The sequence below is a fragment of the Pseudomonas sp. WC2 genome (assembly GCF_050586545.1).
Lineage (GTDB): Bacteria > Pseudomonadota > Gammaproteobacteria > Pseudomonadales > Pseudomonadaceae > Aquipseudomonas.
The window spans coordinates 1-54975 of sequence record NZ_JBOBDR010000010.1 but is presented as its reverse complement, the minus strand read 5'-3'; the positions used below and the strand labels follow the sequence as shown (position 1 = coordinate 54975).

The following is a 54975-nucleotide window of genomic DNA, read 5'->3' as shown; positions in this document are numbered from 1 at the left end:
GTGTGCTTCAGGCCATAAGCTTCTTCAAAATAATCGAACGCCTCGTGAAAGACGAAGTACGGCTTGCCTTCAACACTGGCCAGACGCTGCTTCAAACGCTGATCCAGCGCATCCAGACGCGCGTCAAACGCCTTGGCATTGCTCTGATAACGCTCGGCGTTGGCAGGATCGGCGGCGCTGAGGTCTGCGGCCATCTTGTCGGCGATTACCCGCGCATTCACCGGCGACAGCCACAAATGCGCATCCAGCGTGCCCGGGCGGTGATCGTGATCATGCTCGTCGGCGTCTTCGGCGTGGGAGTGGCTGTCTTCGGCGAAACGGCGCAGCTTCATCCCCGGTAGATCCTGCACCGCCACGCTTGGCAGCGTACGACCATTCAGCACGCGCGGCAGGAAACCTTCCATGTCCGGGCCGATCCAGTAGAGCAGATCGACCGATTGCACCTTCCGTACGTCGGATGGCCGCAAGGCGTAATTGTGCGGCGAGGCACCCGGCGGCAGCAGCACTTCGGGAATCGCCACGCCGTCCTGCACGGCTGCTGCAATCAGCTGCAACGGTTTGATGCTGGTGAGGACTTTGACCTCGGCCTGAGCCGAACCGATCAGCAGAAAACTGGCGACAAAAGCCACAAAAACAGAAAAAAGTCGGGACACGATGACCACTCAAGGAGGCGAGAACGGGTAACATAATAACGTCTCTATCAAAACTCGTCGCCGCCCATGCCTATTACACCGATTGCCAGCCGTCCCCACGACCACTCTCATTGCGTACACAGCGCTTTGTCCGAGGCCGATACCTTGTGCGCCCAGAAAGGCTTGCGCCTGACCGCATTGCGCCGCCGGGTGCTGGAATTGGTGTGGCAAAGCCACAAACCATTGGGCGCCTACGACATTCTCGCCGTGCTCAGCGAGCAGGACGGCCGCCGCGCCGCACCGCCGACGGTGTACCGCGCGCTGGACTTCCTTTTGGAAAACGGCTTGGTGCATCGCATCTCCTCGCTGAACGCCTTCGTTGGCTGCGTGCACCCGGAACACGCGCATCAGGGCCAGTTCCTGATCTGCCGCGATTGCCACGCTGCCATCGAGCTTGAGCAAAAAGTGATCAGCGACGCGATCATCAACAGCGCCAAAGACGTCGGTTTCATCGTCGAAGCACAAACCGTCGAAGTCGTCGGCCTGTGCTCCGGTTGCCAGGGGGCTTGATGAGCAATGCGCTGATCCGTCTGGAACAGGTCGCCGTCACGTTTGCCGGGCAGATCGTGCTGGACAACATCGAGCTGAGCGTCGAGCCGGGGCAGATCGTCACCCTGATTGGCCCCAACGGCGCCGGCAAAACCACGCTGGTGCGTGCCGTGCTCGGGCTGTTGAAGCCGGACAGCGGCAGCGTCTGGCGCAAGCCGAAACTGCGCGTCGGCTACATGCCGCAAAAACTTCACGTCGATCCGACCTTGCCGCTCTCAGTGCTGCGTTTTCTGCGCCTGGTGCCGGGCGTTGATCGCCCGCGTGCGCTGGCCGCGTTGAAAGAAGTCGGCGCCGAGCACGTCATCGACAGCCCGGTGCAGAGCGTTTCCGGCGGTGAAATGCAGCGCGTGCTGCTCGCTCGTGCACTGCTGCGCGAGCCGGAATTGCTGGTGCTCGATGAGCCGGTGCAAGGGGTCGACGTCGCTGGCCAGGCCGAGTTGTACAGCCTGATCACCCGTCTGCGCGACCGCCATGGCTGCGGCGTGTTGATGGTGTCCCACGATTTGCATTTGGTGATGAGCACCACCGATCAGGTGGTCTGCCTCAACCGTCACGTCTGCTGCTCCGGGCATCCCGAGCAGGTCAGCGGCGATCCGGCCTTTGTCGAGTTGTTCGGCAAGAACGCGCAAAGCCTCGCGGTCTATCACCACCATCATGACCACGCTCACGACCTGCACGGTTCGGTGGTCAAAGGGCCGGTCATTGGCCAACCTCACGTTCACGGAGACAACTGCAAGCATGGCTGATTTTCTGTTGTATGCCCTGCTTGCAGGTCTGGCGCTGGCCTTGGTGGCCGGGCCGCTCGGTTCGTTTGTGGTCTGGCGGCGCATGGCTTATTTCGGCGACACCCTGTCCCATGCCGCGCTGCTCGGTGTGGCGCTGGGCTTTTTGCTGGATGTCAGCCCGACCGTTGCGGTCACCGTTGGCTGCCTGCTGCTGGCGGTGCTGCTGGTGACGCTTCAACAGCGGCAACCGCTGGCGTCCGACACGCTTTTGGGAATTCTCGCACCCAGCACGCTCTCTCTCGGCCTGGTGGTACTAAGCTTCATGCATGAAGTGCGGATCGACCTGATGGCCTATCTGTTCGGCGACCTGCTGGCGATCAGCCCGACTGATTTGGCGTGGATCCTCGGCGGCAGCGCGGCGGTGTTGGTGTTGTTGGTGACGTTGTGGCGGCCATTGCTGGCGATCACCGTGCACGAAGAGCTGGCCAAGGTCGAAGGCCTGCCGGTTGCAGGTCTGCGCATGGCGCTGATGCTGTTGATCGCAGTGGTGATCGCGGTGGCGATGAAAATCGTCGGTGTGTTGCTGATTACCTCGCTGTTGATCATCCCGGCGGCTGCGGCACAGCGTCACGCCCGTTCGCCAGAGCAGATGGCCGTGGGCGCGAGCCTACTGGGCATGCTCGCCGTGGGTGGCGGGCTGGCGCTGTCGTGGTTCAAGGACACCCCGGCGGGGCCGTCCATCGTTGTGACGGCGGCCGCACTGTTTCTGTTGAGTTTTGTTCTGCCCCGTCGTGGGGTGTAGACTTGGCCGCTTTTTGCGCAATTAGAGAGTCGCAGGAATGAAGCCGTTCGCCTCCCGTTATCTGCTCCTTGTCGCATTTTCAGTGCTACTGGGCGCCTGCCAAAGCACGCCGCCGGTGGCTGAAGTCCCCGATGCGCGGGCTACGGCCATCGCACAGCTGGAGCAAAACCTGGCCAGCAGCGAATTGGCCACTGCCGAAGACCAATTGGCTGCTTTGCAGAAAGAAACCCCAAACGACGCATCCCTTGAGCAATACCAGCGGCAATTGGCCGAGGCCTATCTGCGTCGCAGCCAGATTGTGCTGCAGAAGGGTGATGTGAATGCCGCCGCCACGGCGTTGAGCCGTGCCCGCGCATTGATGCCGAAAGCACCGGCGCTGACCGGTGGCGTGAATGGCGCCATCACTGAAGCGCGCAAGGCTGAGCTAGAGAAGGCTGAAGCTGCACTGCTGGCCGCCGAGGCCAAGCCGAAAGCCAAGGTGATCGATCCGACCGCCGAGAGCACCACGGTTGCGTTGAACATCACCGATAGCCGCAAACTTCGCCGGCAACTGGATGCGATCGCCGCTGATGTGGTGAATTATGAGTGTGGGGTGACCATCCAGGCACCACGGACCAATGACTATCCATGGTTGGCGACGTTGCTGACCAAACGGGTGAAGAAACTCAACCCGGATTTTGATCTGAAGGTTGAGAAGCAGACCGTGCGCACCGTACCGGCGCAGATGGTTCTGAGTCCCCGTAAACCGTAAAAAAGATCGCAACCCCCGGCAGCTCCTACACAGTCATTCCCGGTAGGAGCTGCCGAAGGCTGCGATCTTTTGCTTTTAAGCCGGAATGGCTTTCGCCTTAGGCTCCCGCGCCCAAACCCGATGCTGCCCGATCGCAGCAAAGAACGGCTTGGTCAACGCCGGCACATCCTTGCCCTGCAGCAACCCCGCATCCGCTTCAAGTTTCAGCAGATCCTGCAACTGCTTGGCATCCCCGTGCAGCGCAATCGCCTTCAAGTGCTTGTACGCCTCCAGCAGGTAATGCAACGCCACACCGTCGCCGCTCAACGCTTTGATCGACGCCGCGCCACCCGGCACAAACACCGCATCGAAGATCACCGACGGCATGCCTTCCATCGAAGCATCCACTGGCAGGCTTTTACCGTCTGCGGTTTTCACCGGCGCCGATGTCGGGCCGAGCAACTTGGCATGCGCACCTTCCGCCGCCAATGCCTTCTTCATCGCATCAATCGCCGCACCATCGACGCCGTTGGCAGCAAGAATCGCCACTTTTCGGGTTTTGATGTTCTCTGGCAACAAATTCGCCTGACTCAGCGACGGCGAGTGATCGAACGACACCTTGCGCACATCCACCGTGCCTTTGCTCGGCGCTGGCAGGCCCAGGTTGGCGGCGACACGCCTGGCCAGTTCCAGATCGATGTTGGCCAGAATCTCGTTCACCTCCCGCGCGCGGATGAACTCGCGTTCAACTTTGCCCAGCTCGAAGCTGTAGGCGGCAATGATGTGCTCTTTCTCGTGGTCACTCATGCTGTTGAAGAACAACGTTGCCTGGGAGAAGTGATCACTGAACGATTCGCTGCGCTGACGAATCTTGTTGGCGTCGATGCGCTCTGGATAACTTTCAAAACCACCGTCCTGCGCGGCTGGCGGGGTTTCTTTCGGCCAGCCACCATCGATCGAGTTCGGCTCGTAAGACGCGCGACCCTTGTCGATCACCGTGCGGTGTTGCGCATCGCGCTGGCCGTTGTGGAACGGCGCCACCGGGCGGTTGATTGGCAGCTCATGAAAGTTCGGCCCACCGAGTCGGCTGATTTGCGTATCGGTGTAGGAAAACAGCCGACCTTGCAGCAGCGGATCGTTGGAGAAATCGATGCCCGGAACGATGTGGCCAGGGCAGAACGCGACCTGCTCGGTCTCGGCAAAGAAGTTGTCCGGGTTGCGGTTCAACGTCATTTTGCCCAGCGGCGTGATCGGCACGATTTCTTCAGGGATGAGTTTGGTCGGGTCAAGGATGTCGAAATCGAAGTCGTGCTCGTTTTCCTCTTCGATGATCTGAACGCCGAGTTCCCATTCCGGGTAGTCGCCCATCTCGATCGCTTCCCAGAGGTCGCGACGGTGGTAGTCGGTGTCTTTACCGGCGAGCTTCTGCGCCTCGTCCCACACCAGTGAGCAAGTGCCGGCAGTAGGGCGCCAGTGGAATTTGACGAAGCGCGATTTGCCCTCGGCGTTGATCAGCCGGAAGGTGTGCACGCCGAAGCCCTGCATGCTGCGCAGGCTTTTCGGGATTGCGCGGTCGGACATCGCCCAGATAACCATGTGCGCTGATTCAGGCACCAGCGAAACGAAATCCCAGAAGGTGTCGTGGGCCGAACCACCGGTAGGGATTTCATTGTGCGGCTCAGGTTTCACCGCGTGGACGAAGTCGGGAAACTTGATCGCGTCCTGAATGAAAAACACGGGCATGTTGTTGCCGACCAGGTCGAAGTTGCCCTCATCGGTAAAAAACTTCACCGCGAAGCCGCGTACGTCACGCACGGTGTCGCCGGAACCACGCGGGCCCTGCACCGTGGAAAAGCGCACAAACACCGGCGTCTTTTTCCCCGGATCCTGTAGGAAACCGGCCTTGGTCAGCTCCGAATGGTTCTCGTAGGCTTGAAAGAAACCGTGCGCGCCGGTGCCGCGCGCGTGGACGATGCGCTCCGGGATGCGTTCATGGTCAAAGTGCGTGATTTTTTCACGCATGATGAAGTCTTCAAGCAGCGATGGCCCGCGCGGGCCGGCCTTCAGGGTGTTCTGGTTGTCGGCGATCTTCACGCCCTGGTTGGTGCGCAGGGCCTGGCCGGTGGCGTCGGAGCGGAACTTCTCCAGGCTGTCGAGTTTGGCGTTGGTGTTGGCTCGATCCGGTGCATCGGTTCCGGCCATCTGGCTTTTGTCGGACGTAGGCTTCTTGCTCATCAGTCGTAAACTCCTCGGTTGACCCCGATGCTTGCCGGGGACTCTTGAGTGGTTCCCGGGCACGGCACCCAGGGTTTTCAAGTCGCTTAACTAGTGACTGATGAGGCACTCGGGGCGTTCCTTTTTTATGACCTTTGATCTTGTTATTGCCAAATTGAAGGTTAATCGCGAAATAAATGCTAAGAACCTCTATACGGACAGGCTAAAATGCGCGCCCGGCTAACCGCTGATCCTTTTCTAACGCGCCCCACAAGGTTCGCTACGTGATCGAGTTCCAAAACGTCCACAAGACTTACCGCGTCGCCGGTAAGGACATTCCCGCGCTGCACCCGACCAGTCTCTCGATTGAGAACGGTCAGGTCTACGGCCTGATCGGCCATTCCGGTGCGGGAAAAAGTACCCTGCTGCGTCTGATCAATCGCCTGGAAGATTCCAGCGGCGGCAAGATCTTCGTCGACGGTGAAGAAGTCACCGCGCTCGACGCCAAAGGCCTGCGCCGTTTCCGTCAGCAAGTCGGGATGATCTTCCAGCACTTCAACCTGTTGGCCTCGAAGACCGTCGCCGACAACGTTGCGTTGCCGCTGACCCTGGCCGGTGAGTTGTCGACCAGCGAGATCAATCAGCGTGTGGCTGAACTGCTGGCGCGCGTCGGTTTGTCCGACCACGCCAAAAAGTACCCGGCGCAATTGTCCGGCGGCCAGAAGCAGCGCGTCGGCATCGCCCGCGCCCTGGCAACCAAGCCAAAAATTCTGCTGTGCGACGAAGCCACCAGCGCCCTCGACCCACAGACCACGGCCTCGGTGCTGCAACTGCTGGCCGAGATCAATCGTGAGCTGAAGCTGACCATCGTCCTGATCACCCACGAGATGGACGTGATTCGTCGCGTCTGCGATCAAGTGGCGGTGATGGACGCTGGCGTGATCGTCGAGCAAGGTTCGGTGGCCGATGTGTTCCTGCATCCGCAGCACCCGACCACCAAGCGTTTTGTCCAGGAAGACGAGCAGGTCGATGAAGGCGAGCAGCGTGATGATTTCGCTCACGTGCCGGGCCGTATCGTCCGTCTGACCTTCCAGGGCGAAGCGACCTACGCGCCTTTGCTCGGTACTGTCGCCCGGGAAACCGGGGTCGACTACAGCATCCTCGCCGGTCGCATCGACCGCATCAAAGACATCCCCTACGGGCAATTGACCCTGGCCGTCACCGGTGGCGACATGGAAGCGGCCTTCGCCCGCTTCACCGCCGCTGATGTCCACATGGAGGTGCTGCGTTAATGGAAATGTTCGACGCTGCAATCAAGAATTACGACGCCGCGATAGAAGCCATCAAGCTGTTCTTCCAGAACATCGACTGGCTGGAAATCGGCCTGGCGACCAACGACACCATGATGATGCTCGGCGGCTCGCTGCTGTTCACCGTGTTGCTCGGCCTGCCGCTGGGCGTGCTGCTGTTTCTCTGCAGCCCGCGCCAGTTGCTGGAAAACCGCGTTCTCTACGCGATCATGTCGTTGGCGGTGAACATCCTGCGTTCGCTGCCGTTCATTATTCTGTTGATCGTGATGATCCCGCTCACCGTGCTGATTACTGGCACGTCGCTGGGCGTGGCCGGTGCGATTCCACCATTGGTGGTGGGCGCCACGCCGTTCTTCGCGCGTCTGGTGGAAACCGCGCTGCGTGAAGTCGATCGCGGCATCATCGAAGCGACCCAGGCCATGGGCGCGACCACGCGGCAGATCATTCTCAACGCATTGCTGCCAGAAGCCCGTCCGGGCATCTATGCAGCGATTACGGTGACGGCGATTACACTGGTTTCCTACACGGCAATGGCCGGTGTGGTCGGCGCCGGTGGTCTGGGTGACCTGGCGATCCGTTTCGGCTACCAGCGTTTCCAGACTGACGTGATGATCGTCACCGTGGTGTTGCTGTTGATTCTGGTGCAAGTGCTGCAGATGGTCGGTGATCGACTGGTCGTGCATTTCTCGCGCAAGTAACCGGTTTTATATTGAACAGATGAGCCGGCCATTCGCTGGCAGGCGCCAGACGGGCGCCTCAAAAGGAGTTAGCTGAATGAAAAAACTGATCGCTGCCTTTGCTGCCGTTGCAGCATTCTCGGCCCACGCCGAAACCCTGACCGTAGCCGCTACCCCGGTGCCGCACGCAGAAATCCTAGAGTTCGTGAAGCCGGCGCTGGCCAAAGAAGGCGTGGATCTGAAGGTCAAGGTCTTCACCGACTACATTCAGCCGAACGTGCAGGTTGCGGAAAAGCGTCTGGACGCCAACTTCTTCCAGCACCAGCCGTACCTCGATGAGTTCAACAAGGCCAAGGGCACCGACCTGGTCGCCGTGACCGGCGTGCACCTGGAACCGCTGGGCGCTTACTCGAGCAAGCTCAAGGATCTGAAGGACCTGCCAAGCGGCGCCAACGTGGTCATCCCGAACGACGCCACCAACGGCGGCCGTGCGCTGTTGCTGCTGGCCAAGGCGGGCGTGATCACGTTGAAGGATCCGACCAACATCCTGTCGACGGTCAAAGACATCGCGACCAACCCGAAAGACCTGAAGATCCGTGAACTGGAAGCCGCGACCATCCCGCGCGTGCTGACCCAGGTCGATCTGGCGCTGATCAACACCAACTACGCGCTGGAAGCCAAGCTCGATCCGTCCAAGGATGCGCTGGTGATCGAAGGTAACGACTCGCCATACGTGAACATCCTCGTGTCCCGCCCGGACAACAAGGACAGCGACGCGATGAAGAAACTGGCTGCAGCCCTGCACAGCCCGGAGGTGAAGCAATTCATCACCGAGAAGTACAAGGGCGCGGTATTGCCGGCGTTCTGATCGCTCTTTCGGCTTGATCGTGCCCATGCTCCGCGTGGGCATGCATCCCCGGACGCTCCGCGTCCGCTGGGACGCAGAGCGTCCCTTGCTGCATTCCCACGCAGAGCGTGGGAACGATCAAAGGAAAAGGGGACGCCATGAGCGTCCCCTTTTTTTGTGTCTTGGACCTGCTTTGAAGCTACCCCTCACCCCAGCCCTCCCGAAACGTGGGACCGCCCAGAGGGAGAGGGGGCCGATCGAGGTGTCTTGCGTTCTACATCGACCTGAAAGATCCAGTCGATTATGGATTCGGCAAAGCACATCGACCTGAAAGGTCTTGGCGATTATGGATTCAAAGCAGGACGTTCAATTCGGTGTGGCTCCCCAATATCCCCCAATCAGTCCCCTCTCCCTCTGGGCGGTCCGACGTTTCGGGAGGGCTAGGGTGAGGGGCTTTTCGCTTTTCAGCTTTTATTTGCGGTTAAGCATCACCGGCAGCTGCGCAACCAGTTTGGCGTTGTTCAACGGTGCCCGAATAAACCCACGCTGCGTGCCATCCGGGCCGATCACCGCGAGGTTGCCGCTGTGATCCACGGTGTAATTCGGCTTGCTGGTATCCGCCGGAATAAACGGAATACTCACCGCATTCGCGACCTTCTGCAGCTCTTCAATCGAGCTCGGCGTCAGGCCGATGAACTGCGGATCGAAGTAGCCCAGATACTGCTTCAACTGCTTCGGGTTATCACGGTTCGGGTCAACGCTGACCAGCACGATCTGCAACTTGTCCACAGCGTCTTTCGGCAATTCACTCTTGATCTGTCGCAGCTGTGCCAGCGTGGTCGGGCAGATGTCCGGGCAGAACGTGTAGCCGAAGAACAACAGGCTCCACTTGCCCTTCAACTCGTCGATGGCCACCGGTTTGCCGTCCTGATCGGTCATCGTCACGTCTGGCAGGGTGCGGCTTTGCGGCAGCAGGATGATGCCAGCGTCGATCAGCGCTGTCGGGTCGCCCTGGCCCTTGCCGCTCAGCACTTTGTTGACGGTCAGGCCGAGGATCAGCGCGATCACGGCGACGAGAATGAAGACGGTTTTCTGGGTTCGAGTCATAGGTTCAACAGTAAGTAGTGGTCTACGAGCAGGGCAATGAACAGCAGAAACAAGTACCAAATAGAGTACTTGAAGGTGTTGATCGCCGCGTGCGGCCGAGTGCCACGGTACAGCACCACGGCCCATTGCAGAAACCTTGCGCCGAGGGCGAGCGCGCAAACCAGGTAGAGCACGCCGCTCATGTGGATCACGTATGGCAGCAGACTCACCGCCAGCAGCGCAAACGTGTACAGCAGAATATGCACCTTGGTGTAGTGCTCGCCGTGGGTGACCGGCAGCATCGGGATGTCAGCCTTGGCGTATTCCTCTTTGCGATGAATCGCCAGCGCCCAGAAGTGCGGTGGGGTCCAGGCGAAGATGATCAGCACCAGCAACAGGGGTTCGGCGCTGACGTGGCCGGTGGCGGCAGTCCAGCCGAGCAGCGGCGGAGCGGCGCCGGCGAGGCCGCCGATGACGATGTTCTGCGGCGTCGCGCGTTTGAGGAAACCGGTGTAAATCACCGCGTAACCGAGCAGCGAGGCCAAGGTCAGCCAAGCGGTCAGCGGATTGGTGAAAGTCAGCAACAAGGCCTGACCGAGCAGCGCCAACACCAACGCAAAGGTCAGCGCTGCGGCGGGCGACACCCTTCCTTCAGCGAGGGGCCGTTTGTGCGTCCGCGCCATCACTGCATCGATGCGCCGATCAACCACATGATTGACCGCCGCCGCGCCACCGGCACACAGCGCAATCCCCAGATTGCCGAACACCAGCACCGTCCACGGCACCCCGGCGCGGGTCGCGAGGAACATGCCGACCAGCGAGGTGATCAGCATCAGCACCACGACTTTCGGTTTGGTCAGCTCCAGATAATCACGCCAGATCGCCTGATGCGGACGTTCGCCAATCAGAATCGCCACGGCGTTTCTCCTTTTATTGTGATGGGCGCGGCGGAATGTTTGCGCGGGCTCAGGCGCCAGCGCGCGAGCACCGGTTGTTTGACCCGGATCAGGCTGGTGCGCGCGTGGTAATTGACCAGCACCATGGTCAGCAGCAGCGCCGCACCACCAGCGTTATGCGCGACCGCCACTGGCAACGGCAGATGGAACAGCACGTTGCTGATGCCGAGGGTGATCTGCGCCGCGAGGGCGATCAGCACCAGACCGGCCAGCCGCGTCATGCCAACCACTTTCAATTGCCAGGCCAGACCGAGCAGCACCAAGGTCACCAGCAGCGCGCCGATCCGGTGAGTCAGATGAATCGCCGTGCGCGCATCACTGTCGAGTTGCCCGCCGAGGTAATTCGGGCCGATGTGTTGGGTCAGGTGAAACCCATTGGCGAAATCCGCCGGCGGCAGCCATTGGCCGTGACAGGTCGGGAAGTCGATGCAAGCCACCGCCGCGTAGTTGGAACTGACCCAGCCACCCAGCGCTATCTGGCCAATCACCAACAATAATCCCGCCGTCGCCCAATACTGCAAACGCTTGGGCACGGTCAGTGCCGGCAGCACACCGGACAATCGCAACGTCAGTAAAAACAACAGACTCAAGGTCGCAAACCCGCCGAGCAAATGCCCGGTGACTACCTGCGGCCAGAGCTTGAGCGTCACCGTCCACATGCCGAACGCCGCTTGCGCAAACACCACCGCCAGGAGAAACAGCGGCAGCTTCAACGGCTGCCCTGGATGCCGACGATTGACCCACGCGCGCCCGGCGAGAATCGAAATGAGCAGGCCGAGGGTGCCGGCGAAGTAGCGGTGGATCATCTCGTTCCAGCCTTTGTGCGCCTCCACCGGCGAGTCCGGGTAATGCAGTTCGGCATGGGCCAGTTGGGCTTCGCTTTTCGGTACGCTGATAAAGCCGTAGCAACCCGGCCAGTCCGGACAACCGAGACCTGCGTGGGTCAGGCGCGTATAGGCGCCGAGCAGCACCACAATCAGGGCCAGCAGGGTGGCAAACAGCGCGAGGCGAAATCCAGGTTTGGCCATGACGATGCCCTTATCCGATGTTCGACAGTTTCAGCAGATGACGCAGGTCGTTGAGCAGATCCTTGCCTTTCACATTCGGCTCGTAACGCAGTACGAGGTTGCCGTGCGGGTCGATGATCCACAGCTGCGGCGTGGCTTTGTCGCCGGTGGTTTTACTGAACGTGGTGGCGTCCAGCGGATAGCGCTGCAGCTGTGGATATTCGCGGCTCAGCTTGGCGTCGTAATCAGCGCTCACCGGTTGCGCAACCGCGAGGGCATGACTGGCGCGGCCGGCATCGCGGCCCAGACCGATCTGAATCTGCCGCGCCAGATAGACCAGTTGCTGGCAGTCCACCGCGCAATCCTTGGGTGCGGTAACCAGCATCTGCCAGCGCTCTTCATCAGCCTGCACGCCGAGGTCGGCGCGGGTCTGGCCATTGCCTATCAGTTCGCCGTGATAGCTGCGACCTTCCGGCACCCAGAACTGCAACTTGTACATGCCGGTGGCGAGCACCATCGGGCCAATCACGCCGAGCAAGATCAGCAGCAATTGAATGCGCCCGCGACGACGGGTGGCGGCAGGTTTCGCCTCAGACATGCTGGGTGGATTCATGGCCGTTCCCATGGTGTTTCTCCTTTGCGTTGTGCAAGCCCAAATAGACGTAGAGGCCGAGCAGGGCGGTGGCCATGGCGAACCACTGCACGGCGTAACCGAAGTGTTTTTCCGGGCCCATGGCAACCACCGGCCAATCGGCCTCGTAGCTGGCCGGGCCGGGCTCGGCGCGTAATTCGTAGGCGAAGCCGTCACGCTCGAGGGTTTTCCACAGCTTGGCGGGTTCGACGGCGGTGATGGTTTGCGGCCAGGTGTTGCTGACCGGATCGGCGTGCAACTGGAAGGTCGCGCCGGGGGCCACATAGACCCAGGCATCGACATTCAACGCCTCAGTCGGCGTGGTGAATTGCGGCGGAACCCGGCGATCCGGCCACGGTAACCAGCCGCGATTGACCAGCACCCACAAACCGCTGCGTTGATCCTGAAACGGTTGCAGCAACTCGACGCCGACCTTGCCGTTACGCTGGCGGTTATCCAGCAACAGACTGTGCGCGGCATCGAACTGGCCGTGCAGATGCACGCGACGGTAAGCCGGATCAGCGCTGTTAAGGAGTTCGCTGCTGGCCATCGGTTCGGCCGCGCGGCGTTCGGCGTAACTGGCGAGCAGGGCGGTTTTCTCGGCGCCCCGGCTCAATTGCCAGAAGCCCAGCGACACCAGCAGCGGCAGCAACAGCGCCACCACCACGGTCGGTATCACGCCCGGGCGAAAACGCTTCATGGCTGCGCCACAAATTCAGTCATTGCGATCGCTATACTCAATTGCATCGCCTGTCCCCCGGAGTTCTTCCCATGCTCAAAACAGCGATCGTCCTGATGCTGATTGCCACGGTGATCAGCCTGTTCAGCGGCCTGTTTTTCCTGGTCAAGGACGACAGCAGTTCCAATCGCCTGGTCATCGCCTTGAGTGTTCGGGTGGCACTGGCCGCTGGCACCGTCGGCTTGATCGCCTGGGGCTTTTACAGCGGCCAATTGGTGTCCCACGTGACGTGGTAGACACTAGCTGCAAGTGGCAAGCGGCAAGCCACAAGTTAAAAGTCTTACCGCTTTGCCTTGAAGCTTGCAGCTCGCAGCTTTTGTTGTGGCTTGCAGCTGTTGTTAAAGTACGTAAACGAAGATAAAGAGGCCGATCCACACCACGTCGACGAAGTGCCAATACCAGCTCGCCGCTTCGAAGCCGAACTGGTGCTCGTTGTCGAAGTGGCCCTTCATGATCCGCATCAGCATCACAAACAGAATGATCGTGCCGATGGTCACGTGGGCGCCGTGGAACCCGGTGAGCATGAAGAACGTTGCGCCATAAATGCCCGAGCCGAGGGTCAGGCCCAGTTCGTGGTAGGCGTGAATGTATTCCTCAGCCTGAAAACCGAGAAACGCGCAGCCGAGCAACACGGTGATCGCCAGCCAGATTTTCAGTGCGCCGCGATGACCCTTCTTCAAGGCATGGTGGGCGATGGTGATGGTCACGCTGGAGCTGACCAGCAAAATCGTGTTGATCAGCGGCAGGCCCCACGGGCTGATGACGTCCTTGGGTGGCGGGAACAGTTTTGGATCTGGCGTGTGCAGCAGCGGCCAGGTGAACTGGAAGTTTGGCCACAGCATGTGCGCGATGCCTTTCGGCCCTTCGCCACCGAGTGCCGGCCCGGACACGTGGCGCACATAAAACAGCGCGCCGAAGAAGGCGACGAAGAACATCACCTCGGAGAAGATGAACCAACTCATGCCCCAGCGAAACGAGCGATCCAGCTGCGCGCTGTAGAGTCCCGCACGGCTTTCCTTGATCACCGCCCCGAACCAGCCGAACAGCATGTACGCCAGCAACAGGCCACCGACGAAAAAGATGTACGGGCCGTGGGATTCCGGGCGCGTCGCCTTCAGATCGTTGAACCAGACGGCGAGGCCGTACACGGTAATGGCCATGCCGAAGGTGGCGATGATCGGCCATTTGCTCTGGGCCGGAACGTAATAGTGCTCATGAGTTGCCATTTATTGTTCTCCTTATCGGGCACGCTCAACCGCCAGTGTTTACTGCCACCGGTGGATGTCGGGCGGTGATATCGAACAGCGTGTAGGACAGCGTCAGGTGCTTCACATCCTTGGGCATGTCGCGGTCAACAATGAAACGCACCGGCATCTCGATCTGCTGACCGGGCTGCAGCACCTGCTGGGTAAAGCAAAAGCACTCGGTCTTGTGGAAATACGCCGCCGCGTTGCTCGGCGCGATACTCGGCACGGCTTGCGCGCTCATCGGTTTGTCGGTGGGGTTGCGCGCGATGAAGATCATTTCGTTGACTGCACCAGGGTTGGCGGTGAGTTCGTCATGTTTGGGATAAAAATCCCACGGCATGTCGACGTTGTTGGTCGAGAGAAACTGCACGCGCACCTGGCGCGAAGTGTCGACCACTTGCTCGCCCTCGTACTGCCCGGCGGTCTTGCCGTTGATACCGAAGGCTTTGCACATCACGTCGTAGATCGGCACCAGGGCAAAACCGAAGACAAACATCGCCACCACGACACCCAGCAGGCGGGTGACGAGTTTTTTCGTCGAGATCGAGTCAGCCATGGTTGATGCCTCGCTCCAGATCCCTTGTGGGAGCGAGCCTGCTCGCGAAGCAGACAACTCGGTGCATCAGATAAACCGCGTCATCGTTCTTCGCGAGCAGGCTCGCTCCCACAGGGAGATCCGTGTTCATTTCACTTCCGGCGGTGTAGTGAAGGTGTGATACGGCGCCGGTGATGGCACGCTCCACTCCAGACCTTCCGCGCCATCCCACGGTTTGGCCGGTGCTGGCGGGCCGCCGCGTATGGTCTTGATCACAATGAACAGGAAGAAAATCTGCGTCGCGCCAAACATGAACGCACCAATCGACGAGACCATGTTGAAGTCGGCGAACTGCAGGTTGTAGTCCGGAATCCGTCGCGGCATTCCCGCCAGTCCCACGAAGTGCATCGGGAAGAACGTCAGGTTCATGCCGACGAACGACAGCCAGAAATGCAGCTTGCCGAGGGTTTCGTCGTACATGTGGCCGGTCCATTTCGGCAGCCAGTAATAGGTCGACGCGAAGATCCCGAAGATTGCTCCCGGCACCAACACGTAGTGGAAGTGCGCGACCACAAAGTAGGTGTCCTGATACTGGAAGTCCGCCGGGGCGATGGCCAGCATCAGCCCGGAGAAACCGCCGATGGAGAACAGGATCACGAACGCCACGGCAAACAGCATCGGCGTCTCGAAGGTCAGCGAGCCTTGCCACATGGTGCTGGCCCAGTTGAACACTTTCACGCCGGTCGGCACCGCGATCAGCAGCGTCGCGTACATGAAGAACAGCTCGCCCACCAACGGAATGCCGACCACGAACATGTGGTGCGCCCAGACGATGAACGACAGGAAGGCGATGCTCGCCGTCGCGTAGACCATCGAGGTATAGCCAAACAGCGGCTTGCGCGAAAAGGTCGGGATGATCGAGCTGACCGCGCCGAAGGCCGGCAGAATCATGATGTACACCTCGGGGTGCCCGAAGAACCAGAACACATGCTGGAACAACACCGGGTCACCGCCACCGGCAGCGCTGAAGAAACTGGTGCCGAAGTGGATGTCCATCAGCATCATCGTCACGCACCCGGCCAGCACCGGCATCACTGCAATCAGCAGGAACGCGGTGATCAGCCAGGTCCAGACGAACAGCGGCATTTTCATCAGGGTCATGCCGGGGGCGCGCAGGTTGAGGATGGTTGCGACCACGTTGATCGCGCCCATGATCGAACTGATGCCCATCAAGTGGATGGCGAAGATGAAGAAGGTCACGCTTTCCGGCGCGTAAGTGGTCGACAGCGGCGCGTAGAACGTCCAGCCGAAGTTCGGCCCGCCACCGGGGGTGAACAGGGTCGACACCAGGATCAGGAACGCCGCCGGCAACAGCCAGAAGCTGAAGTTGTTCATCCGTGGCAGGGCCATGTCCGGCGCGCCGATCATCAACGGGATCATCCAGTTGGCGAGGCCGACGAAGGCCGGCATCACCGCACCGAAGACCATCACCAGACCGTGCATGGTGGTCATCTGGTTGAAGAACGCCGGCTCGACGATTTGCAGCCCCGGCTGAAACAGTTCGGCGCGAATGACCATCGCGAACGTACCGCCGAGCAGGAACATGGAGAACGCAAACCACAGATACAGCGTGCCGATGTCCTTGTGGTTGGTGGTCAGCACCCAGCGCATCAGGCCTTTGGCGGGGCCGTGGGCGTGGTCGGCATGACCGTGGTCATCGATGACAGCGCTCATGGCCGGTCTCCTTTACGTGAGTGGACGGGGCAGGCCGGGGCGCGCTGCCCCGACCGGTTCACGAAGTACGCGATAGACCGGCTCATTTGCTTTCCGCCTGTTTCAGCTCCAGCACTTCTTTTGGCGTGACCATGTCGCCCTTGTTGTTGCCCCAGGCGTTACGTTCGTAGGTCACGACCGCTGCGATATCGACTTCCGACAGTTGCTTGCCGAACGCCGCCATGGCGGTGCCGGGCTTGCCATGGAAGACAATGCTCAAGTGGCCTTCTTTCGGTCCGGTGGCGATTTTCGAGCCTTTGAGCGCCGGGAACATCGGCGGCAGGCCCTGGCCTTCGGCCTGGTGACAGGCGACGCAAGTGGTGTGGTAGATCTTGTCGCCACGTTCCTTGAGTTCGTCGAGGGTCCATTCCTTGCTGGTCAGCTCTTTGAGCTGCGCGGCTTCGGCTTTACGGTCGGCGAGCCACTTGTCGTAGTCGGCCTTGTCCTTGACCTCGACCACGATCGGCATGAAGCCGTGATCCTTGCCGCACAATTCGGCGCACTGGCCGCGGTAAATGCCGGGCTTGTCGATGCGCGTCCACGCCTCGTTGACGAACCCCGGGATCGCATCGCGCTTGACCGCGAAGGCCGGCACCCACCAGGAGTGGATAACGTCGGCGGAGGTCACGAGGAAGCGCACCTTGGCGCCGGTTGGCAGCACCAACGGCTTGTCGACCTCGAGCAGGTAATGCTCGCCCTTGGCTTCCTTGTTGTGGATCTGGTCGGCGGGGGTGGCCAGGTTGCTGAAGAACTCAACGTCCTGGCCCAGGTATTTGTAGTGCCACTTCCACTGATATCCGGTGATCTGGATATCGATATCCGGCTCACTGGTGTCGTACATCTTGATCAGGGTGGCGGTCGCCGGCACGGCCATCGCCACCAGAATCAGCAGCGGTACGACGGTCCAGAGAATTTCGACGGTGGTGCTTTCGTGGAATTTTGCGGCGACCTGCCCGGTAGAACGGCGGTGCACCATCATCGACCAGAACATGGCGCCGAAGACGATGATCCCGATCACCACACAGATCCAGAAAATGGTCATGTGCAGGTCGAATACTGCGTGACTGATTTCAGTCGCTCCAGGCGCCATATTCACAGTCCAGGCAGCGTGTGCCGGGCTGAAAATCGACCACAACAGGAGGCCCATCCAGACGTGTGGATGTCGCATCATTGCGGGTTCCCCTTATCGTTCTTGTTATCCCGCCGGCTTTCGCCTGCGGCAAGGGAGCGGCTGCATCAGACTACGAACTTGAATCGCCGGGCCTTGCTGCGGGTGCAGTCGGGCGTCATCAGCTAACTCCATTCATTGGCGAGTATAGACAGCGTCGGAGAATTGCAATGTGCCGTGGCAAATCATCTGAAACAGCTGGCACTTGCGTTCAAGGTCACGAATGGAGAAGGATGCAGACGAGAGGTGGCTAATCGATATAACGCCGGCGCATCAAGGATGAAATAATTATGACAAATGCGTCTTAGCATTTTTCGTAAGCCAGCTAACTTATGTCTTCCCTATTTCATTGCCTTGTTCCCTGGAGTTTTCATGAACACCGCCGCATTGCGCGAGCAGATCCAAAAAGCCCGACAACACGAAAACGAAACCGGACGGCTGACCCGTCAGCTGGAAGAACAACTGCCTCACCTGCACCCGTCGATCCAATTGCCGGAGACGGATGCCAAGGCTGTACTGACGCGTTTTGTCGAAGCCTACATCGATGAAGTACCTGACCTGCTGGACGCAGCCAATGAAGTCGCCAGGGAAGCGGGAATCGAGTCACAGATCAAACCGGTGTTGAAAATCGCCGAGCAGTATTTCCTCCAGCCTCCTGTTGGCCTGGAACATCTGCTGGACGAGGCCTATCTGGCGCACCGTTTTGTCGAAGAGGTCAATGACCTGTACATCAAACATTTCGGCCAGCCACTGATCCCCTTGGACATGACGGTCGCCAACCTGATTGCTCACCAGTTGCTCGGTGAGAAATTTGCCAACGAACTGGATGAAGTCGTGCACCACGCGGTAGACAGCATGCTCGACGACGACAGCTTTGCGCTGGAATCGGTAGAAGCCTACCGCGACAAACTCAGCAGCCCGGACACCGGCGCCGCGTGGAAACGCTGGCCGTGCATGGGTCGCCGACTGGGTGTGGGCCTGGAGCTGGATCAGCCTGCTGCGTAACCCTCATACGCCCTGGATCCAATGTGGGAGCGAGCCTGCTCGCGAATGCGTTCGACCATTCAACATCTGCGTTGACTGATGTACCGCTTTCGCGAGCAAGCTCGCTCTCACAGGGGTTGTTCTCAAAAACAGTTGGTTAGCCAGCCGCGCCGATCCCGGTGGTGGTCCGAATCCGCCCCTCAAGCCTGCGCTTCAGCCCGCGCGACTCAATCAGCAGCTTCGAGCCCTTCGCCGCATTCGCCCGGCCCCATTCCTCCAGCAACTCCAGACACGAATGGTCGATGTAGCTCAGATTATTGAGCGGCACATGCACCGTCGTGCCCACCGGAATACTGCCCAGCACTTGCGTCAGCGCCGGCACCTTGAGGAACGTCGCCGCACCGACCAGACGCAATTCCATCTCACCGTCCTGCGGCAGGTCGATCAGGCTGATCTTCAGCCGCGAGGCCTTGAACGCCAGCTTCAGCAGGGTCAGACCGAAGCCGAGCAGCACACCGATCAACAGGTCGGTGAAGATGATCGCCAGCGCCGTCGCCGCGTAGGTGAACATCGGCATCCGCCCATAACGGCTCAAACCACGGAAGGCTTTCAAATCGACCAGTTTGAAACCGGTGTACACCAGCACCCCCGCCAGACTCGCCACCGGAATGCTCTGCAGCACGCTCGACAACAACAGCACGAATGCCAGCAGCCACAGGCCATGGAAGATCGTCGAATAACGCGTGGTCGCACCGGCCTGGACGTTAGCCGAACTGCGCACGATCACCCCGGTCATCGGCAGCGCGCCGACCAGACCGCAGAGCATGTTGCCGACGCCTTGCGCTGACAGTTCACGGTCAAAGTCTGAACGCACGCCGCTGTGCATGCGATCCACCGCAGCGGCGGATAACAGGGTTTCCGCACTGGCGATAAACGCCACCGCGAACGCGGCGATCAGCAGCGTTGGATCAGCCAGGCTGAGCAGGTCTGCCGGCTTCAACCAATCGATGGCTTCCGCCAGATTCGCCGGCACTTCCACACGTTTGACCTGTAAGGCCAGCATCAAACTGGCAACCGTCGCCAGTCCCACCCCGAGCAGCGCGCCGGGAATAAAACGCAGCGAATGCGGACGGAATTTTTCCCACAGCCACATCACCGCAATCGTCGACAGCCCGAGCAGTCCGGCCTGCCAGCCGAACGACGGTAAGGCTTGCGCCACCGCTGCCGGAAACGCCGCGAGGTTATCCAGCCCGGACGGCTTGGGCGCTGCATCGAGCATTACATGCACCTGCGACAGCACGATCAACACGCCGATTCCGGCGAGCATGCCGTACACCACCGCTGGCGCCGTAACCCGAAACCAGCACCCGAGCTTCAAGCGCCCGGCGACCAATTGCAGAAAACCGGCGAGCAGCAGAATCGGCCCGAGCATCTCGATGCCGTGCTGGCGCACCAGTTCGAAGACCAACACCGCCAGACCCGCCGCCGGCCCGCTGACCTGCAACGGCGAACCTGCCAGCCAACCGACCACCAGACCACCGATGATCCCGGTGATCAGCCCCTTGGCCGGCGGCAACCCTGAGGCAATTGCAATGCCCATGCACAGCGGCAGGGCGACCAGAAACACAACCACTGAAGCGAGCAGCTCCCGTGGCAACACCGCTTTCAATTGAGCCGCACGCATGGCGATTCTCCCGAAGTTTTCTTCAGGCATGGCAAGGCCGGGCCGCTGAATCAGCGACCGGCGTCAAACCACACAGATGTTTAGGAGGATTTAGAAGCGCGCTTTGGGCGTCGCCACCGGAATCGGATGGCTGCCATCGAGCGGCAGGAAGCGTCCCTGGTCCGCGTCGTAAGCTTTGATTTCGCTGGTTTCGATGTTGTAGACCCAGCCATGGATGAACAGATGACCGTTCGCCATGCGCGAGGCTACCGAAGGATGGGTACGCAAGTGCTGCAATTGGGCGATGACGTTTTCCTCGGTGAGGATCGGCATGCTTTCTTTTTCGTCGGCGCAGTGACAGTTGTCATGCACCATGGTTTTCGCGACTTCGGCGTGGCGCAGCCAGGCTTTGACCGTCGGCATTTTTTCCAGGCTGTCCGGGTTGAGCACCGCACGCATGGCGCCGCAATCGGAGTGGCCGCAGATGATGATGTGCTGCACGCCGAGGGCCAGCACCGCGTATTCGATCGCGGTGGAAACGCCGCCGTTCATCTGGCCGTAAGGCGGGACAACGTTGCCGACGTTACGGGTCACGAACAGATCGCCCGGGGAACTCTGGGTGATCAGCTCAGGGACGATGCGCGAATCGGCGCAGGTGATGAACATCGCTTTTGGCGCCTGGGCCGTGGCGAGTTTCTTGAAGAGTTCTTCCTGCTGCGGGAAGACCTCATGATGAAAATGCAAAAAGCCGTCTACGATCTGTCGCAGCGCTGCATCGGCGGATTCCGCTTCAGGGGTTTGCGCCGACGCAGCCAACGGCTGTTTATCCTTGTCACTCATGATTCATCCTCTTTGGCGGATTAGGGGAGTCGTTCCCATGTATTCCGGTATGAAGCCAGTGGCTGTTTAAAACATCCGGGTCATCCCGACCCGTCAGTCACTCGATGAACAAGGTAGCCGCCGAAACTTAACTCAAACTGAATCAAACGCTCTAGAACGTGTGTTCCAGGTCACAAAAAACGTGACTGGGTGATTTCGGCGGAAGGATTCCAACCCCTCAACCATAGGCTAATTGTCGCTAAATCAGCGACATCTGGCGACCCGGCGGACAGAAGGCCGTGCAGTCGAGGTTGTAGCCTTCGCGGTGATTAAGGCCAAGACGTTTAATGGCCTTGGCGAATCGTTGCGCGAGCAGGTCGGCGAACGGTCCTTCGCCGCGCATGCGTGCGCCAAAACGACTGTCGTAGAGCTCGCCGCCACGGCTCTGGCGAATCAGACTCAGCACGTGCGCGGCGCGTTGCGGATAGTGCGCCGCCAGCCATTCTTCAAACAACGGCGCCACTTCCAGCGGCAGGCGCAGCATCATGTACGCCGCACTTTGCGCCCCGGCGGCATGGGCTTCGGTGAGCAGGTTTTCGATCTCGCTGTCGTTGATCATCGGAATCATCGGCGAACACAGCACGCCGACCGGAATCCCCGCCTCGCGCATCACCCGGATCGCCCGCAATCGTGCTTTCGGCGCCGCTGCACGAGGTTCGAGGATGCGTTTAAGTTCGTCGTCCAAGGTGGTCAGGCTGATCATCACTGCCACCAGCCGCTGCTGCGCCAGCTCGGTGAGCAGGTCGAGGTCGCGCAGGATCAGTGAGCCTTTGGTGATAATCGTCACCGGATGCTTGTAGCGCAGCAACACTTCGAGGGTCTGGCGAGTGATCTTGTGCTCGCGTTCGATCGGCTGATACGGATCGGTGTTGGAGCCCAGATTGATCGGCGCGCATTGATAGCCGCGTTTGCTTAGCTGTTCTTCCAGCACTTGCGCAGCGTTGGTCTTGGCGATCAACTTTGTTTCGAAATCCAGCCCCGGCGACATGTCCCAATAGGCGTGACTGGGTCGCGCGTAGCAGTAGATACAGCCGTGTTCACAGCCGCGGTAAGGATTGATCGAACGGTCGAAGGGAAGATCCGGAGAAGTGTTGCGGGTGATGATGGTTTTCGCCGTTTCGATCATCACTTCGGTGTTTTGCGTCTCGGGCACTTCCTGGTACCAGCCGTCATCCTCGGCCACCGAGCGATGCGGCGCGAAGCGGTTGTGCGGGTTGGTCGCGGTGCCGCGTCCGCGTGGTGGCAATGGAGTAGACATGAAAACGCCCCGATACTGTGTGCATATACAGTATCGGGGCGTTGTACATCTGGCTAGTGCCGTCGGGCGACTGGTCAGTTGTGTTGCGTCACCTGACCGAGGTCATCGCCGGAGGTGTGTTTCATATCGTCCTTGCGCAAATTGGCGACATCGGCGGCTTTCACCGGTGCGCCTTTATTGCCCCAACTGCCACGGATAAAACTCACCACGTCCGCGACTTCCTGATCCGACAGCCGCCAGGCGAAACCGGGCATGGTGAACGTGGACGGGGCGGTGTGCGTCGCCGGCAGCGTACCGCCCTTGAGCACAATGTTGATCAGCGACGTAGGGTCATCCGATTGCAGCACCGGATTGCCTGCCAGCGCCGGGAACACTCGCGTGTAGCCGTGACCGTCGGTGCGGTGACACGCCGCGCAGTTGTCGATGTACACCGAGGCACCGCGTTGGCTGTCGTCACCGTTCCACAGGGCTTTGGCGGCTTTCTCATCGTATTGATGCGGCTGATCGTTGGGATCATTGGCCGGCAAAGACTTGAGGTAGCGGGCGATGGCGGTCAGGTCTGCGTCGGTCATGTATTGCATGCTGTGGGTGACCACATCGCTCATGCCGCCAAACACAGCGCTGCGGTCGCTGCGCCCGGTCTTGAGGAACTGCACCAGTTGTTCCTCGTTCCAGCCGCCGAGGCCATCCTTGTGATCGCCGCGCAGACTCTTGGCGATCCAGCCTTCCAGCGGCGCACTGCCGGCGAGGAAGGTTGCACCGTCAGCGGCGCTCAGGGATTTTTCCTGCATGGTCAGCGCGCGTGGCGTATGGCAGGCACCGCAATGGCCGAGGCCTTCAACCAGATAGGCGCCACGGTCGATCACCGGGTCGGTACTTGTCGCTTTATAGTCCTCGACCTTCGGCGCAAACATCCAGCGCCAGCCCATCAACGGCCAACGCATGCTCAACGGCCACGGAATGTCGCTGGCCTTGTTCTCCTGCGCGACCGGTTCAACGCCGTGCATGAAGTAAGCGTACAGCGCCTGCATGTCGGTTTCGCTGACACGCGCGTAGGACGGATACGGCATCGCCGGGTACAAGGTACTGCCGTTTTTGGCGACACCATGACGCACGGCCTGATCGAAATCCTCGAAGCTGTATTCACCGACGCCGGTTTTATCCGGGGTGATGTTGGTCGAGTAGATCGTGCCGATCGGGGTTTCCATCGGCAGGCCACCGGCGAACGGCTTGCCGTTCTTGGCGGTGTGGCAGGCCACGCAGTCGCCGGCGCGGGCGAGGTATTCGCCTTGTTTGATCAACGCCTGATCAACTTCAGCCGCGTGGATTGAGGCGCTGCCGAGCAGTGCCAACGTCGCGATAACGAAATTCTTCATGGTCATCGCTCCTTAAGCCTGAACCAGCGGGCCGGGGTTTTTCAGGTATTGCTCGCGGATTGCCTTCGCCGACCAGTAGGTCAGTGCAGCCACCAGACCGGTCGGGTTGTAACCCAGGCCCTGCGGGAACGCCGAGGCGCCCGGAACGAAGACGTTGTGCACGTCCCAGCTTTGCAGGTAGCGGTTCAAGGCGCTGGTCTTCGGATCGGTGCCCATGATCGCGCCACCGTTGAGGTGGGTAGTCTGATAAGCCGCCGTGTTGAAGTGATCACCGACTTTCTTGCCGATTACCGCAATGGCTTTTGGGCCCATCGCTTCGGCGACCTTGCCCATTTTCTCGACCATGAAGCGGTTCATCTTGATGTCGTTTTCCTGCCAGTCGAAGGTCATCCGCAGCAGCGGCAAACCGTAGGCATCGCGGTACACCGGGTCGAGGTCGAGGTAGTTGCCGCGGTAGGACTGATGCGCGCCGTGGGCGTCCATCGACACCTGGTGGGTGTAGTAATCGGCGGTCGCGCGTTTCCAGTCACTGCCCCAGGCCGGTGTGCCCGGCGGGTTTGAGGTGCCGGCAATCGGTCGGCTGCCCGCTTGGTTGACCCACATCGGCGAGCCGCCGACGAAGCCGTGCGGGCCGTGGTCGAAGTTGTCGGCGTTGAAGTCGTCCAGCGCCACGCCGTTGCCGCCAGCGCCGATGAAGTTGTTGGTGTGGGTGTCCTTGTCGAAGAACGCCTTGATGGTCGCCATGTTCTGGTAGGCGAAGTTACGCCCGACGACGCCTTCGCCAGTCTTCGGGTCGTACGGTTTGCCGATGCCGGAGAGCAGCAGCAAACGCACGTTGTGCAACTGGAACGCGCCGAGGATCACCAGGTCCGCCGGTTGCTCGATCTCACGACCCTGAGCGTCGATGTAGGTGACGCCGGTGGCTTTGCTCTTGGTGCTGTCGAGGTTGATCCGCAGCACGTGGGCGTTGGCGCGCAGCTCGAAATTCGGCAGCGGCTTCAGCGCCGGCAGAATGTTCACGTTCGGCGAGGCCTTGGAGTACATGTAGCAAACATAACCGCTGCAGAAACCGCAGAAGTTGCAAGGACCCATCTGCGCGCCGTAAGGGTTGGTGTATGGCCCGGAGGTGTTTGCCGAAGGCAGGTTGTAGGGTTTGTAACCGACCTCTGTAGCCGCTTTGCCGAATAGCTGTGCGGACACGGTGTTCTTCTGCGCTTCCAGCGGGAACGGGTTGGAGCGATCCGGCGCGTAAGGGTTACCGCCCTTGCCCTGACCGACCAATTGACCTTTCACCGTCCACGCCTGACCCGAAGTGCCGAAGACTTTTTCGGCGAAATCGAAAAACGGCTCCAGCTCTTCATAGCTGACGCCGAAGTCCTGAATGGTCATGTCCTTGGGGATAAAGCTTTTGCCGTAGCGTTCTTCGTAGTGGCTGCGCATGCGCAACTCGATCGGGTCGACCCGGAAGTGCACGCCCGACCAGTGCAGGCCGGCGCCGCCGACGCCATTGCCCGGCAGGAACGCACCCAACTGGCGGTTCGGCAGAGCGATGTCGTTGACGCTGTGGCGAATGGTGACGGTCTCTTTGGATATGTCCTGAAAGAGTTTTTTGCGCACGCTGTAGGTGAGCTCGTCGATCACCTGCGGATAGTTGCCGTCGGGGTAGGTGTCCTGCATCGGCCCGCGCTCCAGCGCCAGCACGTTGAGACCCGCCTCGGTGAGTTCCTTGGCCATGATCGCGCCGGTCCAGCCGAAACCGACGATAACCGCATCTACCTTCTTCATTACCGTTGCCATGCTTACGCCCTCTCGCCGCGGATCGAAACTGCCGGGAAGGGGTATTGCTCGTTGCGTTCCACCCAATCCATGAAATCGGCGCGGGCGCCGGGGAAGCCGATCATGGTCCAGCCGACCATGCCTTTGTTGCCGCCATGGATCGGGTCACAGAAGAACCCTTCCTTGGTGTTTTGCAGCAGCAGATTGAAGAAAATCTTCGCCGGAACGCTATCGAATTGCGGCTTGCCAGCTTCCAGTTGCTTAAGCAAATCGTCTCGGGTAGCGCTGTCTTGCTCAGCAAATACTTTACCGTTGAGGGATTTTGCCCACTGATCCGTGGCGGCGATGCCGAGGCGATAGATCTCTTTGGGCACCAGTTTGCTCTGCCAGCCCATTTCCGGCGGGGCGTCGGCGTTGAACGGGCCTTGCATGTACCAAAGGGCGCCGGCGGCGTACGGCGTGTTCATCTGACGGTCGATGTATTCCGGCACGCCGGCTTCGAGCGCGCCCGGGCCTTGGGCATCGTTGGGAATCAACTGCGCGACGGCGGCGTTGATGAACGCCCATTCTTCGGCGGTGAAGTAGCTCGGCTGGTAGCCACTGGCATCGGTGCGAGCGGGTTGTGGCGCGGGCGCAGCCGGCGCAGCTTCGGGCGCCGCTTGCAGCACGCTGCTGCCCAGACCGGTCCCGGCCAGGGTGACCACGGGAATCAGAGTCAGGGATTTGCGTAAAAACTCACGCCGCGGGTTGTCTCGATCTTGATCAGACATGGGGGGAACCTCATCAGGCATTAAGGGTTGCAGCCATTTCTGCGAACGGCTTGAGGGTTTGTTGTCGCGACGGGAACGGATTTGACCTTAAAAAACGGGACACGCCTGCAACATGATGTGACAAATGGTAGCAGGCTAAGCATCCGGATGAATCGATTCATTGGAAAAAAGACCGGTTTCAACCGATGAAATCGACGAAACCCTGCAGATTCACGTTTCTTTGACATGCGCCTCACGGGGCTTTGACCGCCCAACGTCGAAGCTGCGGCCTCTCTCACTGAAGAATCCCGATACGGTCTACCCAGCATGCCCCGAGTGCGTTTGTTTCCTGCTTTGTGTTTATCGCTTGTCGCGCTGTTGCACGGGATACCGGCGCAGGCTGACGCCGCCACACCGGTTCGCCCGACCGAGTGGGCGCAACCGGTGGAAGTGCAATACAACCTGTTCCAAATGTCGCCGACGCTCTATCGCAGCGCACTGCCCGATGGCGGCGCGGTGCCTTTGTTGAAGAATCTCAAGGTCGCTACGGTGATCAACTTCCTCCCGGAAGGCGACAGCAGCTGGTTGTCCGAGTCGGGTATCCATCAAGTGCAATTGCCGTATCGCACCAACCACGTCGACGATGCTGACGTGCTCAAAGCCCTGCGCGCCATTCAAGCCGCCGAAGCCGACGGCCCGGTGTTGATGCATTGCAAGCACGGCTCTGACCGCACCGGTTTGATGGCGGCGATGTACCGAGTGGTCGTGCAGGGCTGGAGCAAGGAAGACGCCTTGAGCGAGATGACCCAAGGCGGATTCGGTGAAAGCGGCCACTTCCGCGACAGCGTGCGCTACGTGATGCAGGCCGATGTCGACAAGCTGCGCACCGCGCTCGCCAATGGTGATTGCAGCACCAGCGCGTTCGCCACTTGCTCGATGAAGAGCTGGTTTCAGACGGTCAATCTCAAATAATCAATCTGCGTCGGCGGCGGGTGACGGTGTGAAGAGTGCATCGACCGGATGCCCCAGAAACGCTTGCACCGCCGTCAGTAGCGATTGCGCATCCCCGGGCGAAAAGAAGGTTTCGCGAAACTCCCGACCGGTCTCGGGATTGAACACCCAATCCTCCTCGAACCGTTTGAACACTTCGGTTGCCAGCACGCCGGACCAGAGATAGGCGTACACCATGGCCTGGTAGCCGGTCACCATGTAGTCGAAACCGTTGGCGAGGCGGCAACTTGGCGGCAACTTCAGCTGGGGGATTCGTCGTTGCACCTCTTCGAATACTTGCGCGACTTCACGGCCATCGCCATGGCGGGTGTGCAATTCGAAGTCGAGCAGGGCGAAGGTCAGCTGGATCGCGGTCTGTCGGCTCGCCTGGGTTTGCAGAGCGGCCAAGACCGCGTCGACTTGGCTTTCGCTCAAGCGTACGCCGGTGGAATGATGCGCTCCCAGCCACAACAGAAACTCGCGAGACTGGCACCAGCCCTCGAACAGTTGTCCGGCGAACTCCGCCGTCGAGCGCGCCAATTGGCTGATGCCGGAAAGTCCGTGATGGGGCGAGCGCGTCAGGATTTGCTGCAGACAATGGCCGAACTCATGGAATAACACCCGCAGATCAAGGTGGTCGAGCAGGCACGGCTGATTCTCCGCTGGTGGCGTGAAATTGCACGACATCAGGGCGATGGGCAGCACCGGCCTGCCTTCGGCGGTGATCCGGCGATTACGCAGGGTGAAGGTGCTGGCGAAGTCCAATCCGTTACTGCGCTTGAATGGATCGAGGTAGAGGTGACCGAGGCTCTGCCCCTGTTCGCTGATTTCGAACAAGCGCACATGATCGTGCCAGCGCTCGAATTCGTGCTGCTCGACAATCGTCACGCCGAACATACGTTCCGAGAACAGACACAGTCGGCGCAGGGTGCCTTCCAGCGGCAAATAATTGCGCAGGTCTTTGAGGGCATTACCGAATCGCTGCTCGCGAAGCTGCTCGACGAGGTATTCCTGATCCCAGCCCTGTACATCCGAGATGCCACGTTCACGGGCGAAGGCATCGAGGGCCTCGGTGTCCTTGAGGCGCGTCGGCTTACTCAACTCAATTTGCCGCTCGAGGAAGGCCTTGATCTGCGCCGTCGATCCACCGGATAACGAGGCCTGACGCAGTTGCGCGAAGTTGTCGAAGCCCAGCAACCGGGCTTTCTGCTGACGCAGCGTGAGCAGCGTTTCCAGTAGGGGAGCGTTGTCGTGCAGGCCGGAATGCGGGGCTTGATCAGAGGCGCGGGTGAAGTACGCGAGGAAATACTCTTCGCGCAATGCACGGTTGTGCGCATACATCATGATCTGTTGGTGAGTGTTGAAATCCAGCGGGATCAACCAGCCGTCATGGCCCGCCGCTTTGGCCAGTTGTGCGAAATGCTGTTGCAACGTTGAGGGCAGTCCTTCGAGCAGGCTGATGTCATCAACGCGTTTGTGCCACTGGGCGCTGTCCTTTTCCAGATTGTCGAGAAACTGCCCTTGCAGCGGGCTGATCTGGCCATTCACTCGCGCCAGTTGCTGTTGGCGCTCAAGGGGCAATTCAATCCCGCAGAGGCGAAACTCGCGGAGGATTTTCGCCAACGCCGCCTGGCGCGCGGCATCGAAGTTGCGTGCGATCGGACTGTTTTCGAGTTCCTGATAGGCACGAAACAAGCCCTGATGCGCCTTCTTCCACGCTTTGTACTCCTCGACAATCGTGTTGCACGCATTCGCGGCCAAGAGCCAGGCCGTGTCGTCGGTTCTGACCATCGATAGCACATCGATCAGTGAGATCGCCTCTTCCAGGCGCGCATCGGTTGCATCGACCGCGATCACCAGATCATCCCAATTGGGCATGTCCGTCTGCGTGGCGACGATATCGCTGAGGGTCTGGCGGTTGGTGGCAATGATGGCGGTGATCGCGGGCACCACATGTTCGGCGCGCACGCGGGAAAAGGGCGGCAATTCCCAGGGTTGTAGCAGTGGATTGAAATCAGGCATGGCGTCTTCCTTGACGTCTGGCGGAAACAACCAGACTAGTCAGGAAGCACGGGGAGAAGGTGGTAGACAGATACCACCTTCCACCGCCGAAACGGTGAAAGGTGGAAATGACTCAGTGCTGCTCGTCAGGCTTTTTCTTCAGTTTCGGATTCGGAAAGAACTGCACCGCTTGCACGTTCTTGTCCGGCGCCGGCTTGTCGAGCGCGCTGGTGTTGACCCGCGTGCCCAGCTCTTTGGGCACGGACAGACCTTGCGCGTTTAACGTGTCGGCGTAACCGCAGGCCACGCATTCGCGGTGCGGAACGTCGTCCTCGCTCCACATCATCAACTTGTCCGGCTCGCTGCACGCCGGGCATACCGCCCCGGCGATAAAGCGCTTCTTGGTAATCACAGGCCCCTCACTCATGCTGCCGCGTCCTCACTCAGGCCGCTGTGGCGCAAGAGTGCGTCAATCGATGGCTCACGGCCACGGAAGTCGACGAACAGCACCATCGGTGCCTGCGAACCGCCGCGCGCCAGAATCGCCTCGCGGAAGGCGCGACCGGTTTCAGCATTGAGCACGCCGTCTTCTTCGAATTTCGAGAAGGCATCCGCCGACAGCACTTCAGCCCACTTATAGCTGTAGTAACCCGCCGCGTAACCGCCGGCGAAGATGTGCGCGAAACTGTTCGGGAAGCGGTTGTAGGCGGGCGGACGCATCACCGACACCTCGTCACGCACGCCTTCCAGCACTTGCAGCGGGCTACGGCCGTCACCGTGGGTGGCGTGCAGTTCGAAGTCGAACAGCGAGAACTCGAGCTGACGGACCATCATCAGGCCGGACTGGAAGTTCTTCGCCGCGAGCATTTTTTCCAGCAGATCCTGAGGCAGCGGCTCGCCGCTTTCGTAGTGACCGGAAATCAGTGCGAGGCCTTCTGGCTCCCAGCACCAGTTTTCCATGAACTGGCTTGGCAGCTCGACCGCGTCCCAGGCCACACCGTTGATGCCGGAAACGCCGGCGTGATCAACGCGGGTCAGCAGGTGATGCAGGCCGTGACCGAATTCGTGAAACAGTGTGGTCACTTCATCGTGGGTCAGCAGCGCAGGCTTGCCGCTGTCGGCCGGGGTGAAGTTGCACACCAGATTGGCCACCGGGCTTTGCAGCACGCCGTCGACGGTGCGACGACGGTCGCGGGCGCCGTCCATCCACGCACCACCACGCTTGTTGGCGCGGGCGTAGAGGTCGAAGAAGAAGCGGCCGACGTGCTGACCGTTTTCCTTGATTTCGAACAGGCGAACATCCGGGTGCCAGGTGTCGAAGCCTTTCTGCTCGGCGATTTCGATGCCGTACAGGCGTTGAACGATGGCGAACAGACCGCCCAGCACTTTATCGATCGGGAAGTAGGCGCGCAGGGTTTCCTGAGCGACGCTGTAGCGTTGTTCGCGAAGTTTTTCACCGTAGAAACCGCTGTCCCAGCTTTGCAGATCGGCGCAGCCCTGTTCGGCGGCGTAGGCGCGCAGTTGTTGCAGATCCTGCGCAGCGAACGGTTTGCTGCGCTTGGCCAGATCGCGCAGGAAGCTAAGAACCTGATCGCTGGATTCGGCCATTTTGGTGGCCAGGCTCAGCTCCGAGAAGCTGGCGAAACCGAGCAGTTTGGCCAGTTCCTGACGCAGGTCGAGGATCTCTTCCATCACCGGGCCGTTGTCATTCTGCCCGGCGTTCGGGCCTTGATCCGAGGCGCGGGTGCAGTAGGCGGCGTAGACTTCTTCACGCAGCGCCCGGTCTTGGGCGTAGGTCATCACCGCGTAATAGCTCGGGAATTCCAGGGTGATCAGCCAGCCGTCGAGGCCTTTGGCCTGAGCGGCGGCCGCCATTTGCGCCTTGGCCGAATCGGTCAGGCCGGCGAGGGCAGCTTCGTCGCTGACGTGCTTGGTCCACGCTTGAGTGGCGTCGAGCAGTTGATTGGAGAAGCGGCTGCCCAGCTCGGACAGTTTGCTTTGCACTTCGGCGTAGCGCTTCTGTTCGGCTTCCGGCAGGTCGATACCCGACAGACGGAAGTCACGCAGGGCGTGTTCCAGAATAGTCTTTTGCGCCACGTCGAAACCGGCGGCTTCGGGGCTGTTGGCCAGTGCTTCAAACGCCTGGAACAGCTCGCGGTTCTGGCCCATCTCGGTGGAGTAGGCGCTCAAGGCCGGCAGGCACGACTCGTAGGCTTCGCGCAGTTCGGCGCTGTTGCACACGGCGTTGAGGTGGCTGACCGGGCTCCAGGCAGCGCCCAAGCGATCATTGAGTTCGTCCATCGCCAAGACCAGGCCGGCCCAGGTAGGGTTCTCAACTTGAGTCTTGAGGATTTCGGCAATGGCGGCGCGGTTGTCGGCCAGGATCGTTTCGATGGCGGGCAGGACGTGTTCGGCACGGATCGTGGAGAACGGTGGCAGGTCGTAGGACTGCAGCAGAGGGTTGTTCACGCTCACGGTTGGCACCTTGGCTGGGGAAACATGCAACCATCTTAATTACAATCGGCACTCACCGCAGCTATCGGCGACAGAGAGAGAAATTATCGTGTCCCTTCGCAAGTACCAGAACCACACCCCCAGCCTGAGCAAAGGCGCGTTTGTCGACAGCTCGGCGGTGGTGATCGGCGACGTCGAAATTGGCGAGAACAGCTCGGTCTGGCCGCTGACCGTGATCCGCGGCGACATGCACCGCATCCGTATCGGTGCGCGCACCAGCGTGCAGGACGGCTGCGTGTTGCACATCACCCACGCCGGCCCGTTCAACCCCGACGGCTTCCCGCTGCTGATCGGCGATGACGTGACCATCGCCCACAAAGTCATGCTGCATGGTTGCAGCGTCGGCAGCCGCGTGTTGATCGGCATGGGCAGCATCGTCATGGACGGCGCGGTGGTTGAAGACGACGTGATCATCGGCGCCGGCAGCCTGGTGCCACCGGGCAAACGTCTGGAGAGCGGCTTCCTTTATGTGGGCAGCCCGGTGAAACAGATCCGTCCGCTGACCGACAAGGAAAATGCCTTTTTCACCTACAGCGCGGCGAATTACGTAAAGCTCAAGGACCTGCATCTGGCCGAAGGCTACGACACACTCTGAATCGAATTTGCGACTGCTCAGGAATACTCATGCATTACCAAACCGTACTGTTCGACCTCGATGGCACCCTGACTGACCCGCGTGAGGGCATCACCCGTTCCATCCAGTTTGCCTTGGCCAAACTCGGCATCGATGAACCGGATCTGACCAAACTCGAACACTTCATCGGTCCGCCACTGTTGCAGGCGTTCATGCAGTTCTACGACTTTGATGAAGCCAAGGCGTGGCAGGCGGTGAATTTCTATCGTGAGCGTTTCAAAGTCACCGGCCTGTATGAAAACCGTGTATTCGACGGCGTAACTCCGTTGCTGGAAACCCTCAGCGGGCAAGGACGGCAGCTATACATCGCGACATCCAAGCCATGGGAATTCGCCCGTGAGATCGCCCGGCATTTCGATTTCGCCCGGCACTTCAAGGTGATCTACGGCAGCGAGCTGGACGGCACGCGCACCAACAAGGTCGAGCTGATTGCGCATCTGCTGCAAGAAGAAGGGCTGGATCCGGCGAATACGCTGATGATCGGCGACCGCAAGCATGACCTGATTGGCGCTCGCAGCAATGGCCTGGATGCGGCGGCGGTGGGCTATGGGTTTGGCAGTTTTGAAGAGCTGAATGCGGAAGCGCCGGCCTATCACTTTGAAACGCTGGATGAATTGCATCAGGCGTTTCTGCGGCGCTGATCATTCAGCTATCGCCAGCAGGGCTGGCTCCCACATTGGATGTGTGTACGACGCAAATCCCCTGTGGGAGCTAGCCCTGCTAGCGATGCCGGCCTGTCAGCCGCCAGAGATTGACGAGTCTGCCAACGCTTTCAGCGCCGCTTTGCGTTCTGCAACAGGCAGGCCGCCCAACCGCTCAACCTCCGCATAAAACCTCAGCCAATCCCCCCCAACCTGCCTGAACAACGCCGCAAACGCCGGCACCCACTGGTCATACAGCCCAAACGGCAACAGCCGCGCATTGTTCAAAGGCGCATTCACCCAGGCGTCATAACGCTTGTCGCCGGCCCACTGGCTGTCGCGCATGGCTCGGTAATCCCGGCGAAACTGCTCGAACTCGGCAGCTTTGCGCTCGCGCATCTGCTCAACCGGCAATGCCTGCGCATACAGCTTCTCCAGTCGTGAGCGGGTATCCAACACCAACTCAATAAACTGATCGCGCTGCTTGAGCCGCGAGTCGGTATCCGCCGGTAACCCGCGAAACGCCCGCCACTGGCGCGTGCCTTCCTGCTCGACATATGTGGCAAAGGACTCGTTGAACTCGGTGTCGTCCTGCACATAAAAGCGCTGGTGCGCCAGCTCATGAAAAATCAGCGTGGCCAGACGCTCATCGCCCCAGCCCATCATCGAATTGAGGATCGGATCGTTGAACCAGCCGAGCGTCGAATACGCCTCGACGCCGCCAATCGACACGTCCATGCCCTGCAAACGCTGGATCGCCGCTTCACCGCGCGCCGCGCTCTGGCTGTAGTAACCGCGATAGGCCACGCAGCCGGCAATCGGGAAGCAATGGTTCTGCGGCGTCAGGGAAAACTCCTGGGTGGCGAACACGTTCCACACCACGAATGGCCGGCCAATGTCGGCGTACAGGCGATAGCTCTGGTTATCCGGCAGGTGCAGATGCTCGCTGGCGAACGCGCGAGCCTTTTGCGACTGGGCCAAGTGGGTGCGCAATTTCGCATCGCGGCCAGGGTCGGCGATGACTTTTTCCACCGGCTCGCGCGCCCGCAACAATTGCAGCTGACCGCTGGCCAACTGGCTGTAATAGCTGACGCTGGCGCAACCGTTGAGCAACAAAAACAACACACCCGGAAACAAAACCCGAAAAACGCGATCAAGTAACCCATGGCTTGGAAACGGCCTGATCAAAATAAGAAATCCCCCGGAGAGTCTGCTGGCAAGACTATCCCGCCTAAAGGAGCACCGCTATGCGCATGTTGATGCTGTCAGGGGGCCTGCTGACGCTGGCCGGTTGTGCCAATTTCGGAATGCCTGATCCGGACCCCTCGCAAGCCTGGATCGATCTCGATGCCCGGCAACAGGACACGGCGCTACAGGCGTTGCAAGTCGATACCACGGCTGCAGTCGACAAACGTTATTTCGAAGTGCAGCCCGGTAGTCATGAGCTGAAAGTGAGGTATCAATTTCCGGTCGAGGCCACCAACATCGGCCCTGACGCTGAACCGCTGTGGCGTGATTGCCAGTTGAGGGTGAAATTCAAGGACTTCAACGCGGGTCAGCGATATCAGCTACAGGCCGGCAGTATCGGTTTCCGGCCATGGGCCAAGCTCTATGACGAGCAGCGCAACGTCGTAGGCCAAGGTACGCCGGCGGGCTGCCAGCGCACCTGATTGGCGCTATGCTGAATATTCAGATCTTGGATATTCGTCATGCGCACGTTGCCGTTTTTAATCGTTGCGAGCCTGCTGGCGGGTTGTCAGACGCCGCTGCCGCCGGCCGACCCGCAGATGGCCTGGGTCGACTTTTCAACGCCGACGCCGGGCGGCAAGTTGCTGATGGCCGAGCGCCTCGACCAGCAGCGCCTGAACGACGGGCGTTTCTTTCAGGTAACGCCCGGCAGTCATGAGCTTCGCGTTCGCTTTGATTTCGAAGTGTTCGGCGGAGGTGGGGCGCTGATGACCGGCCCGGCGGAGCGGTTGTGTTACCTGTATATCCGCTACGACCATTTCGAGGCCGGGCAACGTTACACGCTGGAGGGTCGTTCGCTGGCGTTCACTCCGAGCGCCAGGCTCTACAACGTCAAGCGTGAAATTGTCGCCGAGGACTACGACTACAACTGCATTATCTGAAGCGACTCAGCTGTCGTTCTTCTGATAGATGATTCGCTTGGTGCCGTTTTCGCAGGAGCCAACGATCATGGCTGAGTCGTGCTGCTTCGCCTCTTCCTCGGTGATGATTTCCAGCGTGTACGAAGGGATCGCTTTCGCCTGAATCTTGGTTTCGATTTCTTTTCTGAGTTCTTCGCAGTCTTTAGGTGCCGCAATTACCGAGGTGGCCAGTGCACTGCAGAGGATCGCCAAGCCGATACGTTTCATGAGTGAAGCTCCCTGAGGCAGCGCGCACGGGCGTGCGCTGAAGCTGCTGTCATTGATTCGACCATACTTTTACAGCGAGGGTTCTGACTTCGCTCACAACTTCAGATTTCATATCCCAAAAGCATTCGCGAGCAGGCTCGCTCCCACAGGGAATCGTGTATCACACCGTTCCAAAGTGGGAGCGAGCCTGCTCGCGAAGGCGTCAGAGCGGCCAGCGCCGAATCAGCTGACCAGCGAAGCCTCAAGGGTAATCTTCGCATTCAACACTTTCGAAACCGGGCACCCTTCCTTGGCCTTGTTGCTGAGCTCTTCAAACTGCTCCTGCGTCGCGCCCGGGATTTTTGCTTTGAGAATCAGCTTCACCGCGGTGATCGCGAAACCGCCGTCAACCTGGTCGAGGGTCACCTCTGCGTTGGTATCGATGCTGTCGGCCTTGAGGCCCGCATCGCCGAGAATCATCGAGAACGCCATGGAGAAACAACCGGCATGCGCCGCGCCGATCAGTTCTTCCGGGTTGGTGCCCTTGCCGCCTTCGAAGCGCGCCTTGAAGCCGTAAGGGGCTTCTCTGAGGACGCCGGTTTCAGTGGAAATCGAGCCGATACCGGTTTTCAGATCACCTGCCCAATGTGCCGATGCTTTCTTCACGATAGCCATGTCTTCCTCCTCGTCTCTGGCGCGGAAACGCCGCGTCGTCGTGGTTTTTGCTTGCAAGGCTTCTGAGGATAGACGGCGGAACAAAGTTCAGCCCGGTTGAATCGTTGACTTTTTTAGTAGGAAATTTCGACTCGGCTATTGAAACTCGGGTATATGCCCTCATTGCATAAAACACGCTTATGAATTCGGCAGGTTTTCGTTCGTATCAACAACCTGCCTCCCGACTCGGAGACGCAGGTTCATGAAACAACTGTCCGACGTAAAATTTTCCACCCTCGATCTGGTGCCGGTTCGCGAGAACGGCAGCCCGGCGCAGTCGCTGCGCAACTCGCTGGACTTGGCCCAGCACGTCGAGAAGTTTGGCTACACACGTTTCTGGGTAGCTGAACACCACAACATGGACGGCATCGCCAGTTCCGCAACCTCGGTTTTGCTGGGCTATCTGGCGGGCGGAACGTCGACCATCCGTGTTGGTTCCGGTGGCGTGATGCTGCCCAACCATGCGCCGCTGGTGATCGCCGAGCAGTTCGGCACCCTGGAAAGTCTGTATCCGGGGCGAATCGATCTCGGCCTGGGCCGCGCGCCCGGCTCTGATCAGATGACCGCCCGTGCGTTGCGCCGCGAGCGCTCCGGCAGTGCTGATGACTTCCCCGAAGACGTTGCCGAACTGGTGCGCTTCCTCGGCCCGCGTACCCCGGATCAACGGGTGATCGCGATGCCGGGCACCGGCACCAATGTGCCGATCTGGCTGCTGGGCTCCAGTCTGTTCAGCGCGCAATTGGCCGGTGAACGCGGTTTGCCGTACGCCTTTGCCTCGCATTTCGCCCCGCGCTTCATGCACGAAGCGATTCGGGTCTATCGCAATCACTTCAAGCCGTCGGCGGTGCTCGACAAACCGTACGTGATGCTCGGCGTGCCGCTGGTAGCGGCGGATACCGATGAGCAAGCCGATTACCTGGCGACGTCGGTGTACCAGCGCATTCTAGCGTTGATGCGTGGGCAGAGCCTGGTGCAGCGTCCGCCGGTGAAAACCATGGACGGTCTGTGGCTGCCTCATGAGCGCGAAGCCGTCGGCGATTTCCTCGGTCTGGCGATGGTCGGCAGCCCGCAGAAGATCCGCGCCAAGCTCGAAGTGCTGGTCGAGCAGACGCAGGCCGATGAGCTGATTTTTACCAGTGATTTGTATGAGCACGCTGATCGCGTGCGTTCCTACGAACTGCTGGCGCAGGTCATGAAAGGTTAACGCAGCTCCCACACAGGGAAATCATCGCCCACAAAAAAGCCGACGCCTTCACGTCGGCTTTCGTATTTCAGGCGCAATCAACCGCGCTTGTAGACGATTTCCTTGGTGCCACCTTCGCAGGTGCCAACAACTTTAGCGCCAGCATCTGCGCCCTTGTCGACAATCTCCAGCGAATACCCGGAAGCGCCTTTGGCATCAATTTTCGCTGCGATCTCGCTTTTCAGCTCTTCACATGGCTTACCGGCAGCAAACGCACCACCCGCAAGGCTCAACAAACCTACAGCCAACATAAACTTCTTCATCGGTCGCACTCCCTGGTCGGATTGAAAGAGGCGGGCATCGAGCTATCCACCCGATGCGCTCACCCTGTAGCGCTTTGCCATTCCTATGGCACTCGGCCAGCGCGCAAGTTCAGAAGACTAGACCAAACTCAGCTGCTGGCAATCTTGAAGCCGACTTTCAACGTCACCTGAAAGTGCGCAACCTTACCGTTTTCGATATGACCACGGGTTTCGGTGACTTCAAACCATTCCAGGTTGCGAATGGTCTTGTTGGCTTCGGCCAACGCGTTGTTGATGGCGTCTTCGATGGTAGTGGTGGACGAACCTACCAGCTCGACTTTCTTGTACGTGTGATGGTCACTCATAACGAACTCCTTGGCGTGTGGAATTGAGACTAGCAGTGAATCTGCACTGTTGATTTCGGCGGCGCTGAGCAGGCGAAGTTCAGATTTTCTGCACTTTCTCAAACCGCTGAAGTCCCAAACAACACACGCCACTCATCACCAATGCAGGAGAGCCACCATGGCCAACACCTCTTTACGTAAAGCCTCGTTGCAAAGCATGGAAGCCGAGATCGAGAGTCTGCTCAAGTCGTTGGAAAGCCTGAAGGACGACGCTTCGGACGAGTCGCGCAAGACCCTCAAGGCGCTGAAAAGCAACGCCGAAAGTGCGCTGAAACATTCGCGTCACCTGCTCAGCGATGCCTATGAAGAAGTCAAAGTGAAAACCCGCGAGACCGGCATTGCCACTCGTGATTACGCCCAGGAACATCCGTGGACAACCGCCGGTGTAGCGGTTGGTGCGATCGGTTTGCTGGCCGCTTACTTGCTGTTCAAGCGCGGCGAGTGATCGCTCTGGCGCAGCTCATTCTTGAGCCATTGCGCCAGTTGCCGAGCGCGCCCGTCTGCGGCGCGCTTGGGTAGCCACAACGCCAGTTGCGCCGGGGTTTCACAGAAGCCCCATGGCGCAACCAGGCGACCGGCCTTCAAATCTTCCGCCACCAATGGCTCCGGTGCGATCGCCACACCGAGACCGGCCACTGCTGCTTCCAGCAAATAATACAAATGCTCGAAACCTTGCCCGAGCTTCAGCGCTTTCGCGTCGAGGTCGCTTTGCTGTGCCCAGCTTGGCCAGGCTTGTGGCCGCGAGGTGGTGTGCAGCAACGGTTCACCAAGTAATGCTGAAGCGGGCGCTGCTTGCAGGTTTTTATAGCCGCCGAACAGCGGACTCATCACCGGCCCAATGCGCTCGGCAGCCAATTCGTAAACCTGCATGTCTGCCGGCCATGGTGGCTCGGCGAACAGCAGCAAGGCATCCAGTCCCGGGCGTCGAGGATCGAGATCGCCTTCACCCGCCGACAGATGCAGACGCAGGTCGGGCAGATCGGCATTCAAGCGGCCCAAGCGTGGGATAAACCAGCGTGCCAACAGGCTCCCGGAGCAGCCGAGTACGAACGGCGCATCAGCGCTGCTTTGGGTCAATTCGGCACAAACATTGCGCAACCGGTCAAACGCCTCGCCGCTGGCATCACGTAAACGCATGCCGGAATCTGTGAGTTTCAAGCCGCGCCCGTCCTTGACGAAAAGGCTCACGCCCAAGTGTTCTTCGAGCACCTTGAGCTGCCGACTGACTGCACCATGGGTGACGTGCAGCTGCTCGGCGGCCTGACTGACGCTGTTCAGCCGGGCGGTGGCTTCGAACGCACGCAAGGCGTTCAGCGGGGGAAGGTCGTGGCTCATGGTATCTGTGAGTTTTCCTGACAGGTTGTGGCGATCTTATCGGTTTTCAGCATAGAAGGTCAGGGGTAGAGTGGTTGTCATTGTCTTCTGACCCGAATTCACCTGGAGCGAATCATGACCCAGACTTCGAACACCTCTGATCTGCGTAATGGCCCGGACGATAACGGCCTGTTCGGCTCGTTCGGTGGCCGCTACGTGGCGGAAACCCTGATGCCGTTGATCCTCGATCTGGCCCGCGAATACGAAGCGGCCAAGGAAGATCCGGCATTCAAAGAAGAATTGGCCTACTTCCAGCGTGACTACGTCGGACGTCCGAGCCCGTTGTATTTCGCTGAACGCCTGACCGAGTTCTGCGGCGGCGCGAAGATCTATCTCAAGCGTGAAGAGCTGAACCACACCGGCGCGCACAAGATCAACAACTGCATCGGCCAGATTCTGCTGGCACGGCGCATGGGCAAGAAACGCATCATCGCCGAGACCGGCGCCGGCATGCACGGCGTGGCCACTGCCACCGTTGCCGCCCGTTTCGGTCTGGATTGCGTGATCTACATGGGCACCACTGACATCGAACGTCAGCAGGCCAACGTTTTCCGTATGAAGTTGCTGGGCGCTGAAGTGATTCCGGTGGTTGCCGGCACCGGCACCCTGAAAGATGCGATGAACGAAGCCCTGCGTGACTGGGTGACTAACGTCGACAGCACCTTCTACCTGATCGGCACCGTGGCGGGCCCACATCCTTACCCAGCAATGGTTCGCGACTTCCAGGCCGTCATCGGCAAGGAAACCCGCGATCAGTTGCAGGCTCAGGAAGGTCGTCTGCCGGACAGTCTGGTGGCGTGCATCGGTGGCGGTTCCAACGCGATGGGCCTGTTCCACCCGTTCCTCGACGACAAGAGCGTTGAGATCATCGGTGTTGAAGCCGCCGGTTACGGCATCGAAACCGGCAAGCACGCAGCGAGCCTGAATGGCGGCGTTCCGGGTGTTCTGCACGGCAACCGTACGTTCCTGCTGCAGGACGACGACGGCCAGATCATCGACGCCCACTCGATTTCCGCCGGCCTCGATTACCCAGGCATCGGCCCGGAACACGCATGGTTGCATGACATCGGTCGCGTCCAATACACCTCGGTGACTGACGACGAAGCACTGGATGCGTTCCACAAATGCTGCCGCCTGGAAGGGATCATTCCTGCCCTGGAAAGCGCCCACGCCTTGGCTGAAGTGTTCAAACGCGCACCGAAGCTGCCGGAGGATCACCTGATGGTGGTCAACCTGTCGGGCCGTGGCGACAAAGACATGCAGACCGTCATGCATCACATGGAAAACTCTCAACAAGAGCCATCCAAGCAGGAGAAACACTGATGAGCCGCCTGCAAACCCGTTTTGCCGACCTCAAAGAACAGAATCGCGCCGCGCTGGTGACCTTCGTCACCGCCGGTGATCCGGACTACGACACCTCGCTGGCGATCCTCAAAGGTTTGCCGGGTGCCGGTGCCGACGTGATCGAACTGGGCATGCCGTTCACCGACCCGATGGCCGACGGCCCGGCGATTCAACTGGCGAACATCCGTGCCTTGGGCGCCAAGCAGAACCTGCTGAAAACCCTGCAAATGGTTAGCGAGTTCCGCGAGGGCAATAGCGACACGCCGCTGGTGCTGATGGGCTACTTCAACCCGATCCACATGTATGGCGTTGAGCGCTTCATTGCTGATGCGAAAGAGGCCGGTGTCGATGGCCTGATCGTGGTCGACATGCCGCCTGAGCATAACGCCGAGCTGTGCGATCCGGCGCAGGCTGCCGGTCTGGACTTCATTCGCCTGACCACGCCGACTACTGACGATGCGCGTCTACCGAAAGTGCTCAATGGCAGCTCCGGTTTCGTTTACTACGTGTCGGTGGCCGGTGTGACCGGTGCGGGCGCCGCGACCCTGGAACACGTTGAAGAGGCGGTGACCCGTCTGCGTCGTCATACCGATCTGCCAATCAGCATCGGTTTCGGTATCCGTACCCCGGAGCAAGCGGCGGCCATCGCGCGTCTGGCCGATGGTGTGGTGGTGGGCTCGGCGTTGATCGATCACATCGCCAATGCGACCACCCCGGCTCAAGCCATCGACGGCGTGCTGGGCCTGTGCTCGGCACTCTCCGAGGGCGTGCGTAAGGCCCGCGTCAGCTGAAGGTAAAGTTCCTGATACAGAGGAATTAGCACCTCAAAGCACAGACTAATCGAGCAAGACCGAGGGATTCAGAACCACGTTCTGAATCCCTTTTTGCTGTTTGTGCCGTGAGGAAAGACCCGATGAAAATGCCGAAACGTCTGCTTGCCGGACTGGGCGTGCTGATGATCAGCGCGACTCCGCTGCTGGCCAGCGCTGATCCGCGCGACGATCACGACCACGGCGGCCCGCAGCAGGGCCAACACGACAACCGCGGAGACAACCATGGTGATGATCACCGCGGCCCGCAGAACAACCACCGTGGTGGCCCGCCACCGCGCGACTTCGGCCCGGTGCGCCAGACTATTCGCGACAATCATGGCTATTTTGTCCGCGGTGCACCGCCACCTCCGGGGATTCATCTGGAGCGCGGCCGGCCGTTGCCACATGGGTATTACGGTGAGCGCCTGGATGGTCGTGCGTTGGGTCGTTTGCCGGTATATCCGGGCTACGAATGGCGCCGGGCCGGGGGCGATATCGTGCTGATCGCGGTGGGCACCGGGATCGTTTACGAAATTCTGGATGGGGTTTTGTACTGATCTGCAAGCAATAAAAAAGATCGCAGCCAATGGCTGCGATCTTTTTTTCAGGGCAATTCCAGTCCGCCCGAGGCTTTGTGCAATTTGCGCAAATGCGCGCCTATCTGCTTCACATTTTCCTCGCTGGCGGCGATCTCTGCAGCGCGTTTCGGCTCCAGCAACTTGCGCACTTCTGCGTCCAGATCACCGGACAGCACCAGCAGCTTTTTCTGCCGCTGGCTGCTTTCATCTTCCAGTCGCTTGAACTCGCTCGGCTGCGGCAGTCCGTAACCGCGACTATCGAGCAGTTCCGCCGGACGACTGAGGAAGCCGCTGTTGGCGAGGATTTCCTGCAAGGTCGCATTGGCCTTGTCCATGCCGCCGTTTTCCAGCTCGCGCGCGCCGAGGTAACGCTGCTTGACCTCGTCCTGGGCCAACAACAACTGCCGTCGATAACTCGCCTGTTCCAGCAACAACAACGCGGCGCTGGTGCGCAGATCCGCACGTTCGAACCACTCACGACGTTCTTCTGCGGTGAGCGAAAGCCATTCTTCAACGGTGTTCTGCTTGATCGGCAGTTGTTTCTTCAGCACATCGAACATCGCTTGATAGCGATCGCGGAACGAGTCGAAACGATAACCCAGACGCAGCGCCTCTTTTGGATCATCCAGCACGCTGGTGTCCGCCAGACCACGGCCCTTCATCACTTCCAGCAAGCCGTTGGGCATGATGCTGTCCAGACCCACGAACTGCGTGTTGTTGCTGCCGCTGCGTAACAGCTTCAGGCCTTCCACCGCGCAGTTGTTGGAGAGGAAGAAGTAGTTGCCGTCGTAGCTCCAGTGCATTTCAGCGGCGTGTTCGACCACGCCTTCGATCTCGTCCCGGGACAGGTTGATCGGTACGGAGGCGAGGCTGCGCAATTCGGTTTTGGTGTATTCGTCGATGACTTGCGCCAATGGCAACACGAACAGCCGCGACGGGTATTTGCCGACCAATCCGTCCCAGCTCGACAGCTGCACATCACCGACGAAGGCGCGGTATGACAGCACCAGATGCTGATCGAGATCCAGCCGGCAATCCGGCCCGCGTGGACGGCCCGGTGCGCAGATGACCAAGCGCAACATGCTGTGGCCCCAGCGGCTGACCCAGTTCTGATTGGCCTCGGCCAGCAGATAGTCGACGGCGTAAACCCGCTCGGGATCGACTTGGCCCAAAGGTTGTTTGGCGAAGTCGTTACCGGCGTTTAAAAACGCAAAGGTCTTGCTGCAAGTGTCCTTGGCCGGCGGCGCCCACCCGAAGTGTTGCTGGTAATAGCGATACAGCGCCGGACGGCGGCAGGCGTAGCTCGGGTCGAGGAGGAAATACTCCATGTTGACCGCGACGAACTCTTTCGGGCTGGAGATTTCGTACAGGTCGGGGCTGCGGGCGATCTGGCGGTTGTGCTGCTCACGCTCGCCGCGACGGCCGACGTATTGCTGCCAACCGGCGAGGTCAAGCAGGCGTGGGTCATCGCTGAGAGTGAAGCGGCGACCGTTCTGGCCACGACATTCGTCAGGAATGCCGATCAGCCCGGCGCTATTGAAACGCCGGGTGCATCGCTGAATCAGCGTGCGTTCGGCCGTTGGCCAAAGGCGCGCGCGGTCGTAAATATGGGTGATTTCGTGCAGCACGGTAGCGAGCATTTCCTCGCGCACCGTGCCGTGGGGGCGATTGGTTTTCTCTTTGGCCGCGCTGCCGTCGGTGAGGCCGGCGAGCAGTTTGCGGTTCAGATCGAGCTCGGAAACCAGCGTGGCCTGGCCGTAGGCATTGCCGGGCATGTCGTCGGTCCAGCCGACATCGATCCGTCGATCCAGTCGCTCGATAAAGCTTGGCGGCAGTTTCTGCATTGCCTCATCGATCAGCGCCTGGCTGGCCTGTTGTTGGGCGGGGCTCAAACCGTCGGTCTTGAGCCGCAATTGCAGGCCGGCGTGGGCGCTATTGCCAAGCAACAACAACGCCCCGGCCAGCAGCCAGGTGCCGAGTGACCTCACAGTGCGAGGATGGCTTCGGCGAGTACCTGATCACTGGCATCGCGCGCTTCCGGCACACGAGTGCGCAGGGTGTTGAGCGCTGCTTCCAGGTGCGCGCCACGGATATCGCCGTTAGTAGCGACGAAACTGGCGGCGTCGTCGTGCGCTTCGCGGATGATTTTCGAGTCGCGAATCGACGTAGTGGTGTCGGAAGTGAAATCGATGGTGCGCTGGGAGGCGCGAACGATGATGTTACTGGTGGCTACCAGGGTGTGCGCCTGGGCCACGTCGGCCAACAAAAACAGGCCAAGGGCGGCAGCAATCAGCGGGCTACGCATGGAACGACTCCGAAGGGACAGGGATAGCTATTGGACGAGAATTGCCTCTGCCAGTTCAAGGTCGCTGACATGAAGTTTTGGCCGGGTTTTGCGCAGGTAATGCAGCGCTGATTCGAGCCTCGCGCCTCGCCATTCACCGTCAGTGGCCACGAACGCGGCGGCATCATCGTGAGCCGCGAGCAGCAGTTTACGGTCGAAAGGGGCGGAAGACACCATGCTGGTGGCGTAACCACTGACGACAGTGCCTTGCGTCGACGCATTGAAAGCGTCAAAGGCATCGACCGACGTCGCCCAGCAGGCGGTGAACAATACGGAAGGGATCAGTAGATTTGGAAGGAAGCGCATTGGACTCGGTAACTGTTGGCGAGTCCAAAGGCTAGCGCAATGCCCGGGCCAGAGCCAGCGCCGAAACATCGGGACACGTTGGACGTGCCCCGAGATGCCTGGAATCGCTTAGATCGTCAGGATGGCTTGAGCCAGCTGCGCGTCGGTCGCGTTCAGTTGTGGCGCCTGGTGGCGGATGTGATCCAGTGCGCTTTCCAGTTTCACGCCACGGATCTCGCCTTCGCTGGCGACGAAGCTGGCCGCGTCGTCACGGGCGGCGAGAACGATTTTGTCGTCACGGAACGACGAAGTGACGTCGGAGGTGGCGTCCGAAGAGGACTTCAATGCGCCAACAACGGCGTCGGTGGTGACGATGAAGCTGGTGGCACTGGCGTTGGCTGCCACGGCCAGCAAGGCGGCGGCGCTGAGCAGGCGAAGACGGGACATAGAGTAACTCCTGTGGATAAACCGTATTGAGAGGTGGCTCGGTATCTGAGGAGTCAGACGCCAGTGACACAGCATTCGCCACGTTCTGCATGGATATTAGGCTCACATTCGAACGCCAAACCAGCATCCAGACGAAAAACCTTAGGAGCTGCCGAAGGCTGCGATCTTTTGTTTTGGATTTTCAAGATCTAAAGATCGCAGTCTTCGACAGCTTCTGAAATTGTAATGGTCTTTGTTTGAGTTATGTGAACTGTACTGTTTTAGGTTTTTAAGAGGCCAAAACGACAAAACCCGTCGTGGTTTCCCACGACGGGTTTTGCTTGTTCAATTCGGGTTGCTGGCGGTGGGTCTAACGACCAGAGCCAGCGACGCTGATTAGCGCCAGAACGGCTTGCTCAGCTCTTCGTAGCGTTGTGCTTCGCTGATACCGGCGTCAGCCAGCAGACGCGAATCCAGACGAGCCAGTTGATGGCGGCTGGAGATGCGGCGCTGCCACAACATCAGGTTGGCGATAACGCGCAGAGGCAGGGAAGCCTGGGTGTTTACAGCTTTGTCTTCGAAGAACAGTTCGGAACTGAGTGTACGTTCCATGGTTGACATCCTTCCGCTTGTGGCGGGATCAGGTAGTGGTTTGACTGGTGCCCATGATCCTCTCGTTTGCCTAGTCTCTCTAGATACAGTTCAACTGTATTGTGAGTGACCAGTTAACTGTTTATAGGCGGTGTACGGGTCGAAATTGGGCAAACTGTACCTGTCCGCACTTAAGTGGTGCATTTTCACTCAATTCAGTCTGTAAGGTAGGTGATTGCTGTAGGAAAAGACCGGTACAGCAGTACAGTTTTTGTAAGGCGGGAGAGTATCGGAAGCTCGCTGACGCAAACTGTGTTTGCGCCAGCGGTTTATCTGTGTGAATTACACCGCCAGCATGCGCCCGGTTTCTTCCAGATTCATGTGCCAGCTCAACGCTTCACGCAGGATGTGCGGCGTGTGACCACCGATCGCACAGGCTGCCGTGAAGTAATCGTTCAGGGCCTGGCGGAAGTCCGGGTGCACGCAGTTATCAATAATCACCCGCGCACGCTCCCGTGGCGCCAGGCCGCGCAAGTCGGCCAGACCCACTTCGGTTACCAGAATGTCGACGTCATGTTCAGTGTGGTCAACGTGGCTGACCATCGGCACCACGCTGGAAATCGCGCCACCCTTGGCGATCGACTTGGTCACGAACACCGCCAGATGCGCGTTGCGCGCAAAGTCACCCGAGCCACCGATGCCGTTCATCATCCGCGTGCCGCAGACGTGAGTGGAATTGACGTTGCCGTAGATGTCGAACTCCAGCGCCGTGTTGATGCCGATGATGCCTAGGCGACGAACCACTTCCGGGTGGTTGGAGATCTCCTGCGGGCGCAGCACCAGTTTGTCCTTGTACTTCTCCAGATTGCCGAACACGTCGCTGTTGCGGCGCTCCGACAAAGTGATCGAGCTGCCCGAAGCAAAACTCAGCTTGCCGGCGTCGATCAGGTCGAAGGTCGAATCCTGCAGCACTTCGGAGTACATGGTCAGGTCTTCGAACGGCGAATCGATCAGGCCGCACATCACCGCGTTGGCAATGTTGCCGATGCCGGCCTGCAACGGGCCGAGCTTGTTGGTCATGCGCCCGGCGTCGACTTCCTGTTTGAAGAAGGTGATCAGGTGCTCGGCGATGGCGTTGGTATCGACGTCCGGCGTTGAAACCGTCGACGGCGAATCCGACTGCTGAGTTATGACGATGGCGACGATTTTCTCCGGCGGAATCGGAATCGCCGTGCTGCCAATACGATCATCGACTTTTACCAGGGGGATCGGCGTGCGCGTCGGGCGGTAAGTCGGGATATAGATGTCATGCAGGCCTTCGAGGTTGGCGTTGTGCGCCAGATTGATCTCGACGATCACCTGTTTGGCGAAAATCGCGAAGCTCGCCGAGTTGCCCACCGACGTGGTCGGGACGATGTGGCCTTGTTCGGTGATGGCCACGGCTTCGATGACTGCGATGTCCGGCAGCTTCAGTTGCTGGTTGCGCAGTTGCTCGACGGTTTCCGACAGGTGTTGGTCGATGAACATCACTTGGCCGGCGTTGATCGCTTTGCGCAAGGTGCTGTCGACCTGGAACGGCATGCGCCGCGAGAGTACGCCGGCTTCGGTCAGTTGCTTGTCGAGGTCGTTGCCCAGGCTAGCGCCGGTCATCAGGCTGATCTGCAGCGGCGTGACCTTGGCGCGCTCGGCCAGTGCGTGAGGAACAGCCTTGGCTTCGCCGGCGCGGGTGAAGCCGCTCATGCCAACGGTCATGCCGTCCTCAATCAGAGCGGCTGCGTCGGCGGCGCTCATCACTTTGTCCAACAACGAAGGCAGGCGAATACGGTCACGGTACATGGATTATTATCTCGGGAAGCGAGTAGCAGGATGCGCAGTCTAGTGAATTTGGCGGGCGCCTGTCCCGCTACCAAGGTCGCAAACGAGGCGTCTATTTAGCGGGTTTCAAGTAAAACACCGTTACCGGATCTGCAACAACGCGGCAAATTGTCCGGTTGTTTGCGCAAACAAAAACGCCCCGACAAGTCGGGGCGTTCGGTATTGCGGCGGGGGTGTTACTCGACCGCTTTGACCATGTCTTCGATGACTTTCTTCGCGTCGCCGAAGACCATCATGGTCTTGTCCAGGTAGAACAGCTCGTTGTCCAGACCGGCATAGCCGCTGGCCATCGAGCGCTTGTTGACGATGATGGTCTTGGCCTTGAACGCCTCGAGAATCGGCATGCCGGCAATCGGCGATTTCGGATCGTTCTTCGCGGCCGGGTTGACCACGTCGTTCGCGCCGAGCACCAGGACCACATCGGCCTGACCGAACTCGGAGTTGATGTCTTCCATCTCGAACACCTGGTCGTAAGGCACTTCAGCCTCGGCGAGCAGAACGTTCATGTGCCCCGGCATACGGCCGGCCACCGGGTGGATCGCGTATTTGACGGTCACACCCCGGTGGGTCAGCTTCTCGGTCAATTCCTTCAGCGCGTGCTGCGCACGTGCTACCGCCAGACCGTAGCCCGGGACGATGATCACGGTGTCGGCGTTGGTCAGCAGGAAGGTTGCGTCGTCAGCCGAACCGGATTTCACCGGACGGGCTTCTTTCGCGCCGGCCGGGCCCGCATCGGCTGTATTGCCGAAACCGCCGAGCAGTACATTAAAGAAGGAACGGTTCATCGCCTTGCACATGATGTACGAGAGGATCGCACCGCTCGAACCCACCAGCGAACCGGCAATGATCAGCATCGAGTTGTTCAGCGAGAAACCGATACCTGCCGCCGCCCAGCCCGAATAGCTGTTGAGCATCGACACCACCACCGGCATGTCCGCGCCGCCGATCGGGATGATGATCAGCACACCCATCACAAACGCCAACGCCAGCATCAGCGCGAACGCGGTGAGGTTGCCGGTGAACGTGAAAGTCAGGCCGAGTGCCAGCGTTGCCAGGCCCAACACGGCGTTGAGCTTGTGCTGGCCGGCGAACTGTACCGGTGCGCCCTGAAACAGGCGGAACTTGTACTTGCCCGACAGCTTGCCGAACGCAATTACCGAACCGGAGAAGGTGATCGCGCCGATGGCCGCGCCGAGGAACAGCTCCAGACGGTTGCCCGTCGGGATCGAGTCGCCCAGCTGTTTAACGATACCCAGAGATTGCGGCTCCACCACAGCGGCGATGGCAATGAACACTGCCGCAAGGCCGATCATGCTGTGCATGAAGGCCACCAGCTCCGGCATCTTGGTCATTTCAACGCGCTTGGCCATGATCGAACCGGCAGTGCCGCCGACCAGCAGGCCAACGATCACGTAGCCGATACCGGCAGTCGCGAGCTCAGCCCCGAGCTTATAGATGAGGCCGACGGTAGTCAGAATGGCCAACGCCATGCCGAGCATGCCGAACAGGTTGCCGCGCCGCGAGGTGGTCGGGTGCGACAGGCCTTTGAGGGCTTGGATAAAGCAGATCGACGCGATCAGGTAGAGCGTCGTGACGAGATTCATGCTCATTACTTCGGCGCCTCTTCTTTTACTTTCGGGGCTTTCTTCTTGAACATCTCAAGCATGCGGCGGGTGACCAGGAAGCCACCGAACACGTTGACCGCCGCCAGTGCCACGGCGAGGGTACCCATGGTTTTGCCCAGCGGCGTGACGGTCAGTGCGGCGGCCAGCATGGCGCCGACGATCACGATCGCCGAGATGGCGTTGGTTACCGCCATCAACGGCGTGTGCAGCGCAGGTGTAACGTTCCAGACCACGTGGTAACCGACATAAATCGCCAGCACGAAGATGATCAGGTTGTAGATACCGGGGGAGATAAGCTCTTCCATCGTCTGAATCCCTGCTTAGGCGTTTTTGCGGATGACTTGGCCGTCGCGGCACATCAGGCACGCGGCGACGATGTCGTCTTCGAGGTTGACGTCGAACTGGCCTTCTTTGGTGAACACCAGCTTGAGGAAGTCCAGCAGGTTGCGTGCGTACAGCGCCGAAGCGTCTGCAGCGACTTCGCCGGCCAGGTTGGTCGGGCCGCAAATGGTCACGCCATTCTCGACCACGACCTGATCAGCCACGGTCAGCGGGCAGTTGCCACCCTGAGCCGCTGCGAGGTCGATGACCACCGAACCCGGTTTCATCTGCGCCACGGTGTCCGCGCTCAACAGCGTCGGTGCCTTGCGGCCCGGAATCAACGCGGTGGTGATGACGATGTCGGCCTGTTTGGCGCGCTCGTGCACGGCCTGGGCCTGACGCTGCATCCAGCTCGCCGGCATTGGTCGCGCGTAACCGCCGACACCGACCGCGCATTCACGCTCTTCATCGGTCTCGTACGGCACGTCGACGAACTTCGCGCCGAGGGATTCGATCTGCTCTTTCACCGCCGGACGCACGTCAGACGCCTCGATCACCGCACCCAGACGTTTCGCCGTGGCAATCGCCTGCAACCCGGCCACCCCGGCGCCGAGAATCAGCACGCGCGCCGCTTTCACGGTACCCGCAGCGGTCATCAGCATCGGCATGAAGCGCGGATAGTGGTGAGCGGCCAGCAGCACAGCCTTGTAGCCGGCAATGTTCGCCTGCGACGACAACACATCGAGACTCTGCGCGCGCGAGGTGCGCGGCGCCGCTTCAAGGGCGAACGCGGTAATGCCGCACTCGGCCATCTTCGCGATGGTTTCGTTGTTGAACGGGTTGAGCATGCCCACCAGCACCGCGCCGCGCTTGATCAGCGTCAGTTCGGTATCGCTTGGGGCGACCACTTTGAGAATCAGCTCGGCACCAAACGCGTCATTGGCACTGCCAATGGTTGCGCCTGCTGCTTCATAGGCACTGTCGACCACGCTGGCTTTAACGCCGGCGCCGGTTTGCACAGTGACCTTATGACCTTGGCTGATCAGCTTTTTAATGGTTTCCGGGGTTGCAGCAACCCGTGTTTCACCGGTCTGGGTTTCGAGAGGAACACCAATGTGCACGTCAAATCTCCTGCGTGATCTTATTGAGTAAACCCATGCACTACGGATGGTGCGACTGGGGCGGCCGATCAGCACGATCCCGCCAAATCAGGGCGGGGCGCGGCATTTTGCAGGCGAACTTTATGCCCTTCAAGGGATTATGACGGGTGACGGAAAATTAACTACAAGTCATGCCGTGACCGAATGTCGCAGATGGCCAGCTGAATCCCTTGCAGGCCGTGCGTTAAAAGGATTGTGGCCGATTATGAAAATATTTCTCATCGGTGGCGTGAATAGGCAGCAATGTGTCGTCCATGCAGGCTCAAAGCCACGTCTTCAGGCGCTTGTGGGACGTCTGTACGACTTTCGGACACAGTCTGCTGAATAGCGACAAATACTTATATCTGTAGGGATTTTGATTTTCTGACTACGGGGTTAGGTATTGCTGTAAGCCTTCATCCTTCTAGGCTGTAGCTCTGCGCCTGAATTACCAGCCAGTCACGAAATGCCTTTAATGACGCTGATTCGACCTTTCGTTCGGGAATCATCAGGTAATAGGCCTTGATGCTGGAGAGTGCTTGCGGGTTGGCAATCACCAAGCGCTTCTCGGCTAACTCGCGCTGAATCAGGAACGGTGGAATCAGTGCGATGCCCATGTCGTGCATGGCTGCTTGGGCGAGCATGGAGAATAGCTCGTAGCGTGGGCCTGTCATGTCGCGCGGGATATTCAGGTGTTGCGAGTTGAACCACTGTCGCCAGGCGTACGGGCGAGTGGTCTGCTGCAACAACGGTAGCTCGGCAATTTCGCCGGCTGTGAGAAGCGTCTTGTTGCCGAGTAGGGCGGGGCTACACACCGGCATCGGATTTTCGCCCATCAGTCTGTGGGATTCGGTACCCGACCAGTCAGCGTCGCCGAAATAGATCGCCGCATCGAATTCAGTGTCAGCAAACAGGAAGGGCCGGGTGCGGTTGGTCAGGTTGACCGTGACTTCCGGGTGCTTGAGTTGGAAATCCTTGAGACGCGGCAGCAGCCATTGCGTGCCGAACGTCGGCACGACCGCCAGTTCGATCACATTGGTGCCCTGCTGGCCCATCACCGAGAGCGTGTCGCGCTCAACCGCATCGAGTTGTGTGGCAACGCGGCGGCTGTAGGAAAGTCCTGCCTCGGTCAGCTTCACTCCGCGCCGTGAGCGTCGAAACAGTTCCACGCTGAGGAAGTCCTCGAGGCTGGCAATCTGTCGGCAAATCGCGCCTTGGGTGAGGGAAAGTTCTTCAGCGGCGCGGGTAAAGCTCTCGTGCCGCGCGGCGGCCTCGAAGCTGATCAGGGCGGTAGTGCTGGGAATCTTTCTGCGCATGTACGTCTACCTCACTAATGCGCCGCATAAAAAGCATTTTGCGACGTTTCGGAGTGAGAAATTAGCACAACAGAATGCGAAATCCTCGTTTGCCGCGATGGCGAACCGCGCCTAGGATCAATGCCACGTTAATTCACCCGATTTGCGAGGGCACACTCATGGGCGGTAAAGCTAGCTTCAACTGGATCGATCCCCTGCTGCTGGATCAACAGCTCACTGGAGAAGAGCGCATGATCCGCGACACCGCCGAGCAGTTCGCTCAACAGAGCCTCGCACCGCGTGTCCTCGAAGCCTTCCGCCATGAGAAAACCGATCCGGCAATCTTCCGCGAAATGGGCGAAGTCGGCCTGTTGGGCGCGACCATTCCAGAGCAGTACGGTGGCAGTGGCCTCAACTATGTCAGCTACGGCCTGATTGCTCGGGAAGTGGAGCGCGTCGACTCCGGCTACCGCTCGATGATGAGCGTGCAGTCATCGCTGGTAATGGTGCCAATCAACGAATTCGGCACCGAAGCGCAGAAACAGAAATACCTGCCGAAACTGGCGTCCGGCGAATGGATTGGTTGCTTCGGCCTGACCGAGCCGAACCACGGTTCCGACCCAGGCGCGATGACTACCCGTGCTCGTAAAGTCGACGGCGGTTACAGCCTGACCGGCGCAAAAATGTGGATCACCAACAGCCCGATCGCCGATGTGTTCGTGGTCTGGGCCAAAGACGATGCCGGCGACATTCGTGGCTTCGTGCTGGAAAAAGGCTGGAAAGGTCTCAGCGCTCCGGCGATTCACGGCAAGGTCGGCCTGCGTGCATCGATCACCGGTGAGATCGTCATGGACAACGTGTTCGTGCCGGAAGAGAACATCTTCCCGGACGTGCGCGGCCTGAAAGGTCCGTTCACCTGCCTCAACTCTGCACGCTATGGCATCTCTTGGGGCGCACTGGGCGCTGCCGAGTTCTGCTGGCACACCGCTCGCCAGTACACGCTGGATCGTCAGCAATTCGGACGCCCATTGGCCGCGACCCAATTGGTCCAGAAGAAACTGGCCGACATGCAGACCGAGATCACGCTGGCGCTGCAAGGCTGCCTGCGTCTGGGGCGGATGAAAGATGAAGGCACGGCTGCAGTCGAAATCACTTCGATCATGAAGCGCAACTCCTGCGGCAAGTCGCTGGATATCGCCCGTATGGCGCGCGACATGCTCGGCGGTAACGGTATCTCCGATGAGTTCGGCGTGGCGCGTCACCTGGTCAATCTGGAAGTGGTGAATACCTACGAAGGGACTCACGACGTTCACGCGCTGATCCTCGGGCGTGCGCAAACCGGTCTGCAGGCGTTCTATTAATAGGAGAGCGACCATGGGCGCGCTGTCGCATCTGCGGGTACTGGATCTATCGCGAGTGTTGGCCGGGCCGTGGGCCGGGCAAATCCTCGCCGACCTTGGCGCCGAGGTGATCAAGGTCGAGCGCCCCGGCAACGGTGACGACACTCGCGCCTGGGGGCCGCCCTTCCTTAAAGACGCTTACGGCGAGAACACGTCAGAGGCGGCTTATTACCTGTCGGCCAACCGCAACAAGCAATCGGTGACCATCGACTTTACGCGTCCTGAGGGGCAGAAGCTGGTGCGTGAGCTGGCTTTGAAGTCCGATATTCTTATCGAGAACTTCAAGGTCGGTGGTCTCGCGGCGTACGGGCTGGACTATGAATCGCTGAAGGCGATCAATCCGAACCTGATCTATTGCTCGATTACCGGGTTCGGCCAGACTGGGCCGTATGCCAAGCGTGCTGGTTATGACTTCATGATCCAGGGGCTGGGCGGGCTGATGAGTCTGACTGGTCGATCTGAGGGTGATGAAGGTGCCGGGCCGGTGAAGGTCGGTGTAGCGTTGACGGATATTCTCACCGGCCTGTATTCGACGGTGGCGATTCTGGCAGCGTTGGCCCATCGCGATCATGACGGCGGTGGTCAGCACATTGATATGGCTTTGCTGGATGTTCAGGTGGCGTGTCTGGCCAACCAGGCGATGAATTATCTGACCACGGGCAATCCGCCAAAGCGTCTCGGCAATGCGCATCCGAACATCGTGCCTTATCAGGACTTTCCTACGGCCGACGGCGACTTCATTCTTACCGTGGGCAACGACGGGCAGTTCCGCAAGTTTGCCGAAGTGGCGGGGCAGCCGCAGTGGGCTGACGATCCGCGTTTCGCTACTAACAAGCTACGGGTGGCGAACCGGGCGGTGTTGATTCCGCTGATCCGCCAGGCGACGGTATTCAAGACGACTGCCGAGTGGGTCGCCGAACTGGAGCAGGCGGGCGTGCCCTGTGGACCGATCAATGATCTGTCGCAGGTGTTCGAGGATCCGCAGGTGAAGGCGCGTGGTCTGGCGATAGAGCTGCCGCACGCATTGGCCGGGATGGTGCCGCAGGTGGCCAGCCCTATCCGCTTGTCGCAGACGCCGGTTGAATACCGGCGCGCTCCTCCTCTTTTAGGTGAGCACACGCTGGAGGTTCTTCAAGGTGTGCTGGGCTTGGGCGCGGGAGCGGTCGCTGAGTTGAAGGCGGCTGGGGTGCTCTAAAGATCCCCTCTATATAGAAGGGATCACGTTTGCTTCCTATATATAGGTGCATTTGGTCGTTATTTAACCAATCTGCAAGTGATTGAAAGAAAAGCGAAATTAACGGTTGACGGCAGATTTCAGATGTCTATAATTCGCCCCACTTCCGGCGCAGTCGAAACGGAAAACTCCTTGAGATTCAATGAGTTATTTAGGTTTCGGCAGCAGGTTGCTTCAGTTTATCGAAGCCGAAAGGAAGTTGAAAAAGAGGTGTTGACAGCA

Annotated in this window: 57 protein-coding genes (1 of these 57 only partly in view); 21 read left to right on the top strand and 36 right to left on the bottom strand. The window is 59.8% G+C overall.

The window, feature by feature from the left end:
- Positions 1–653 carry the 5' portion of a zinc ABC transporter substrate-binding protein ZnuA gene (locus ACQ4OE_RS14055; protein ID WP_082355434.1) on the bottom strand. The gene continues 268 nt to the left of window position 1, outside the view, so 653 of the gene's 921 nt are visible here — the first part of the coding sequence; its start codon is at positions 651–653; its stop codon lies off the left edge, out of view.
- Positions 654–719: 66 nt separating this feature from the next.
- Between ACQ4OE_RS14055 and ACQ4OE_RS14050 the strand changes: the two genes are divergently transcribed.
- Genes ACQ4OE_RS14050 through ACQ4OE_RS14035 form a run of 4 tightly spaced genes read left to right on the top strand, consistent with a single transcriptional unit; the run spans position 720 to position 3519 of the window.
- The gene (locus tag ACQ4OE_RS14050; protein WP_007911760.1) at positions 720–1202 is read left to right on the top strand and encodes a Fur family transcriptional regulator; all 483 of its coding nucleotides are present in this window, start codon (positions 720–722) and stop codon (positions 1200–1202) included.
- Positions 1202–1987 carry a zinc ABC transporter ATP-binding protein ZnuC gene (znuC, locus tag ACQ4OE_RS14045; protein WP_430946969.1) on the top strand — a complete coding sequence of 262 codons (786 nt, stop codon included), beginning with the start codon at positions 1202–1204 and terminating at the stop codon, positions 1985–1987. Before ACQ4OE_RS14050 ends, znuC begins: the two co-directional genes overlap by 1 nt.
- Complete coding sequence (gene znuB / locus ACQ4OE_RS14040) at positions 1980–2768, top strand: zinc ABC transporter permease subunit ZnuB (protein WP_430946968.1); 789 nt, start codon at positions 1980–1982, stop codon at positions 2766–2768. Before znuC ends, znuB begins: the two co-directional genes overlap by 8 nt.
- A 37-nt stretch (positions 2769–2805) precedes the next feature.
- Positions 2806–3519 carry a PA5502 family lipoprotein gene (locus ACQ4OE_RS14035; protein WP_430946967.1) on the top strand — a complete coding sequence of 238 codons (714 nt, stop codon included), beginning with the start codon at positions 2806–2808 and terminating at the stop codon, positions 3517–3519.
- A 75-nt stretch (positions 3520–3594) separates the two neighbouring features.
- Here the strand turns inward: ACQ4OE_RS14035 and katE are convergent, their stop codons facing one another.
- A complete protein-coding gene (katE, locus tag ACQ4OE_RS14030; protein ID WP_430947066.1) occupies positions 3595–5736 on the bottom strand; it encodes a catalase HPII in 2142 nt (713 codons plus the stop codon).
- Positions 5737–5996: 260 nt separating this feature from the next.
- Here katE and ACQ4OE_RS14025 point away from each other — a divergent pair, with 260 nt between their 5' ends.
- The 3 genes from ACQ4OE_RS14025 (at position 5997) to ACQ4OE_RS14015 (ending at position 8567) form a co-directional block, all read left to right on the top strand.
- Complete coding sequence (locus tag ACQ4OE_RS14025; protein WP_007911748.1) at positions 5997–7004, top strand: methionine ABC transporter ATP-binding protein; 1008 nt, start codon at positions 5997–5999, stop codon at positions 7002–7004.
- Between the two features lie 5 nt (positions 7005–7009).
- Positions 7010–7720 carry a methionine ABC transporter permease gene (locus tag ACQ4OE_RS14020; protein WP_172680176.1) on the top strand — a complete coding sequence of 237 codons (711 nt, stop codon included), beginning with the start codon at positions 7010–7012 and terminating at the stop codon, positions 7718–7720.
- A gap of 76 nt (positions 7721–7796) precedes the next feature.
- Entirely contained in the window at positions 7797–8567 is a 771-nt protein-coding gene (locus tag ACQ4OE_RS14015; RefSeq protein ID WP_122593150.1) for a MetQ/NlpA family ABC transporter substrate-binding protein, read from the top strand.
- A gap of 450 nt (positions 8568–9017) precedes the next feature.
- On the opposite strand, the gene ACQ4OE_RS14010 is transcribed toward ACQ4OE_RS14015, so the two are convergent.
- The 5 genes from ACQ4OE_RS14010 to ACQ4OE_RS13990 are packed head-to-tail and all read right to left on the bottom strand — an operon-like array spanning position 9018 to position 12926.
- Entirely contained in the window at positions 9018–9653 is a 636-nt protein-coding gene (locus ACQ4OE_RS14010; RefSeq protein WP_430946966.1) for an SCO family protein, read from the bottom strand.
- Positions 9650–10549, bottom strand: coding sequence for a heme o synthase (cyoE, locus tag ACQ4OE_RS14005; protein WP_430946965.1), 900 nt, complete (start codon positions 10547–10549; stop codon positions 9650–9652). The genes ACQ4OE_RS14010 and cyoE overlap by 4 nt, the downstream gene beginning before the upstream one ends.
- On the bottom strand, positions 10537–11616 hold the full coding sequence (locus tag ACQ4OE_RS14000; protein WP_122593157.1) for a COX15/CtaA family protein: 1080 nt from the start codon (positions 11614–11616) through the stop codon (positions 10537–10539). The genes cyoE and ACQ4OE_RS14000 overlap by 13 nt, the downstream gene beginning before the upstream one ends.
- 10 nt (positions 11617–11626) lie before the next feature.
- Positions 11627–12220 carry a hypothetical protein gene (locus ACQ4OE_RS13995; protein ID WP_122593159.1) on the bottom strand — a complete coding sequence of 198 codons (594 nt, stop codon included), beginning with the start codon at positions 12218–12220 and terminating at the stop codon, positions 11627–11629.
- Complete coding sequence (locus ACQ4OE_RS13990) at positions 12186–12926, bottom strand: SURF1 family protein (RefSeq protein ID WP_430946964.1); 741 nt, start codon at positions 12924–12926, stop codon at positions 12186–12188. The genes ACQ4OE_RS13995 and ACQ4OE_RS13990 overlap by 35 nt, the downstream gene beginning before the upstream one ends.
- 71 nt (positions 12927–12997) lie before the next feature.
- Between ACQ4OE_RS13990 and ACQ4OE_RS13985 the strand changes: the two genes are divergently transcribed.
- The gene (locus ACQ4OE_RS13985; RefSeq protein ID WP_047299208.1) at positions 12998–13201 is read left to right on the top strand and encodes a twin transmembrane helix small protein; all 204 of its coding nucleotides are present in this window, start codon (positions 12998–13000) and stop codon (positions 13199–13201) included.
- A gap of 102 nt (positions 13202–13303) precedes the next feature.
- On the opposite strand, the gene ACQ4OE_RS13980 is transcribed toward ACQ4OE_RS13985, so the two are convergent.
- The 4 genes from ACQ4OE_RS13980 to coxB form a co-directional block, all read right to left on the bottom strand.
- Positions 13304–14191 carry a cytochrome c oxidase subunit 3 gene (locus tag ACQ4OE_RS13980; protein ID WP_122593163.1) on the bottom strand — a complete coding sequence of 296 codons (888 nt, stop codon included), beginning with the start codon at positions 14189–14191 and terminating at the stop codon, positions 13304–13306.
- A gap of 25 nt (positions 14192–14216) precedes the next feature.
- The gene (locus ACQ4OE_RS13975) at positions 14217–14768 is read right to left on the bottom strand and encodes a cytochrome c oxidase assembly protein (protein ID WP_430946963.1); all 552 of its coding nucleotides are present in this window, start codon (positions 14766–14768) and stop codon (positions 14217–14219) included.
- Positions 14769–14894: 126 nt separating this feature from the next.
- The gene (ctaD, locus tag ACQ4OE_RS13970) at positions 14895–16481 is read right to left on the bottom strand and encodes a cytochrome c oxidase subunit I (RefSeq protein WP_007911725.1); all 1587 of its coding nucleotides are present in this window, start codon (positions 16479–16481) and stop codon (positions 14895–14897) included.
- 82 nt (positions 16482–16563) lie between these two features.
- Positions 16564–17691 carry a cytochrome c oxidase subunit II gene (gene coxB / locus ACQ4OE_RS13965; RefSeq protein ID WP_122593169.1) on the bottom strand — a complete coding sequence of 376 codons (1128 nt, stop codon included), beginning with the start codon at positions 17689–17691 and terminating at the stop codon, positions 16564–16566.
- A 369-nt stretch (positions 17692–18060) separates the two neighbouring features.
- Here coxB and ACQ4OE_RS13960 point away from each other — a divergent pair, with 369 nt between their 5' ends.
- Complete coding sequence (locus ACQ4OE_RS13960; protein WP_122593171.1) at positions 18061–18693, top strand: hypothetical protein; 633 nt, start codon at positions 18061–18063, stop codon at positions 18691–18693.
- Positions 18694–18829: 136 nt separating this feature from the next.
- Here the strand turns inward: ACQ4OE_RS13960 and ACQ4OE_RS13955 are convergent, their stop codons facing one another.
- From ACQ4OE_RS13955 to ACQ4OE_RS13930, 6 genes are all read right to left on the bottom strand, one after another.
- Positions 18830–20356 carry a SulP family inorganic anion transporter gene (locus tag ACQ4OE_RS13955; protein ID WP_430946962.1) on the bottom strand — a complete coding sequence of 509 codons (1527 nt, stop codon included), beginning with the start codon at positions 20354–20356 and terminating at the stop codon, positions 18830–18832.
- A 90-nt stretch (positions 20357–20446) separates the two neighbouring features.
- On the bottom strand, positions 20447–21175 hold the full coding sequence (locus ACQ4OE_RS13950; protein WP_064116616.1) for a carbonic anhydrase: 729 nt from the start codon (positions 21173–21175) through the stop codon (positions 20447–20449).
- A 238-nt stretch (positions 21176–21413) separates the two neighbouring features.
- On the bottom strand, positions 21414–22472 hold the full coding sequence (locus ACQ4OE_RS13945; RefSeq protein ID WP_430946961.1) for a PA0069 family radical SAM protein: 1059 nt from the start codon (positions 22470–22472) through the stop codon (positions 21414–21416).
- A gap of 74 nt (positions 22473–22546) precedes the next feature.
- A complete protein-coding gene (locus tag ACQ4OE_RS13940) occupies positions 22547–23848 on the bottom strand; it encodes a c-type cytochrome (RefSeq protein ID WP_430946960.1) in 1302 nt (433 codons plus the stop codon).
- Positions 23849–23860: 12 nt separating this feature from the next.
- Positions 23861–25645 (bottom strand): GMC family oxidoreductase, encoded by a 1785-nt coding sequence (locus ACQ4OE_RS13935; protein ID WP_430946959.1) that lies wholly within the window; start codon positions 25643–25645, stop codon positions 23861–23863.
- A gap of 2 nt (positions 25646–25647) precedes the next feature.
- Positions 25648–26394: a gluconate 2-dehydrogenase subunit 3 family protein gene (locus ACQ4OE_RS13930; RefSeq protein WP_430946958.1), complete on the bottom strand. Its 747-nt coding sequence runs from the start codon at positions 26392–26394 to the stop codon at positions 25648–25650.
- 306 nt (positions 26395–26700) lie between these two features.
- On the opposite strand from ACQ4OE_RS13930, the gene ACQ4OE_RS13925 reads away from it, so the two are divergent.
- Positions 26701–27345, top strand: coding sequence for a dual specificity protein phosphatase family protein (locus ACQ4OE_RS13925; RefSeq protein WP_430946957.1), 645 nt, complete (start codon positions 26701–26703; stop codon positions 27343–27345).
- On the opposite strand, the gene ACQ4OE_RS13920 is transcribed toward ACQ4OE_RS13925, so the two are convergent.
- The 3 genes from ACQ4OE_RS13920 to prlC form a co-directional block, all read right to left on the bottom strand.
- Positions 27346–29385, bottom strand: coding sequence for a M3 family metallopeptidase (locus ACQ4OE_RS13920; protein WP_430946956.1), 2040 nt, complete (start codon positions 29383–29385; stop codon positions 27346–27348). It lies immediately after the preceding gene.
- A 112-nt stretch (positions 29386–29497) separates the two neighbouring features.
- Positions 29498–29791, bottom strand: coding sequence for a YheV family putative zinc ribbon protein (locus ACQ4OE_RS13915; RefSeq protein ID WP_122593187.1), 294 nt, complete (start codon positions 29789–29791; stop codon positions 29498–29500).
- Complete coding sequence (gene prlC / locus ACQ4OE_RS13910) at positions 29788–31839, bottom strand: oligopeptidase A (protein WP_122593189.1); 2052 nt, start codon at positions 31837–31839, stop codon at positions 29788–29790. The genes ACQ4OE_RS13915 and prlC overlap by 4 nt, the downstream gene beginning before the upstream one ends.
- Before the next feature lie 88 nt (positions 31840–31927).
- On the opposite strand from prlC, the gene ACQ4OE_RS13905 reads away from it, so the two are divergent.
- Both ACQ4OE_RS13905 and ACQ4OE_RS13900 read left to right on the top strand, forming a co-directional pair.
- A complete protein-coding gene (locus ACQ4OE_RS13905; RefSeq protein WP_430946955.1) occupies positions 31928–32473 on the top strand; it encodes a gamma carbonic anhydrase family protein in 546 nt (181 codons plus the stop codon).
- 29 nt (positions 32474–32502) lie between these two features.
- Complete coding sequence (locus ACQ4OE_RS13900; protein WP_430946954.1) at positions 32503–33153, top strand: HAD family hydrolase; 651 nt, start codon at positions 32503–32505, stop codon at positions 33151–33153.
- Between the two features lie 96 nt (positions 33154–33249).
- Here ACQ4OE_RS13900 and ACQ4OE_RS13895 read toward each other — a convergent pair whose 3' ends face one another.
- Complete coding sequence (locus ACQ4OE_RS13895) at positions 33250–34341, bottom strand: aminopeptidase (protein WP_430946953.1); 1092 nt, start codon at positions 34339–34341, stop codon at positions 33250–33252.
- A 59-nt stretch (positions 34342–34400) separates the two neighbouring features.
- On the opposite strand from ACQ4OE_RS13895, the gene ACQ4OE_RS13890 reads away from it, so the two are divergent.
- Both ACQ4OE_RS13890 and ACQ4OE_RS13885 read left to right on the top strand, forming a co-directional pair.
- On the top strand, positions 34401–34823 hold the full coding sequence (locus ACQ4OE_RS13890; RefSeq protein ID WP_122593196.1) for a hypothetical protein: 423 nt from the start codon (positions 34401–34403) through the stop codon (positions 34821–34823).
- 39 nt (positions 34824–34862) lie between these two features.
- Entirely contained in the window at positions 34863–35282 is a 420-nt protein-coding gene (locus ACQ4OE_RS13885; RefSeq protein WP_430946952.1) for a hypothetical protein, read from the top strand.
- Between the two features lie 6 nt (positions 35283–35288).
- On the opposite strand, the gene ACQ4OE_RS13880 is transcribed toward ACQ4OE_RS13885, so the two are convergent.
- Together ACQ4OE_RS13880 and ACQ4OE_RS13875 are read right to left on the bottom strand one after the other, a co-directional pair.
- Positions 35289–35528, bottom strand: a complete 240-nt coding sequence (locus ACQ4OE_RS13880; RefSeq protein ID WP_122593200.1) for a DUF1161 domain-containing protein — start codon at positions 35526–35528, stop codon at positions 35289–35291.
- A gap of 222 nt (positions 35529–35750) precedes the next feature.
- The gene (locus ACQ4OE_RS13875; protein WP_122593202.1) at positions 35751–36182 is read right to left on the bottom strand and encodes an OsmC family protein; all 432 of its coding nucleotides are present in this window, start codon (positions 36180–36182) and stop codon (positions 35751–35753) included.
- A gap of 241 nt (positions 36183–36423) precedes the next feature.
- On the opposite strand from ACQ4OE_RS13875, the gene ACQ4OE_RS13870 reads away from it, so the two are divergent.
- Positions 36424–37425, top strand: coding sequence for an LLM class flavin-dependent oxidoreductase (locus tag ACQ4OE_RS13870; protein WP_122593204.1), 1002 nt, complete (start codon positions 36424–36426; stop codon positions 37423–37425).
- Positions 37426–37502: 77 nt separating this feature from the next.
- Here ACQ4OE_RS13870 and ACQ4OE_RS13865 read toward each other — a convergent pair whose 3' ends face one another.
- The gene (locus tag ACQ4OE_RS13865) at positions 37503–37727 is read right to left on the bottom strand and encodes a DUF1161 domain-containing protein (protein WP_053116405.1); all 225 of its coding nucleotides are present in this window, start codon (positions 37725–37727) and stop codon (positions 37503–37505) included.
- A gap of 128 nt (positions 37728–37855) precedes the next feature.
- Positions 37856–38071: a dodecin gene (locus tag ACQ4OE_RS13860; RefSeq protein ID WP_122593208.1), complete on the bottom strand. Its 216-nt coding sequence runs from the start codon at positions 38069–38071 to the stop codon at positions 37856–37858.
- A 157-nt stretch (positions 38072–38228) separates the two neighbouring features.
- Here ACQ4OE_RS13860 and ACQ4OE_RS13855 point away from each other — a divergent pair, with 157 nt between their 5' ends.
- Positions 38229–38555 carry a DUF883 family protein gene (locus ACQ4OE_RS13855; protein ID WP_007911686.1) on the top strand — a complete coding sequence of 109 codons (327 nt, stop codon included), beginning with the start codon at positions 38229–38231 and terminating at the stop codon, positions 38553–38555.
- Here ACQ4OE_RS13855 and ACQ4OE_RS13850 read toward each other — a convergent pair.
- Positions 38528–39445, bottom strand: coding sequence for a LysR family transcriptional regulator (locus tag ACQ4OE_RS13850; protein ID WP_430946951.1), 918 nt, complete (start codon positions 39443–39445; stop codon positions 38528–38530). The genes ACQ4OE_RS13855 and ACQ4OE_RS13850 overlap by 28 nt on opposite strands.
- A 114-nt stretch (positions 39446–39559) precedes the next feature.
- On the opposite strand from ACQ4OE_RS13850, the gene trpB reads away from it, so the two are divergent.
- The 3 genes from trpB (at position 39560) to ACQ4OE_RS13835 (ending at position 42197) form a co-directional block, all read left to right on the top strand.
- A complete protein-coding gene (gene trpB / locus ACQ4OE_RS13845) occupies positions 39560–40807 on the top strand; it encodes a tryptophan synthase subunit beta (RefSeq protein WP_430946950.1) in 1248 nt (415 codons plus the stop codon).
- Positions 40807–41619 carry a tryptophan synthase subunit alpha gene (gene trpA, locus ACQ4OE_RS13840; protein ID WP_122593214.1) on the top strand — a complete coding sequence of 271 codons (813 nt, stop codon included), beginning with the start codon at positions 40807–40809 and terminating at the stop codon, positions 41617–41619. Before trpB ends, trpA begins: the two co-directional genes overlap by 1 nt.
- 122 nt (positions 41620–41741) lie before the next feature.
- The gene (locus tag ACQ4OE_RS13835) at positions 41742–42197 is read left to right on the top strand and encodes an anti-virulence regulator CigR family protein (RefSeq protein WP_430946949.1); all 456 of its coding nucleotides are present in this window, start codon (positions 41742–41744) and stop codon (positions 42195–42197) included.
- Between the two features lie 47 nt (positions 42198–42244).
- On the opposite strand, the gene ACQ4OE_RS13830 is transcribed toward ACQ4OE_RS13835, so the two are convergent.
- The 10 genes from ACQ4OE_RS13830 to ACQ4OE_RS13785 form a co-directional block, all read right to left on the bottom strand.
- Positions 42245–44206, bottom strand: coding sequence for a DUF4105 domain-containing protein (locus tag ACQ4OE_RS13830; RefSeq protein ID WP_430946948.1), 1962 nt, complete (start codon positions 44204–44206; stop codon positions 42245–42247).
- Complete coding sequence (locus tag ACQ4OE_RS13825; RefSeq protein ID WP_007911662.1) at positions 44203–44523, bottom strand: DUF2388 domain-containing protein; 321 nt, start codon at positions 44521–44523, stop codon at positions 44203–44205. Before ACQ4OE_RS13825 ends, ACQ4OE_RS13830 begins: the two co-directional genes overlap by 4 nt.
- A 27-nt stretch (positions 44524–44550) precedes the next feature.
- The gene (locus ACQ4OE_RS13820) at positions 44551–44868 is read right to left on the bottom strand and encodes a DUF2388 domain-containing protein (protein WP_064389771.1); all 318 of its coding nucleotides are present in this window, start codon (positions 44866–44868) and stop codon (positions 44551–44553) included.
- 108 nt (positions 44869–44976) lie between these two features.
- Entirely contained in the window at positions 44977–45294 is a 318-nt protein-coding gene (locus tag ACQ4OE_RS13815; protein ID WP_007953908.1) for a DUF2388 domain-containing protein, read from the bottom strand.
- 375 nt (positions 45295–45669) lie between these two features.
- Positions 45670–45885, bottom strand: a complete 216-nt coding sequence (locus ACQ4OE_RS13810; RefSeq protein WP_007911656.1) for a DUF1127 domain-containing protein — start codon at positions 45883–45885, stop codon at positions 45670–45672.
- Positions 45886–46206: 321 nt separating this feature from the next.
- Positions 46207–47700 (bottom strand): acetyl-CoA hydrolase/transferase family protein, encoded by a 1494-nt coding sequence (locus ACQ4OE_RS13805; RefSeq protein WP_122593220.1) that lies wholly within the window; start codon positions 47698–47700, stop codon positions 46207–46209.
- A 215-nt stretch (positions 47701–47915) separates the two neighbouring features.
- Positions 47916–49349 (bottom strand): NAD(P)(+) transhydrogenase (Re/Si-specific) subunit beta, encoded by a 1434-nt coding sequence (locus ACQ4OE_RS13800; RefSeq protein WP_430946947.1) that lies wholly within the window; start codon positions 49347–49349, stop codon positions 47916–47918.
- Positions 49349–49669, bottom strand: coding sequence for an NAD(P) transhydrogenase subunit alpha (locus ACQ4OE_RS13795; protein ID WP_003187417.1), 321 nt, complete (start codon positions 49667–49669; stop codon positions 49349–49351). The genes ACQ4OE_RS13800 and ACQ4OE_RS13795 overlap by 1 nt, the downstream gene beginning before the upstream one ends.
- 15 nt (positions 49670–49684) lie before the next feature.
- Positions 49685–50806 (bottom strand): Re/Si-specific NAD(P)(+) transhydrogenase subunit alpha, encoded by a 1122-nt coding sequence (locus tag ACQ4OE_RS13790; protein ID WP_122593222.1) that lies wholly within the window; start codon positions 50804–50806, stop codon positions 49685–49687.
- Between the two features lie 434 nt (positions 50807–51240).
- Positions 51241–52140, bottom strand: a complete 900-nt coding sequence (locus ACQ4OE_RS13785) for a LysR family transcriptional regulator (protein WP_430946946.1) — start codon at positions 52138–52140, stop codon at positions 51241–51243.
- Positions 52141–52298: 158 nt separating this feature from the next.
- Between ACQ4OE_RS13785 and ACQ4OE_RS13780 the strand changes: the two genes are divergently transcribed.
- Together ACQ4OE_RS13780 and ACQ4OE_RS13775 are read left to right on the top strand one after the other, a co-directional pair.
- Entirely contained in the window at positions 52299–53480 is a 1182-nt protein-coding gene (locus ACQ4OE_RS13780) for an acyl-CoA dehydrogenase (RefSeq protein WP_430946945.1), read from the top strand.
- 13 nt (positions 53481–53493) lie between these two features.
- Positions 53494–54714, top strand: coding sequence for a CaiB/BaiF CoA transferase family protein (locus ACQ4OE_RS13775; RefSeq protein WP_430946944.1), 1221 nt, complete (start codon positions 53494–53496; stop codon positions 54712–54714).
- Positions 54715–54975 lie beyond the last annotated feature (261 nt).

What these genes read in the sequence shown, in the direction of transcription:
- ACQ4OE_RS14050 (WP_007911760.1), top strand. Translation starts at nt 720, where the DNA reads ATGCCTATTACACCGATTGCCAGCCGTCCCCACGACCACTCTCATTGC.
- znuC (WP_430946969.1), top strand. Translation starts at nt 1,202, where the DNA reads ATGAGCAATGCGCTGATCCGTCTGGAACAGGTCGCCGTCACGTTTGCC.
- znuB (WP_430946968.1), top strand. Translation starts at nt 1,980, where the DNA reads ATGGCTGATTTTCTGTTGTATGCCCTGCTTGCAGGTCTGGCGCTGGCC.
- ACQ4OE_RS14035 (WP_430946967.1), top strand. Translation starts at nt 2,806, where the DNA reads ATGAAGCCGTTCGCCTCCCGTTATCTGCTCCTTGTCGCATTTTCAGTG.
- ACQ4OE_RS14020 (WP_172680176.1), top strand. Translation starts at nt 7,010, where the DNA reads ATGTTCGACGCTGCAATCAAGAATTACGACGCCGCGATAGAAGCCATC.
- ACQ4OE_RS14015 (WP_122593150.1), top strand. Translation starts at nt 7,797, where the DNA reads ATGAAAAAACTGATCGCTGCCTTTGCTGCCGTTGCAGCATTCTCGGCC.
- ACQ4OE_RS14010 (WP_430946966.1), bottom strand. Translation starts at nt 9,653, where the DNA reads ATGACTCGAACCCAGAAAACCGTCTTCATTCTCGTCGCCGTGATCGCG.
- ACQ4OE_RS14000 (WP_122593157.1), bottom strand. Translation starts at nt 11,616, where the DNA reads ATGGCCAAACCTGGATTTCGCCTCGCGCTGTTTGCCACCCTGCTGGCC.
- ACQ4OE_RS13995 (WP_122593159.1), bottom strand. Translation starts at nt 12,220, where the DNA reads ATGGGAACGGCCATGAATCCACCCAGCATGTCTGAGGCGAAACCTGCC.
- ACQ4OE_RS13990 (WP_430946964.1), bottom strand. Translation starts at nt 12,926, where the DNA reads ATGAAGCGTTTTCGCCCGGGCGTGATACCGACCGTGGTGGTGGCGCTG.
- ACQ4OE_RS13985 (WP_047299208.1), top strand. Translation starts at nt 12,998, where the DNA reads ATGCTCAAAACAGCGATCGTCCTGATGCTGATTGCCACGGTGATCAGC.
- ACQ4OE_RS13980 (WP_122593163.1), bottom strand. Translation starts at nt 14,191, where the DNA reads ATGGCAACTCATGAGCACTATTACGTTCCGGCCCAGAGCAAATGGCCG.
- ACQ4OE_RS13975 (WP_430946963.1), bottom strand. Translation starts at nt 14,768, where the DNA reads ATGGCTGACTCGATCTCGACGAAAAAACTCGTCACCCGCCTGCTGGGT.
- ctaD (WP_007911725.1), bottom strand. Translation starts at nt 16,481, where the DNA reads ATGAGCGCTGTCATCGATGACCACGGTCATGCCGACCACGCCCACGGC.
- coxB (WP_122593169.1), bottom strand. Translation starts at nt 17,691, where the DNA reads ATGATGCGACATCCACACGTCTGGATGGGCCTCCTGTTGTGGTCGATT.
- ACQ4OE_RS13960 (WP_122593171.1), top strand. Translation starts at nt 18,061, where the DNA reads ATGAACACCGCCGCATTGCGCGAGCAGATCCAAAAAGCCCGACAACAC.
- ACQ4OE_RS13955 (WP_430946962.1), bottom strand. Translation starts at nt 20,356, where the DNA reads ATGCGTGCGGCTCAATTGAAAGCGGTGTTGCCACGGGAGCTGCTCGCT.
- ACQ4OE_RS13950 (WP_064116616.1), bottom strand. Translation starts at nt 21,175, where the DNA reads ATGAGTGACAAGGATAAACAGCCGTTGGCTGCGTCGGCGCAAACCCCT.
- ACQ4OE_RS13945 (WP_430946961.1), bottom strand. Translation starts at nt 22,472, where the DNA reads ATGTCTACTCCATTGCCACCACGCGGACGCGGCACCGCGACCAACCCG.
- ACQ4OE_RS13940 (WP_430946960.1), bottom strand. Translation starts at nt 23,848, where the DNA reads ATGAAGAATTTCGTTATCGCGACGTTGGCACTGCTCGGCAGCGCCTCA.
- ACQ4OE_RS13935 (WP_430946959.1), bottom strand. Translation starts at nt 25,645, where the DNA reads ATGGCAACGGTAATGAAGAAGGTAGATGCGGTTATCGTCGGTTTCGGC.
- ACQ4OE_RS13930 (WP_430946958.1), bottom strand. Translation starts at nt 26,394, where the DNA reads ATGTCTGATCAAGATCGAGACAACCCGCGGCGTGAGTTTTTACGCAAA.
- ACQ4OE_RS13925 (WP_430946957.1), top strand. Translation starts at nt 26,701, where the DNA reads ATGCCCCGAGTGCGTTTGTTTCCTGCTTTGTGTTTATCGCTTGTCGCG.
- ACQ4OE_RS13920 (WP_430946956.1), bottom strand. Translation starts at nt 29,385, where the DNA reads ATGCCTGATTTCAATCCACTGCTACAACCCTGGGAATTGCCGCCCTTT.
- ACQ4OE_RS13915 (WP_122593187.1), bottom strand. Translation starts at nt 29,791, where the DNA reads ATGAGTGAGGGGCCTGTGATTACCAAGAAGCGCTTTATCGCCGGGGCG.
- ACQ4OE_RS13900 (WP_430946954.1), top strand. Translation starts at nt 32,503, where the DNA reads ATGCATTACCAAACCGTACTGTTCGACCTCGATGGCACCCTGACTGAC.
- ACQ4OE_RS13890 (WP_122593196.1), top strand. Translation starts at nt 34,401, where the DNA reads ATGCGCATGTTGATGCTGTCAGGGGGCCTGCTGACGCTGGCCGGTTGT.
- ACQ4OE_RS13885 (WP_430946952.1), top strand. Translation starts at nt 34,863, where the DNA reads ATGCGCACGTTGCCGTTTTTAATCGTTGCGAGCCTGCTGGCGGGTTGT.
- ACQ4OE_RS13880 (WP_122593200.1), bottom strand. Translation starts at nt 35,528, where the DNA reads ATGAAACGTATCGGCTTGGCGATCCTCTGCAGTGCACTGGCCACCTCG.
- ACQ4OE_RS13875 (WP_122593202.1), bottom strand. Translation starts at nt 36,182, where the DNA reads ATGGCTATCGTGAAGAAAGCATCGGCACATTGGGCAGGTGATCTGAAA.
- ACQ4OE_RS13870 (WP_122593204.1), top strand. Translation starts at nt 36,424, where the DNA reads ATGAAACAACTGTCCGACGTAAAATTTTCCACCCTCGATCTGGTGCCG.
- ACQ4OE_RS13865 (WP_053116405.1), bottom strand. Translation starts at nt 37,727, where the DNA reads ATGAAGAAGTTTATGTTGGCTGTAGGTTTGTTGAGCCTTGCGGGTGGT.
- ACQ4OE_RS13860 (WP_122593208.1), bottom strand. Translation starts at nt 38,071, where the DNA reads ATGAGTGACCATCACACGTACAAGAAAGTCGAGCTGGTAGGTTCGTCC.
- ACQ4OE_RS13855 (WP_007911686.1), top strand. Translation starts at nt 38,229, where the DNA reads ATGGCCAACACCTCTTTACGTAAAGCCTCGTTGCAAAGCATGGAAGCC.
- ACQ4OE_RS13850 (WP_430946951.1), bottom strand. Translation starts at nt 39,445, where the DNA reads ATGAGCCACGACCTTCCCCCGCTGAACGCCTTGCGTGCGTTCGAAGCC.
- trpB (WP_430946950.1), top strand. Translation starts at nt 39,560, where the DNA reads ATGACCCAGACTTCGAACACCTCTGATCTGCGTAATGGCCCGGACGAT.
- trpA (WP_122593214.1), top strand. Translation starts at nt 40,807, where the DNA reads ATGAGCCGCCTGCAAACCCGTTTTGCCGACCTCAAAGAACAGAATCGC.
- ACQ4OE_RS13835 (WP_430946949.1), top strand. Translation starts at nt 41,742, where the DNA reads ATGAAAATGCCGAAACGTCTGCTTGCCGGACTGGGCGTGCTGATGATC.
- ACQ4OE_RS13825 (WP_007911662.1), bottom strand. Translation starts at nt 44,523, where the DNA reads ATGCGTAGCCCGCTGATTGCTGCCGCCCTTGGCCTGTTTTTGTTGGCC.
- ACQ4OE_RS13820 (WP_064389771.1), bottom strand. Translation starts at nt 44,868, where the DNA reads ATGCGCTTCCTTCCAAATCTACTGATCCCTTCCGTATTGTTCACCGCC.
- ACQ4OE_RS13815 (WP_007953908.1), bottom strand. Translation starts at nt 45,294, where the DNA reads ATGTCCCGTCTTCGCCTGCTCAGCGCCGCCGCCTTGCTGGCCGTGGCA.
- ACQ4OE_RS13810 (WP_007911656.1), bottom strand. Translation starts at nt 45,885, where the DNA reads ATGGAACGTACACTCAGTTCCGAACTGTTCTTCGAAGACAAAGCTGTA.
- ACQ4OE_RS13805 (WP_122593220.1), bottom strand. Translation starts at nt 47,700, where the DNA reads ATGTACCGTGACCGTATTCGCCTGCCTTCGTTGTTGGACAAAGTGATG.
- ACQ4OE_RS13800 (WP_430946947.1), bottom strand. Translation starts at nt 49,349, where the DNA reads ATGAGCATGAATCTCGTCACGACGCTCTACCTGATCGCGTCGATCTGC.
- ACQ4OE_RS13795 (WP_003187417.1), bottom strand. Translation starts at nt 49,669, where the DNA reads ATGGAAGAGCTTATCTCCCCCGGTATCTACAACCTGATCATCTTCGTG.
- ACQ4OE_RS13785 (WP_430946946.1), bottom strand. Translation starts at nt 52,140, where the DNA reads ATGCGCAGAAAGATTCCCAGCACTACCGCCCTGATCAGCTTCGAGGCC.
- ACQ4OE_RS13780 (WP_430946945.1), top strand. Translation starts at nt 52,299, where the DNA reads ATGGGCGGTAAAGCTAGCTTCAACTGGATCGATCCCCTGCTGCTGGAT.
- ACQ4OE_RS13775 (WP_430946944.1), top strand. Translation starts at nt 53,494, where the DNA reads ATGGGCGCGCTGTCGCATCTGCGGGTACTGGATCTATCGCGAGTGTTG.